This is a genomic window from Actinomycetota bacterium (assembly GCA_014360655.1).
In the GTDB taxonomy this organism is placed as follows: Bacteria; Actinomycetota; Geothermincolia; order Geothermincolales; family RBG-13-55-18; genus JACIXC01.
This window is the reverse complement of sequence record JACIXC010000001.1, coordinates 230687-288357: the sequence shown is the minus strand read 5'-3', so window position 1 is coordinate 288357 and position 57671 is coordinate 230687. Positions and strand designations below refer to the sequence as shown.

The 57671-nt window shown below is 64.5% G+C and carries 44 protein-coding genes and 1 pseudogene (2 of these 45 running past the window's edge); 23 read left to right on the top strand and 22 right to left on the bottom strand.

Features of this window, described 5'->3' with window-relative positions:
• Positions 1–803, top strand: the end of a protein-coding gene (locus H5T73_01155; protein ID MBC7246372.1) for an FAD-binding oxidoreductase. 871 nt of this gene lie to the left of the window's left edge; 803 of the gene's 1674 nt are visible here — the last part of the coding sequence; its start codon lies off the left edge, out of view; its stop codon occupies positions 801–803.
• A 7-nt stretch (positions 804–810) separates the two neighbouring features.
• Positions 811–1197, top strand: coding sequence for a gamma-glutamylcyclotransferase (locus H5T73_01150; GenBank protein ID MBC7246371.1), 387 nt, complete (start codon positions 811–813; stop codon positions 1195–1197).
• Between the two features lie 274 nt (positions 1198–1471).
• Here the strand turns inward: H5T73_01150 and H5T73_01145 are convergent, their stop codons facing one another.
• The 7 genes from H5T73_01145 to H5T73_01115 form a co-directional block, all read right to left on the bottom strand.
• Positions 1472–2446 (bottom strand): HAMP domain-containing histidine kinase, encoded by a 975-nt coding sequence (locus H5T73_01145; protein MBC7246370.1) that lies wholly within the window; start codon positions 2444–2446, stop codon positions 1472–1474.
• Between the two features lie 263 nt (positions 2447–2709).
• Positions 2710–3312: a hypothetical protein gene (locus H5T73_01140; GenBank protein MBC7246369.1), complete on the bottom strand. Its 603-nt coding sequence runs from the start codon at positions 3310–3312 to the stop codon at positions 2710–2712.
• Positions 3313–3517: 205 nt separating this feature from the next.
• Complete coding sequence (locus H5T73_01135; protein MBC7246368.1) at positions 3518–5311, bottom strand: hypothetical protein; 1794 nt, start codon at positions 5309–5311, stop codon at positions 3518–3520.
• 433 nt (positions 5312–5744) lie between these two features.
• The gene (locus H5T73_01130) at positions 5745–6059 is read right to left on the bottom strand and encodes a hypothetical protein (GenBank protein ID MBC7246367.1); all 315 of its coding nucleotides are present in this window, start codon (positions 6057–6059) and stop codon (positions 5745–5747) included.
• 21 nt (positions 6060–6080) lie between these two features.
• Entirely contained in the window at positions 6081–7691 is a 1611-nt protein-coding gene (locus H5T73_01125) for a hypothetical protein (protein MBC7246366.1), read from the bottom strand.
• 650 nt (positions 7692–8341) lie between these two features.
• Positions 8342–8437: an AURKAIP1/COX24 domain-containing protein gene (locus H5T73_01120; protein MBC7246365.1), complete on the bottom strand. Its 96-nt coding sequence runs from the start codon at positions 8435–8437 to the stop codon at positions 8342–8344.
• Between the two features lie 328 nt (positions 8438–8765).
• Positions 8766–9896: a DUF763 domain-containing protein gene (locus H5T73_01115; GenBank protein MBC7246364.1), complete on the bottom strand. Its 1131-nt coding sequence runs from the start codon at positions 9894–9896 to the stop codon at positions 8766–8768.
• Between the two features lie 79 nt (positions 9897–9975).
• Here H5T73_01115 and H5T73_01110 point away from each other — a divergent pair, with 79 nt between their 5' ends.
• Positions 9976–10362, top strand: a complete 387-nt coding sequence (locus H5T73_01110; protein MBC7246363.1) for a hypothetical protein — start codon at positions 9976–9978, stop codon at positions 10360–10362.
• A 164-nt stretch (positions 10363–10526) separates the two neighbouring features.
• On the opposite strand, the gene H5T73_01105 is transcribed toward H5T73_01110, so the two are convergent.
• Positions 10527–12893, bottom strand: coding sequence for an ABC transporter permease (locus tag H5T73_01105; GenBank protein MBC7246362.1), 2367 nt, complete (start codon positions 12891–12893; stop codon positions 10527–10529).
• A 384-nt stretch (positions 12894–13277) separates the two neighbouring features.
• On the opposite strand from H5T73_01105, the gene H5T73_01100 reads away from it, so the two are divergent.
• Both H5T73_01100 and H5T73_01095 read left to right on the top strand, forming a co-directional pair.
• Positions 13278–13661, top strand: coding sequence for a hypothetical protein (locus H5T73_01100; protein ID MBC7246361.1), 384 nt, complete (start codon positions 13278–13280; stop codon positions 13659–13661).
• An 86-nt stretch (positions 13662–13747) separates the two neighbouring features.
• Positions 13748–14668: a DMT family transporter gene (locus H5T73_01095; protein MBC7246360.1), complete on the top strand. Its 921-nt coding sequence runs from the start codon at positions 13748–13750 to the stop codon at positions 14666–14668.
• Between the two features lie 238 nt (positions 14669–14906).
• Here the strand turns inward: H5T73_01095 and H5T73_01090 are convergent, their stop codons facing one another.
• A complete protein-coding gene (locus H5T73_01090) occupies positions 14907–15980 on the bottom strand; it encodes a pyruvate formate lyase-activating protein (protein ID MBC7246359.1) in 1074 nt (357 codons plus the stop codon).
• A 438-nt stretch (positions 15981–16418) separates the two neighbouring features.
• Here H5T73_01090 and H5T73_01085 point away from each other — a divergent pair, with 438 nt between their 5' ends.
• The 3 genes from H5T73_01085 to H5T73_01075 all read left to right on the top strand — a co-directional run bounded on the left by H5T73_01085 (position 16419) and on the right by H5T73_01075 (position 18627).
• Positions 16419–17423, top strand: coding sequence for a glycosyltransferase family 2 protein (locus H5T73_01085; GenBank protein MBC7246358.1), 1005 nt, complete (start codon positions 16419–16421; stop codon positions 17421–17423).
• Positions 17392–18147 carry a methyltransferase domain-containing protein gene (locus tag H5T73_01080; GenBank protein MBC7246357.1) on the top strand — a complete coding sequence of 252 codons (756 nt, stop codon included), beginning with the start codon at positions 17392–17394 and terminating at the stop codon, positions 18145–18147. The genes H5T73_01085 and H5T73_01080 overlap by 32 nt, the downstream gene beginning before the upstream one ends.
• Positions 18148–18291: 144 nt before the next feature.
• On the top strand, positions 18292–18627 hold the full coding sequence (locus H5T73_01075) for a prepilin-type N-terminal cleavage/methylation domain-containing protein (protein ID MBC7246356.1): 336 nt from the start codon (positions 18292–18294) through the stop codon (positions 18625–18627).
• A 74-nt stretch (positions 18628–18701) separates the two neighbouring features.
• Here H5T73_01075 and H5T73_01070 read toward each other — a convergent pair whose 3' ends face one another.
• From H5T73_01070 to H5T73_01055, 4 genes are all read right to left on the bottom strand, one after another.
• Entirely contained in the window at positions 18702–21023 is a 2322-nt protein-coding gene (locus tag H5T73_01070) for a YfhO family protein (GenBank protein ID MBC7246355.1), read from the bottom strand.
• On the bottom strand, positions 21004–23091 hold the full coding sequence (locus tag H5T73_01065) for a DUF2723 domain-containing protein (GenBank protein ID MBC7246354.1): 2088 nt from the start codon (positions 23089–23091) through the stop codon (positions 21004–21006). Before H5T73_01065 ends, H5T73_01070 begins: the two co-directional genes overlap by 20 nt.
• A gap of 231 nt (positions 23092–23322) precedes the next feature.
• Complete coding sequence (locus H5T73_01060) at positions 23323–24099, bottom strand: prepilin peptidase (GenBank protein ID MBC7246353.1); 777 nt, start codon at positions 24097–24099, stop codon at positions 23323–23325.
• A 27-nt stretch (positions 24100–24126) separates the two neighbouring features.
• Positions 24127–24669 (bottom strand): DUF2889 domain-containing protein, encoded by a 543-nt coding sequence (locus tag H5T73_01055; protein ID MBC7246352.1) that lies wholly within the window; start codon positions 24667–24669, stop codon positions 24127–24129.
• Positions 24670–25084: 415 nt separating this feature from the next.
• Here H5T73_01055 and H5T73_01050 point away from each other — a divergent pair, with 415 nt between their 5' ends.
• Together H5T73_01050 and H5T73_01045 are read left to right on the top strand one after the other, a co-directional pair.
• On the top strand, positions 25085–25231 hold the full coding sequence (locus H5T73_01050) for a hypothetical protein (GenBank protein MBC7246351.1): 147 nt from the start codon (positions 25085–25087) through the stop codon (positions 25229–25231).
• Between the two features lie 355 nt (positions 25232–25586).
• Positions 25587–26270 carry a DUF3786 domain-containing protein gene (locus H5T73_01045; protein ID MBC7246350.1) on the top strand — a complete coding sequence of 228 codons (684 nt, stop codon included), beginning with the start codon at positions 25587–25589 and terminating at the stop codon, positions 26268–26270.
• A gap of 18 nt (positions 26271–26288) precedes the next feature.
• On the opposite strand, the gene H5T73_01040 is transcribed toward H5T73_01045, so the two are convergent.
• The 4 genes from H5T73_01040 to H5T73_01025 all read right to left on the bottom strand — a co-directional run bounded on the left by H5T73_01040 (position 26289) and on the right by H5T73_01025 (position 34685).
• Positions 26289–28937, bottom strand: coding sequence for a hypothetical protein (locus H5T73_01040; GenBank protein MBC7246349.1), 2649 nt, complete (start codon positions 28935–28937; stop codon positions 26289–26291).
• Positions 28938–29087: 150 nt separating this feature from the next.
• Positions 29088–31748 (bottom strand): hypothetical protein, encoded by a 2661-nt coding sequence (locus H5T73_01035; protein MBC7246348.1) that lies wholly within the window; start codon positions 31746–31748, stop codon positions 29088–29090.
• A gap of 473 nt (positions 31749–32221) precedes the next feature.
• Positions 32222–33400: a hypothetical protein gene (locus tag H5T73_01030; GenBank protein ID MBC7246347.1), complete on the bottom strand. Its 1179-nt coding sequence runs from the start codon at positions 33398–33400 to the stop codon at positions 32222–32224.
• 124 nt (positions 33401–33524) lie between these two features.
• Positions 33525–34685 carry a 2,3-bisphosphoglycerate-independent phosphoglycerate mutase gene (locus H5T73_01025; GenBank protein MBC7246346.1) on the bottom strand — a complete coding sequence of 387 codons (1161 nt, stop codon included), beginning with the start codon at positions 34683–34685 and terminating at the stop codon, positions 33525–33527.
• Positions 34686–35320: 635 nt separating this feature from the next.
• Between H5T73_01025 and H5T73_01020 the strand changes: the two genes are divergently transcribed.
• Positions 35321–36559, top strand: a complete 1239-nt coding sequence (locus H5T73_01020; protein ID MBC7246345.1) for a hypothetical protein — start codon at positions 35321–35323, stop codon at positions 36557–36559.
• Positions 36560–36896: 337 nt separating this feature from the next.
• On the opposite strand, the gene H5T73_01015 is transcribed toward H5T73_01020, so the two are convergent.
• Positions 36897–37925, bottom strand: coding sequence for a potassium channel protein (locus H5T73_01015; GenBank protein ID MBC7246344.1), 1029 nt, complete (start codon positions 37923–37925; stop codon positions 36897–36899).
• Positions 37926–38098: 173 nt separating this feature from the next.
• Positions 38099–38728: an MBL fold metallo-hydrolase gene (locus H5T73_01010; protein MBC7246343.1), complete on the bottom strand. Its 630-nt coding sequence runs from the start codon at positions 38726–38728 to the stop codon at positions 38099–38101.
• A 313-nt stretch (positions 38729–39041) separates the two neighbouring features.
• On the opposite strand from H5T73_01010, the gene H5T73_01005 reads away from it, so the two are divergent.
• Positions 39042–39752, top strand: a complete 711-nt coding sequence (locus H5T73_01005) for a response regulator (protein MBC7246342.1) — start codon at positions 39042–39044, stop codon at positions 39750–39752.
• 264 nt (positions 39753–40016) lie between these two features.
• On the opposite strand, the pseudogene H5T73_01000 reads toward H5T73_01005, so the two are convergent.
• Positions 40017–42008: pseudogene (locus H5T73_01000) on the bottom strand (FAD-dependent oxidoreductase).
• Positions 42009–42276: 268 nt separating this feature from the next.
• Here H5T73_01000 and H5T73_00995 point away from each other — a divergent pair.
• On the top strand, positions 42277–44061 hold the full coding sequence (locus H5T73_00995) for a glutaconate CoA-transferase (protein MBC7246341.1): 1785 nt from the start codon (positions 42277–42279) through the stop codon (positions 44059–44061).
• Between the two features lie 182 nt (positions 44062–44243).
• Here H5T73_00995 and H5T73_00990 read toward each other — a convergent pair whose 3' ends face one another.
• Positions 44244–44384, bottom strand: coding sequence for a hypothetical protein (locus H5T73_00990; protein MBC7246340.1), 141 nt, complete (start codon positions 44382–44384; stop codon positions 44244–44246).
• 352 nt (positions 44385–44736) lie between these two features.
• Positions 44737–45681 (bottom strand): ADP-ribosylglycohydrolase family protein, encoded by a 945-nt coding sequence (locus H5T73_00985; GenBank protein ID MBC7246339.1) that lies wholly within the window; start codon positions 45679–45681, stop codon positions 44737–44739.
• 229 nt (positions 45682–45910) lie between these two features.
• Between H5T73_00985 and H5T73_00980 the strand changes: the two genes are divergently transcribed.
• The 10 genes from H5T73_00980 to H5T73_00935 form a co-directional block, all read left to right on the top strand.
• Positions 45911–47149, top strand: a complete 1239-nt coding sequence (locus tag H5T73_00980) for a hypothetical protein (GenBank protein MBC7246338.1) — start codon at positions 45911–45913, stop codon at positions 47147–47149.
• 191 nt (positions 47150–47340) lie between these two features.
• Complete coding sequence (locus H5T73_00975) at positions 47341–47649, top strand: helix-turn-helix transcriptional regulator (protein MBC7246337.1); 309 nt, start codon at positions 47341–47343, stop codon at positions 47647–47649.
• Positions 47646–48911, top strand: coding sequence for an MFS transporter (locus H5T73_00970; GenBank protein ID MBC7246336.1), 1266 nt, complete (start codon positions 47646–47648; stop codon positions 48909–48911). The genes H5T73_00975 and H5T73_00970 overlap by 4 nt, the downstream gene beginning before the upstream one ends.
• Before the next feature lie 229 nt (positions 48912–49140).
• The gene (locus tag H5T73_00965) at positions 49141–51561 is read left to right on the top strand and encodes a HEAT repeat domain-containing protein (GenBank protein MBC7246335.1); all 2421 of its coding nucleotides are present in this window, start codon (positions 49141–49143) and stop codon (positions 51559–51561) included.
• Positions 51562–51815: 254 nt separating this feature from the next.
• A complete protein-coding gene (locus H5T73_00960) occupies positions 51816–52571 on the top strand; it encodes a metal-dependent transcriptional regulator (protein MBC7246334.1) in 756 nt (251 codons plus the stop codon).
• A 71-nt stretch (positions 52572–52642) separates the two neighbouring features.
• Positions 52643–54667, top strand: a complete 2025-nt coding sequence (feoB, locus tag H5T73_00955; GenBank protein MBC7246333.1) for a ferrous iron transport protein B — start codon at positions 52643–52645, stop codon at positions 54665–54667.
• A gap of 53 nt (positions 54668–54720) precedes the next feature.
• Complete coding sequence (gene amrS, locus H5T73_00950; protein MBC7246332.1) at positions 54721–55707, top strand: AmmeMemoRadiSam system radical SAM enzyme; 987 nt, start codon at positions 54721–54723, stop codon at positions 55705–55707.
• Between the two features lie 155 nt (positions 55708–55862).
• Positions 55863–56891, top strand: a complete 1029-nt coding sequence (locus H5T73_00945) for a PDZ domain-containing protein (protein MBC7246331.1) — start codon at positions 55863–55865, stop codon at positions 56889–56891.
• A gap of 346 nt (positions 56892–57237) precedes the next feature.
• The gene (locus tag H5T73_00940) at positions 57238–57495 is read left to right on the top strand and encodes a Veg family protein (protein ID MBC7246330.1); all 258 of its coding nucleotides are present in this window, start codon (positions 57238–57240) and stop codon (positions 57493–57495) included.
• A 126-nt stretch (positions 57496–57621) separates the two neighbouring features.
• Positions 57622–57671, top strand: partial view of a DUF72 domain-containing protein gene (locus H5T73_00935; protein ID MBC7246329.1) — the beginning only. Its footprint extends 775 nt past the window's final position; 50 of the gene's 825 nt are visible here — the first part of the coding sequence; the start codon lies at positions 57622–57624; its stop codon lies off the right edge, out of view.

The window sequence follows — 57671 nt, the reverse complement described above, 5'->3', positions numbered from 1 at the left end:
ACAGGGGCCTCCTCTTCCGGGATTTCGCCGCGGGCGTCTCCGCCGTGCGGGAGATGATGCAACAGGGGCTCGTTCCCACCTGCGTGAGGCTTTCGGACCGCACCGAGACCGCTTTGGCCAAGGCGTTCCGGTCCACGAAGGGGCCCAGGTGGAAGAGGAGGGCGGAGGAGGCGGCGCTGCGGCTTCTCGCCAGCCGCGGCTACTCCTTCGACGACGGCGCCTTCATGGTCATCGGCCTGGAGGGGGAGCAGGACGACGTGGACTACCAGCGCTCGGGCATCCTGCAGCTCTGCCGCAGGCTGGGTGGCTTTCACCTGGGGACCAGCCCCGGCAGGCAGTGGTACCGCAGCAGGCACGAGACCGCCTACTTCCGCGAGCAGCTGATAAACTGGGGCGTCATGGTGGACACGCTGGAGACGGCGACCACCTGGGACAACCTCCTCCACCTTTACGGCGAGGTCTATGCGGCCCTGAAACGCGCCCTGGAAGAGGGCGGTTCTAAATGCATGGTCGCCTGCCACGTCTCGCACGCCTATCCCGAGGGCGCCTCGCTCTATTACACCTTCTTCGCCCCCATGGCCGCGGAGGGGGAGGAGGAGGCCCAGTGGGAACGGGCGAAGAGAGCGGCTTCCGAGGCCATCATGGAGCACGGCGGGACCATCACCCACCATCACGGTATCGGATACGAACACGCCCCCTGGATGCGCAGGGAGGTAGGGGAGATATCCATCGAGGCCCTGCACGCGGTCAAGAAGGTCATGGACCCGGCCGATATTATGAACCCGGGAAAACTGTTGCCGTGATGCGAAAATGAGCGAGATACCGGTCTTCGTTTACGGCACGTTGAAGCCGGGCGAGAAGATGTTCCGCCACATCAGCCACACGGTGAGGAACGTCGTGCCCGCCTGCGTGCCGGGACACCTCTACGAAACGCCCTTCGGCTACCCCCTGCTGATCCCGGCGCCGGGGGAGGAGGAGCCGCTGATCAGCGGGGTCATCCTCCTCGCCCTCGAGGGTTGCTACGAGGAGATGTTACGCATCATCGACGTCATCGAGGGGGAGGCGGGTTTCGAGAAGGGTGAGATGGAGGTCATCCTGGAGGACGGCAACCGGATCCCCGCCATCGTCTATTTCTACCGCGAGGCGCCCCCTTACGCCCGACCTTACTACGGCACGGACTGGCCCCAGGTGACATAAAGGATCCGCGGAGACGCCCGGCAGGCGGGTTTTCCCGGGTACGGGGAAGGGTGATGGGCGAGCATCCCCCGCTTCCCGTCGCGTGGGTCCGACGCGGGTGGAGGGCGCGGTCCGGCAGCTCTTCCAAGATGCATCCAAGATGGAATGAGCCGCTTTGAACCGTTTGGCTGCCCGCAGGGTCGCTGCAGGTTGGAGATGGCGCAAACCCGCAGATGGGCTAGTACCGTGACCGTTTGGCTGCCCGCAGGGCCGCTCCGGGAGGTCTACCGACGGCTTACTCCGTGGGCTCGAGGGGCAAGGCCAGGTAGAAGGAGAGCCCCGCCTTGCCGGACAGGTCCATGCGCAGAGTACCCCCAGCCTCGCTAGCCAGGCGGGAAGCCAGCCTGTACTCCATGACCAGGGTGGCCATCTCGCCCTCCGACTCCGCGGGAGGCCAGCGGTCGATGGCCGAGGCCTTTTCCGGGGGCAGTGACAGGTTCGGGCAACGGACGTGCAGGGCCACGCGGTTATCGCGGCGCGAGCACCAGGCGGAGACCATCTTGCCGTCCTGGGAGCACCGCAGGGCGATGTCCAGCAGGTTGTAAAGAAGGTCGAAGAGGCGGGAGGGGTCTCCCCTGAGCGCTGGAAGTCTCTCCAGGAAGCGCAGGCTAAGGGTGACGCCCCTTTCTTCGTGGACCCCCTGCAGCAGGGAGGCGACTTCGGAGAGGACCTCGGAGAAGTCGAGCTTTACCCCCTCCTGGGGCACGGATTCCCGTGCCAGCTCCAGGATGCGCATGAGGTCGTTTATCATCACCTCAAGCCGGGTGGCGGAAACCCTTATGTAGTCGAGGAAATCGCGCCTCTCCCGGCCATCCAGTTTATCCCAGTACTGGACCAGGGTGAGGGCGTAACCGATGATCGATGTGAGCGGGTGCTTTATCTCGCGGGCCGCGATGGCGGCCATGCGGCGGGATTCCTCCGCGCGGTGCAGCAGCAGCGACATCTTCTCGGCCATCTCCAGGCGGTCTTTCTCGCGCTCGTCCATCAGCCGCGCCGCCTCACGGCGGTCTTTCTCTGAGCCCAGCAGGTAGCCGGCGAGGAGGCAGAGGGGAAGGCTGAGCAGCACGGTGATCACCGCGGCGGGGGAGTCGCGCAGCAGGCTCGCGGGCGTGCCCTCGGAGATGAGGTAGTGGAGGAGGAAGAGGAGGCACAGGTACGCGGCGGCGAGCGCGAAACCCGCGATCGCATAGCGGTACTTACGCCGGTGCATTTTCCGTTAACCCCCGGAACTGCCGGTATGGTCACGTCTCGGGGCTTTGCCCCGGATAGACCGGCATACTCGCTTCCCCCCTTAACCTTTTACCCAGAAAACGGGGGCGCTTAACCAACGCGGTCACATCCCCGGTCTTCGATATATCAGCCGGTGAGGCTCTTTTCGTCTCCTGGTCTTCTATCTTTCCCCCTTTGCCCCCTCCTCCTGATTCTAACTCGGTGTCCCCTCCGAGGATAGAAGATGTGACCCCTCAAAGCGCGCTAGGTCCCGGAAGCGCCGGGGATGTCAGGTGGATGCACCTGGGTGTCCACGCCGATGAGCCGGCCTTCCCGGTAGAGCAGGACCGCCTTCTCGTAGACGACGAAGACGTTCTCCGGCAACAGGCTCTCCTCCACCTCGTGGGTGAAGAGGGGCTCGCCGAGCATGGCCGTGGCTTCCTCGGCGGTGAGCAGGGGGCCGAAATCCTGGGGGCGCAGGGAGGTGGGAGGGTATTCCGCCGACTTGTCCTCGACGGGTTCCTCGCCGAAGAGGCGCCCGTTGTCGAAGTCCAGGGCCTTGCCGCGCGCGTAATAGATCCATCTCTCCACGCGGTCCCTGGTTTCGGGGTCCATGGAGATGAAGAAGTGGTCCGGGTAGCCGTAGTCCGCCACGGCGCGGCTCTGGTCGGCGGAGAGGCCGGGAACGAGTTCCGCGAAAGCGCCATTTGCATCCTCCTCCCGGAGAGGCGGCACATCGCGCTCCCCGCAACCCCACGCGGCCATCACCAGCAACGTGAGGGTGACGGCGAGAGCGAGGGAGGCGGGGAGGCAAGACCCGCCTTTCGCCTTGTGGCGATGCGTTGACCTCTCACCGTCAGGATTCATACCAAGATTATATGTACAAGAAGGGCGTGGATGAAGTGGTAGCGGGCGGGGTATCCTCCAGGTGGAGACCACCGTGCGCTGCGCTCGGGATAAGCGCCTTGGTGATGCTCATCCTGTTCCCGACCCGTCCTCGCGGGTAGAAAGCAAAGGAAAAGGGCCCCGGTTTCCCGGGGCCCTCGGGTTCACCCCCGCGGTGGTATCGATCTCAGGGTATCAGTTGGTATGCCAACAGCCCTACCCACCAGAGGCTGTAAACAACGGGAGCAAGGAGTGTTCCGTCCATGTCCAGCATCCCGAAGTTCTTGTTGATGTAGTACTTGCCGGCCTGGCCGTTGATGACATAGTGCCCCTTGTTGTAACCGTACGGCGGCCAGGTGCACAGCTTGTAGAAGGGACAGGTCTGGTTCCAGCCCCGGGCATCCTTCACCCAGACCTTGTAGGTACCGGGTTTCAGGCCGCGGAACTGGTAGTAACCCCACTTGTTGGTCGTTTTCGTGGCCACTTTCCTCCCGTACCTGTCGGTGAGCATCACCGTCCAGCCCTCGCACGTCGGCTCATAGAAGTCCCTCGCCAGGTTGGCGTTCATGTCGTGCCACACCGTGCCGGAGATGAGAACGGTGGTGGACTGGATGCGGAAGGCCTGGAGGTCGGCGCTGTCGGCCACCTCGAAATACCAGCGGTACCAGAGGTTCGAGGAATCCAGCGAGATGATCCTCTCCGTGCTGCCCACCGGGTTGAAAGTCTGGTCGGTTATGATCTCCAGCTTATAGTAGGTCTTCACGCGCAGGTCGGCCGTCACCGGGAGGCTGTCCCAGCCCACCCAGCCGTGCTCGGCGCGCCAGATGAAGCCCCCGGCGTGGGTGCTCTGGCTGTCGTAGAACTGCCACTCGCCGTTCTCGTCCTTCTTGTAGAGGTTGACGATGATGTCGTCCACGCCTTCCATGCGGGAGTTCGTCTCCTTGGGGAGCACCGCGTCGTCCCAGACCATGGCCTCGATCCTTCCGATGTTCTCCACGGGGAGGGCCGAGATGCTCCTTATCTCGAAGGCGCGCAGGTCGGCGTCGTCGGCCACCTCGAAGAACCAGCGGAAGTAGTTGTTGGTGACGTTCAACCTGACGATCCTCTCGGTGCCGTTCAGGGCCTGGAAGGTGTCGTTGGTCACCAGCTCCAGCTTATACTGGGTGGTCGCGCGTATGTCCTTCACCACCGGCAGGTTGTTCCAGCCCACCCAGCCGTAGGGCACGAGCTTGGAATAGCCCCCGGCTCCGGTCACCTTGCTGCCGTAGAGGTCCCATCCGCCGTCCCTGTTCTTCCGGTACAGGTTCACGGTGATGCCGTTGATCCCCTCGGAGCAGGAGTCCGTGGTGTCTTCGAGGATGGCGTCGTCCCACACCACCGCCTCGATGAAGCCGACGTCTTCCGTCAGCAGGGAGACGCCGTCGACCTCCAGGGCTTGCCTCTTGTTCTTGTCGCTTACTTCGAGGTAGCGGCAGTTCCACCAGTTGCTGACATTGAGGGGCACGATCCTCTCGTCGCCGTTCAGGGGCTCGATGTCCTCGTCGCAGACCAGTTTCAGCTTGTACTTGGTAGTGGTTGTTAAGTCGACCGTCACGGGGAGCTCTTTCCATTGCACAAAGCCGTAAGGAATGGCCTTAAGGGTAGTGGAAACCCCGCCCCCGGTCACCTTGCTCCCCCAGAGCTTCCACTCGCCGCTCTTGTCCTGGACGTAAAGCTCGACGGTGACGCCGTTGATGCCCTCCTGCGCGGGGTCCGAGACCTCCTCTATTATGAAGTCATCCCACACCACCGCCTCTATCACGCCCGTCTTGGACATGCCCGTGGTGTCGATAGGGGCTTCCGTGGCCGAAACCCCGGTCCCATCCCCGCCTGCGGTTCCCTCTTCGCCCTCCGCGAGCACCAGCACGGAACCCGTCAGAAGGAACCCGGCGAGGAGGGTGAGGATGGAGATAAAGACTACCCACCTAGCGCTTCTTTTCATCCGCCGCAACCTCCTTCAACCTCTTTATTCCGGCCGCGCGGGCCGGGTGCGCCTCTGCGGCCGGTGGAAGGACTTCGCGAGGAAAGAGGAATGGACGATGGCAAAGTGCTTTCATGCCGAGAGGTCTGCCTCGATGTCTACGCCGAGTGAGCCCTGAAGACTTCCCCTTGGATTCCCCTGGAGGAAAACGCCGAGCTCTTTTCGCCCCTCTTCCGCCCTTTTCGTGAAGTCCGCCCGCTTGGCCTCCTTTTTTTGTCGCTCTGCGCCCGATATGAAAAGTCCAACCGCCCACGGCGGTCGGATCAATTAACGCGTAAACGTTTGTAAAAAACTCCCATTATCGCCGCCACACTTTTTGTCGACATTATGCCCGCTCACCTCGCAATTCCCTCGTAAAGAAGATACCACAAGGTAACCATACAGTCAAGAGAATTCAGTTCACGGAACCACCCCGGTCAGGGACCGCCGCACCCGGTAGGAAAAGCCCTCGCGGCACCCTCCTGGACACAACCTTCGGGGCCTGCCCCGCCTGATCCTCCTCGCGCAGCTTCTTCTCCAGGAAGCCGGGCTTGCGCGAGCGCATGGTGTAGGGCTCCATGAGGAAGGGGATGAGCAGGACCAGGACCACGGCGACGGCCAGGAGAAACGCCTGATCCTCCTCGCGCAGCTTCTTCTCGAGGAAGCCGGGCTTACGCGGGCGCATGGTGTAGGGCTCCATGAGGAAGGGGATGAGCAGGACCAGGGCCACGGCGACGGCCAGGAGAAACGCCTAATCCTCCTCGCGCAGCTTCTTTTCCAGGAAGCCGGGCTTGCGCGGGCGCATGGTGTAGGGCTCCATGAGGAAGGGGATGAGCAGGACCAGGGCCACGGCGACGGCCAGGAGTATCCACTCGGGGACGGAGGTGGATTCCCCGCTGCCCCGGGTGGGGAGCGACGGTGTCTCCTCTGCGGCGACGCGCAGGGAGGAGAAGGCGGAGGCGGGGATCACCCGCGTTCCCTCGATGTGGCCCCGGAAGAACGAGGACCAGTCCCGCCCGCTCAGGGTCTCGAGGAGCGAGCGGATGTCCGCGTTCCCCAGCCCGCCTTCCTCCCCGCCCATTTCGGCGAGGCGGGCGAGGAACGATACGAGATCGAGTTCCTGCGGCTGCAGGGCGTGGAGCTCGGCGTCCAGCGCCGCGCAGGCAGCGGCGCCGCCGCAGATGAGGACGGCGGCCGCATCCCCGTCGGCGTTGGCCTCGAAGCCGGCTTGTGCGAGGGAAACGGGCTTCCGCTCCGCGGCCTCCCGGTAAAGCTGGTAGCGCCGGCTGAAGCGGTCCCAGAAGAGCGCGCCGCCCCACGTCCCCGCCCGGTAGGGCAGCAGGCCCTGGAGGTACCAGGCGGCGCCCTCGAGCAACCACCTCGCCTCGGGTTGCAGTAATAGCGAGCGCCGCAGGAGGAGCGAGGCCGCCTCGCGCACGGAGGCCTCCAGGCAGGCGTCGGAGAGGATGTCCACGCCCGCGGGGGCCGCCAGCACCGCGGTGTGGCTGAAGGGTTCCGGCAGGAAGAACACGTCCTCCACGCGGTCGCCCTCGCCGCGCAGGAGCGCGACAAGGACCACCCCGTCCCGCGATGCTTCCCCGGACGCCTCCCCGCCGGACGCGAGCACGCTCCGCAAGCGGTCCAGGGCGGAGGCAACCTTGTCCGCGAATTCCTCGAGCGTCCCCGCGGCGGGAGAGGAGGCGGAGGGAAGGGCCAGCACGAGGCCTTCCCGCTCCAGCACGGTGATCTCCCCGGCGAGGAGGGGATCGGAGAGGAGTTCCCCGAGTTCGTGCGGGCCCTCCCGGCGCGGGACGGCCGTCGTCCAGCCCTCGGGGAGGAGCACCTCCAGGTCGACCGGCGTCTGCGGCGGGAGGTCGGGCCGCACGAAGACGGCGTAACCGGGAAGGTAGGCCAGGTCGCCCTCCAGGAAGGGGAAGTAGGGCCAGCGCGCGCCGCTCGCGGCCAGGGACGAGATGTATGTGGTGCCCGCCTCGTACCCGGAGAGTCTCACCCGGTAGCTGAAGGAGGCCTTGCCGTCATGCTCCATGTACCAGGTATTGCCCTCCCTGCGTATGGGCAGCTCCCGCCCCGAAGCGTCCGTTGCCCTCTCCTCGCAGACGTGCGAGGACAGGTCGGCCGCCAGCCCCTCGCCGTAGGAATCCTCCATGCGCAGCACCGCCACGCCGGATTCTCCTTCCAATTCGAGGGTCACCGAAAGCGAGTCCACCGCGCCTTCCGAAAGGTCGACGCGGAAGAGAAGCGAGGGCGCTTGCGCCGCTCTTCCCGGGACAGGGGGGGCTGCCGCCGCCAGGGCGAGCGCGGCCAGGAGGGCTGCCATGAACCGCATTCCCGGTTTCTTCATGCGCGACTCCGCTTGACCCGTGACCTTATCCTTCATGTGCGACACCAGGCAACATTATCCCAGAAATCCTGCTGCGCATGAAGGATCGTGTCGCTTGTCGCGGGGACCAGGACATTGCCGCGGTGCCGGAACCGGTTACAGGCGGGAAAAGAGCCAGGAGATTCTCGGGGAGGGGGGAAAGACATGTGCCCCCGGGGCGCGGTGATCGCCGCCCGGAGGGATCACAAGAAGGGGTTCCTCTGCGAGGTGCGGGTATCGTCGGTGTTGGATGGCCGGATACGCGATGCCGGTCATGGACATGGCACCCAGCACGGGAAACTCGCCGATGGCGACGCATCCTGTTTCCCGGGCGAGAGCGAGGTTGAAAAGGACGCCTGCGGGGAAGGCTGTACCTTTCCGCCATCCCGCGGTAATTTTCTTCCATCGATCGGGAAATACCGGCATGCAAAAGATGCGGGTTTAACGGGTCGCATGGCTCCGTCAATGCGGGAGCGAAGGTGCCGGAGCTCTCACCTGCAACTGGATCGTTTTCGGGAGGAAGAGATTGACAAGCTCCATGCGGACATCGATACGCTTGCCATCCCGCAGGAAGCGTCTGCGTGTGCGCCGGCCGTGCAGGCGCCGCCCCTCCATCAGCGCGAGGCGTTTTACTACTTGTTCCGCCTCTGCCAGCGGGTTCGCTTCAGGAGTTTCTTGTGCTTCTTCTTGCGCATCTTCTTGCGGCGCTTCTTCACCACCGAACTCACAGACGACCACCTCTTAGCTCGCTCTGCTTACATGACCGCATTCATTATACAATAACCCGCGACGAGGCCAAAGACCGTGTCCGGTTCCCATCCACATCCCGGGGATTGCACGTGCCGGAGGTTTAGCCGGGGAAGAGAGCCTCCCACGAAAGAGAGCTCCCGGCGGAGCGGATCGCGAAAATCGCAAAAGAAACGACCTCCCGGCGAAGCGAACCTCGCACGGGGCAGACATCACGCAAAACGAACATCACGCAAAACGAACTTCACGTAAAACGAACATCACGGAAAGCGAACGACCGGGAAAGCGACAAGCCGAGAGGCGGACGCCCTAGGACCGGTAGAAGCGGTGCAGGCGGCGCAGGGCCGCGTCCTTCTCCCGCCCCTCCACGCGGGAGGCGCGCAGCGCCCGTTCCAGGAAGGCGATGGTAGCGTCGTAGGTCTCCCGGTCCACGGGGTTGGGGTGGCCGTCCTTGCCCCCGTGGGCGAAGCTGAAGCGGGCCGGATCCCGCCAGCTCAGCGAGGTGCCGTAGACGAGTTCGGAGATGAGGGCCAGTGCGCGCAGGGTCTTCGCGCCCACGCCGGGCATGCCCAGCAGGGTGGCGAAGTCCTCGGGCTGGCGCTCGTAGGTTCTGAGGAGCACCCTGCGGATGTGATCCGGGTGCAGGTCGCGCAGGAGGACCTGGTGGCGGGCGGGAAGGCGCAGGTTGCGCAGGCGCTCCAGTTCCGCGACGGTTCTATCGGGCTTGCGGGAGGAGAGCTCGCCCAGGGCCTGGCGAGTCTCCCGGCTCTCGGCCGCCACCAGGTTGAGGGCGGCGCCCCCCAGGCCCTGGGAGCATATGGCGCTGTGCGGTTCCTCGGTGAAATCCCTCACCGCGAAGGACAGCCAGTGGTAGCGGCGGGCGTAACCGTTCGCCTCGTTCATGCCCTGCTGCACCACGGCCCAGTCCCCCTCGCGGGTGAAGAGGAAGAAGTGGTGGTAGATCTGGTAGCCGTCCTGCAATGCGTTGCTGTCCACCTTGGCCGACATGCGGCTGGCGTGCACCAGGGAGGGGATGGCCTCACCCAGGCCGGCTCGCTCCCCCCTTTCCTCTATCTCGCTGGGAGTGCGCCGCGAAGCGGCGCCCTTGCCCCCGGCGGCGAAGAGGCCCAGGTAGTCACGGTGCCGCAGCGCCTCCTTCACGGCACCGCAGGTGGTGGTGGTCACGCCCGAGCTGTGCCAGTCGAAGCCGAGCACGCACCCCAGGGCCTGGAACCAGTGGGGATCGGAGAAGCGTTCCAGGGCGGCGCGCGGCCCGTTCTCCTCCACTATCCAGGAGAGTATCTCCCCCGAGAGGCGGACCATGCGCTCGAAGAGCCAGCGCGGCGCCTTCCCACCGTGCAGGGGAAGATGGGCAATGCCGGTCCTGGGCAAGATATCGCCCCCTTTCAAATCCTTTATAACACCCGCAGGTGACGACATCCTCTCCCCCGCGCGGTAAAATGGTCCCAGGTGCCTTTAAAGTGCCTTTAAGGTGCCTTCCCGGGCGGGGAGAGTGCGCATGAGGGAATTCATCAGCGGCAGGTTGGTGAGCGGCGGCGGCGTCTGCGAGGGATGCGGCAGAAGGCTGCGTGCCGGGGAGAAGGTCTATTCCCTGGCCGCCGAGGTGGACGAGGTAGGGGAATACCTCTACTGCACGGGATGCCGCCCTGCCGACGACGAGATCCCCAGGGGCGTGTTGAGCCTGCAGCCCGCGCTGGCCGTCGAGGAGCCGGGGGTGGAGGAGCGTACCCTGGGTATAGAGATCAGGGCGGGCTCGCTCTGCACGCGCTGCGGCCACTGTTTCGAGGCCCAGGAATGGCTTTTCGTGGGGGTTACGGAAGGGCTGCACGCCGGTTTCGTCTACTGCACGGAGTGCTACCTCCAGGAATGTGACGAGGAGGAGTGACGGTTCAGCGGCTTTTCGCATGCGCGCCGGTTTCACCGATCCCGTCCCTCCCGAAGGGCGAGCACGGGGCAAAGCCCATCACGACTGCTGTTTCCCATGACCTTGACCACCCGCTTCCGTCAGCGCTGCCCGGCGCAATGGCTCGGCCGGGAGGGTGAACCGCCCTATAGAGAACGCCTCTTGGTGGACTGCGCCAGGTCGAGTCCCCGTATGTAGCGCAGGGAGGGGAACTCCGAGAGCACCATGAGCCCCAGGACGAGCACGGCGGTCACCAGGTAGGTCCAGGGCGATATCACGGGGGTGAAGGAGAAGAGGTCGCTCTCGTAGAGGCGCATGGCCTGTTGCATGACGAAACGCGCCGCGACATACCCCGGCAGGAGCCCCAGCAGGCCCATGATGGCGTTCTCCAGGGTGAGCGACAGGGAGGCCTTCCAGTGCGGCACCCCCAGGGTGAGCATGGTGGCCACCTCCTGTTCCCGCTCCATGATGTTGATGGTGGAGGTGTTGAAGACCAGGGTGAACGCCATGGTCAGCCCGAAGATGAGCATCACCGTGATGAGGATGTACATGAGCGCCATGTACGAGTTGATCTCCGCCTGTATCTGCTCCAGGTCCACCAGGGCGAGCACGCCGGGCATGGAGTTGAGGGTGTCCCGCACTTCCCGGTAGTAGCCGGGATCGATCTTCAGGTAGAAGGCGGAGGAGCGCATCCCGTAACCCAGCAGGTCACGCACCTCGTCCACGGGGGCGTAGATGAAGGATCCCATGGGCTCCATGATGAACTGGGATACTATGAAGTCGCGTTTGCGCCTCCCCGAGGTGACGGTCACCGCGTCGCCGACCTCCACGCCCAGCTGCTCCCGGTAGTTGCGGCTCAGCAGGCAGTGGTTGGGGGTGATGAGGACCTTCCTGTTCCTCTCGTCGAGGAAACCGCGCATCACCGTGTCGGGAAGCACGCCCATGACGACGCTCTCCACCTCGTTCCCGCCGTTGCTTATGGTGCAGGGGTATCCTACCGTGGGTTCCACCTGCGTTATTCCGGGAATGTTTTCCAGTTTCCTCTCCGTCACCCTGGTCTGGGGTTCCAGGAAGAGCGCGGCGATCTCGAAGGTGAAGAGGCGGTTGAAGGCCATGTCCATGGTGGCGTGCACGGTATCGTTGATCCCCAGGTTCATCATGACCAGGATGACGGCGAAGACGATGCCCACCACGGTGAAGGCGGTGCGCCTGCGGTTGCGGAAGACGTTGCGCAGCGGCAGCCTCCAGAAGACGCGCAGGCGGGAGAGGGACGGCAGCACCCTTTCCGCCAGGGAGCGCTTGCCGTAGTGCGCCACGTCCACCACCCCGCGCAGGGCCTCCGTGGGCTGCACGGAGGCGGACTGGCGGGCGGGTATCAATCCCGCCAGGCCGCAGAAACCCATGGCGAGGAAAGTCCCGTAGACGAAGACCTGCGGGTAGACCCCGAAGTGGACGAAGGGGATGCCGATGGTGTCCGCGTAGATCTTGGACACCAGCGCCGTGGCGGCCACCCCCAGCAGGCTGCCCACGATTATCCCGAATGCCCCCACGATGAAGGCGAAGGAGAGGTAATGCCGCAGGATGGAGCGGGCCGGGTACCCCAGGGCCCGCATGAGGCCGATGATGGACCTCTGCATGCGCACCATGCGCGAGAGGATCATGTAGATGCTGAAGGCGGCGATGGTGAAGAAGAGGATGGGGAAGAAGAGGGCGAAGTCGTGGAACTGCTGCACCTCCATCTCCATGAGGCTGCGCGAGATCTGGTTGTCGCGCGTGGTCACCTCCAGGATGGTGAAGGGGGCGAGGACTTCCCTGACCTGGGCCTGCGTGGTCTCCAGCAGCGAGTAGTCCTTGAGGAGGAAGGCGAACTCGTTATAGGAACTGGAAGAATAACCCAGGAGATAGCGGGCCTGGTCCTGGTTCATGTAGAACACGCCGTAGACGGAAGCCGAGGTCATGGGGAACTGGCGGCTGCGGAAGACCACCATGTACTCCGGGCTGGAGACCACCCCCGCGATCCTCACCGGCAGCCTGCTGCCACCCTTTACCGCGTAGATGACGTCTCCCTCGCCGAGGCGGTTGAACTCGGCGAAGTGGCTCTCCACCAGGCAGGTGAGCTCCTGCTCGCGTGCGGCGAGCTTCCTCCCCTCCAGCATGAACAGCGTGTTGACGTAGGGTTCCTCCGTCGGCACGCTTATGACCTGCCCGGTGATGCGGGTCCCGTCGGCGAGCTCCATGCCCAGGGGGTCGCTTATGCGCGGGGTGAGCATGGCGATGTTGGGCAGGGCGAGGAGCCGCTCCACCGCCCTCTCCGGCGCCTTCTCCACCCGCACCAGCAGGTCCTCGAAGTGCAGCTCCTCGTAGGTGCGCTGGTATGACTTGGAGAGGTTGAGGTAGGACATGTAGGAGGCGGTGAAGAGGATGATGCCGATGGCCACCACCGAGGAGACGGCGAGGAAGCGGAACTTCGCCTGCCTGAGCTCCCGTACAAGTTTCCTGCGCAGTAGCCTCATCCCGTCACCTCTACCTCACCCGCGGAGCCCGCCCCGCCCTCTTCGCCCGTCACGGGGCCGTGCGTCCCCTCGGCTTCCGTCCCGTGGACATGCGATGATGCCATCGCATGGTGTCACCGCAATTGGTGTCACCGCAATATTATTGCTCGACTCCGCGGGGAAATTCCATGAGCGCCGGTGCCGGGCGGGCGAGGACCCGCAAGGGGGCGGTTCCCGCCTCTCGGGTACTCGTCCCGTGCCGGAGGCACGGAGCGGGAGAGGGGCATGGTGCGGCTGGAGGGGGTGTAGCGGGAGCGGCCACGGCCCCGTTGTGAAGGGGAAGACGGCGCCGCTCGTACATCTCGTATATAATCGTCTTGTGGCATGCGGAGGAAAGGAGGCCCCATGATCCCCTACGACAGCTTTCTCATCGACCCTCCCTGGCTGGTGTCCATCGGCTGGCTCTACGCCAGGCTCACCGGCAGGCTGGTGAAGGACGAGGAGAAGAGGGAAAAAGCGAGGAAATGCCTGGACATCGCCACCCTCGGCGCCTTCTACGTCACCAGCATCAGCCTCTACTTCAACCGGGAGTGGACACGGTGGATCTGGGAGATGTGCCGGGCGGAGTCCGGGCGGGACTGGATGATCAACTCCGGCGTCTTCAGGTTCGACCACGAGAACGTCTCGCCCCGCGGCCATGCCCTGGCGGCGGCCATCTTCGCCACCTATCCCCTGTGGCTCAAGCTGGGATACGCGCTGGCGGAGCGCCGAAGCCCCGCCGGTGGGTAGGGGGAAAGGCCCACGCCCCGCTTCCCCGGGGGAGGTTATGGAATGTCGGGGGTAGCGGCACTCCGGGCGTGGGGGAGTGAACCCCCGTGAAGTCCGGGTGGAGGTACCACCTCCTCCTCCTCGCCGTGTGCTGGATATGGGGTCTGGCGTTCATCGGCGTCAAGGTGCTGGTGGAGGAGGTCTCCTACCTAACCCTGAACCTGGCCCGTTTCGTGCTGGCCAGCCTGCTCTTCGTCCCCATCCTCGTCCTTTACCGGCGTCGTCGGCCGCGCCTGAGCGCGGGCGAGTGGACCCTCGTCTTCCTGGCCGGCTTGAGCGCGGTCTACGGGTACCACCTCGCCCTTACCTACGGAGAGACCATGATCCCCGCCGGGACCGCCGGGCTCGTCGCCAACACGACCCCCATCTTCGCGGCCGTCTTCGCGCGAGCGGTGCTCTACGAGCGTCTGGGAATATGGAAGATTATGGGAAGTGTGGCCGCGCTGGGAGGGGTGGCGGTGATCACCTTTTCCGGGGGCGATGTGCACCTGGGAGGCGGGCGGGCGCAGGGCATCCTTTTCGTCGTGCTGGCCGCCGCCTCCTGGGCCGCTTACACGGTGCTCCTCAAGCCCCTGGTTGAGGAGCATGACCCGCTCTTCGTCACCGCCTACGCGGTCTTCCTGGGGACCCTGGCCCTCCTGCCCCTGGCGCTGGCCTGCGGTGACTGCGTGGGGGAGGTGGGGAGGATGTCCGCGGCCGGATGGGGATGGCTCATCTTCCTGGGCATGGGATGCACGGTAGCCGGTTACCTTCTCTACTCCAAGGGCCTGGAGGGATTGGGTACCGCGCAGGCGGCTTTCTACCTCTACCTCATCGCGCCCGTATCCCTCTTCTGGGGATGGCTGCTGCTGGACGAGAAGGTGAACGCCGGCCTCCTCGCGGGCACGGCACTCATACTGGTGGGCTTGCTGGCCGTCGGCTGGGAGGAGAGGAGGTCGCCGCGCATCACCGCGCCGGGAGCCACGTAACACCCCTTGCTCACGGTATACCTTGCCTTGCCGATGAGCGCCGCCGAGGGGTCTACATGGGAGGTGGGCGCGATGCGCGGTGCCCTTCCCTCGGAGCTGTAGGTGGGCATGGGAACCTCCCTGCCGCCATGTGCCGCCGACGTCGTCGGCCGGGAAAACCCGCTCCCTCTTTCCCGGTTCCTAAAACCTGCCGCCCGCCGCGTGTTAGCGGCCAAGGGGCCATTTCCCCCGGCGCCGTCTATCCTTCCCCCCGCCTTCTCACGGCCTCGACGAGGCCCAGGGGCCCGGTCATCATCATGTCGCCTCCCGGGGCGGGGTAGTAGACGCCCAGCCCCGCTCCTTCCAGGAAGCCCCTGCGGGGGCCGGTGACGGCGATGAGGTCGAGGTTCTTCATGCCCGGGGCCTCGCCCAGGTAGAAGAGGCCGTGCCCCTCGGCCATGAAGGGATCCTCGTCCCGCGCCTCGCCGTCGCAGAACCTCTCGAGGTAGGCGGCGAAAGAACCCGCCTCCAGCCTCCTGGTATGGTGCTCCAGCAGCCCCACCACCCTGCCCGCGCGGAGGAGGCAGGCCAGGGTATGGCCGTTTCCGGCGTTGACCAGGAGGAGGTTGCCGCCGGCGTGTTGAGCCACCCGCGCGTCCGCCAGGCAGCCGGCGACGGCGGCCGGGGAGGTGTCCATGACCAGCACGCGGGAGGAGGGGAACTGCTCCTGCAGGCGCCGCGCGGCGGAGCGCATGCGGGGGAAGGTGTCCGGCACATCGTGGGCCAGGTAGGAAAGGGAGGAAGGGCGCGGGTCCTCCCGCATGCGCGCCATCATGTGGCGCAGGCGCGTCTTGCGGTTGGATTCCCCCGCGCGGTAGGCGCCGTGGTCCTGCACCGCGGCGGCCACGGCATCCGGGTCGTCGGGATCTTCACCGGCGCCTCGCAGGAACTCGCACAGGGGCTCCAGGTCCAGCTCGTCCAGTTCGAGGGTCGTCCCCGAGAAACCTGGAGGGGGCGCCTCCGCGATGGAGACGCCCAGGGACGCCACGTCGTCGAGGTTGTTGCGGATGGAAAAGGCGGCCTCGGGGGTCATATGGACCTTCTTCCCCGCCGCCAGCGCCCGCTTCACGGCTCGGGAGAAAGGCCCCCCTCCCACGGTGCATCCGCGCAGGAAGAGCTCCCCCGTTTTCGCCGCGGCCCGCTCCACCCGTGAGGCGAGGATGCGGGTGGGGCTGGGGAGGATGAGGCGCGAGCAGTTCTCCAGCTCCCGCCGCGAGTCGTAGAGGAGTATGTCCTGGGTTCCCACCCCGATATCCACGGCCAGTACCTTCATCCGCGCACCCCCGGTTCCTTCCGCTCCGGCGGCTTTCTCGAGCCTGCCCCGTCGATGCCGGGCGGAACGCCCTGCCCGTGCGACCATCGCCCGGCACGTGCGCGACCCCGTGGTCGTAAACGTTTCCCGCCTGTAGGAACATCTCACGAGCGGGAAAACGCACATCCCATTATAAACTCGCAGGCGCCGGCAGGCCGATATCTTATCTGGAACGTTGCCGGGCTGCAGTTTCGTGAGGGCGAGGCCGGCATGGACCCCTGTGCGGCGGCATGCGGTCGACATGCGGACTGGCCGCCGGAGAGGCGCAAGGCGGCGCGTTGCCCGTGGTCAATGGTTGCGGTTACCATAATTGGGGCGCGCGGAGGCGAAATATATCGGTATGCGGGTATCAAGCCGGGCTCGCGCCGGGTCGCACGGCGGGTGATCGCGGGAGGACCGATGGCTTTTGACAAGACAGCGACGAGAAAAGCCGCCGAGGCGCGCCTTTCCATCGTGGTGCCGGTGTATAACGAGGAGAAGAACATCAGGCCACTCCATGAGAGGCTGACGGCGGTGCTGCAGCCCCTGGTCAGGGAGTACGAGATCATCTTCGTGGACGACGGCAGCGTGGACGGCACGCGCCGTGTCGTCGAGGAACTGCACCGGGAGGACAAGCGTGTGCGCCTCATCGGCTTCACGCGCAACTTCGGCCACGAGATGGCCACCACCGCCGGACTGGACTTCGCGGACGGCGACGCCGTGGTCATCATCGACGCCGACCTGCAGGATCCTCCCGAGGTGATCGGCGAGATGCTCTCACGCTGGGAGGAGGGCTACGATGTCGTCTACGGCCGTCGCGTGGAGAGGAAAGGCGAGCCTCTCGGCAAGAGGCTTTCGTCACGCATCTTCTACCGTCTCATGAAGCGCCTCACGGAGGTGGATATCCCCGTTGATACGGGCGACTTCCGCCTCATGGACAGGGAGGTGGTGAGGCGCTTCCGTCTCCTGCGGGAGAGGAACCGCTTCGTGCGCGCCGAGATAGCCTGGCTGGGCGGTAACGCCGTCGAGGTCCCCTACAAGCGGGAGCCGCGCCTGGAAGGGAAGACCAAGTACTCGACCCTCAGGCGCCTGCGCCTTGCCCTGGACGGCATCACCTCTTTTTCCGCCGCGCCTCTCCGCTTCATGAGCTTCCTGGGGTTTTTCATGTTTCTGGTCAGCCTGGCGGCCATACTGGTGGTGTTCGTGCAGAAGGTGTTCTTCGGGCTGGAGGTGCCCGGCTACGCTTTCCTGGTCATCAGCCTGTTCCTGCTCAACGGCACGGAGATCTTCTTCATCGGCGTGCTGGGCGAATACCTGGGAAGGATGTACCGGGAGGTGCAGGAAAGGCCGCTATACCTGGTCTCCACCATGCTGGGTTTCGAAGGCGAGGGTGATGGAGAAAGCCCTGTACAGGGAGATGTATGAGCGCGAGAACGACTACTGGTGGTTTGCCGCCAGGCGGCGCATCGTCCTCTCGCTCGTGGATAGATACGTGAAACCCGCGCATACCCCGCGCTTCTTGGACGTAGGTTGCGGCACCGGCTCCATGCTGCAGGCGCTGGAAGGGCGCGGGGGGGCGGTGGGCGTGGATGCGTCCGAGGAGGCGCTTGCCTTCGCCGCCACCCGCACGAAGGCGGCGCTGGTGAAGGGGGAGGTGCCGGAAGTGCTGCGTTCGCTGGAGGGGAAGTTCGACTGCGTGCTCCTTCTCGACCTGCTCGAGCACGTCGGGGACGACCGGGAGACGGTGAGGGCGGCGGCCGGTGTCCTTGATGGAGGTGGGGTGATGATCATCACCGTGCCGGCGCACCCCTGGCTTTACGCCCCCCGGGACGCCTACCACCATCACCTGAGGAGATACCGGAAAGGGGAAGTGAAGCAGCTGGTAGCCGGCGCCGGGCTGGCCGAGGTGTTCACCTCATATTACAACGCCCTCTTCTTTCCGGTGGCCGTGGCGCAGCGCCTGTGGAGCAGGGTGAGCGGCGGGGAGCCCGGTCCGGACATCAGGCCCCTGCCCAGGATATTGAATGGGATCATGGAAGAGGCGTTCGCCGCCGAACGTTTTCTGCTGGGACGTATGCCTTTGCCGTGGGGTCTCTCGCTGGTCGCCGTGGCGCGGAGGAGGCCCGATCGATGCGCAAACGCGAGTTGAAAAGGATAAAATATAAAGTTGCGGTCGCCATTTGCCGAGAATCTATTAGAAGCAAATGGCGAGATGCGAGGAAGGAGGTGGGTGGCGCCAGAGAAATCATTTCAACCGGCTTGATGTCAGACCATGCGGAAAGGAGGTGAGAGAATGCACAGGGAAGGAGGTTTCACCCTCATCGAGTTGATGATCGTTATCTTAATCATCGGCATCTTGGTAGGTATTGCGGTGCCGGTATTCCTGGCGGCCAGGGGCAACGCGCAGGAGAAGACCTGCAAGGCCAACATGAAGACCATCAAGACGCAGTCCAACGTCTATGCGGCCAGCCATAACGGGACCTATCCCACGGCACTTGGTGACCTTGCTCCATTTATCGAGAACCTGGCCTCGATCACTCATTGCCCCGATACCGGGACGATCAGCTATTCTTTCTCCACGTCGCAACCGCCGTTCGCGAGCTGCAGCGAACACGGGTTGCCGCAGTAGGAGAACGGCTGTGCGCGGAAAATGGGGGCCGGAGCCCCCATTTTCCATGTCCTGGGAGGGATGTCGACGTCCTCCTATCGAGTGCATCCTCCGCGAACATGGTCGGGAACGACCGCTTCCGCGAGGCCTCCTTGCGGGTTCAGGTCGCAGAACCTTTTCCGGCGGTTCTCGAGGAAGAGGAGCAGGAGCAGGAGCAGGGTGGCCGCGCATACGAGCAATCCCTGGTGCAGGGAGCTGGGCTTGTAGATGAACTCGACCACGTGCTCCCCCGGCTCAAGCTCCACCCCCATGGCGGCCAGGTTGACGCGCAGGACCTCGCGTTCCTCGCCGTCGACGTAGACGTGCCACTCGGGATAGTAGGTGTCGTTAAGGATGAGTATCCCTCCCCCGGGGGTGTTCGCGTTTATCGTCGCGTGGCCGTCATCCTTGCTCACGATGTCGGCCGTTCCCGCGGGCTCCGGGCCGAACCTCACGGAGGGCTCTTTTTCGAGCACCACCCTGCCACGCGCCTTCGCGGCGTCCCAGAAAAGATCGACGACCATGGAGTAACCCACGGCCTCCTCCGTATCGATCACCAGGTGATCCTGCGCCATGCGCGCAGCGGGCAGGGGATCTTCCACCTCGTATACGTGCAGGGTCGCTCCGTCAATGCCGGAATCGCGCCTTTCCACCTCGTGCAGGCCTTCCGTGGACAATTCCAGCGGGCTCAGCACGTACCTCACCCCGTAAAGGGCCATGATGTTGACGCCGGTGCGCGTGAGCTCGCCCGTCCATCCACTTCCCTTGGCGTATAGGTAGAACGCGGCACCGTCAAGCATCTTGAAACGGTAGATGCCGTAATCTCCGTACTGGGTGAAACTCGGCAGACCGAAAAGGATATTGTGGTTGGGCGGAAGGAAGCGCTGGTATGCGAGGAACGCGTCCTTGTCTCCCAGCCAGCCCCCCGCTTGCGCCATGGTTTCCTCCCACAGCTCCTCGGCGCCGACCATCTCCATGCGGTAGGGGCCGCCCCCCGTATCGTCCAGGCGCTCGCGGAGCCAAGCCGCGACGTCGTTCTCCTGCAGCATCCTCCTGGCGTCGATGGTGGAGACCTGGTTGCGGAAAAAGAATCCGAGGTCCGTGACGAGCACGAGAAGGGCAAGAAGAGCGATCACCATTCGCCATGTTCGGCCGCCCCGTGGGCGCGAGAGGAGGATATCCAGGCCTCTTCCGGCAAGCGCCGCAAGGGCGAGGACCACGATCACCAGGAACCTCTGCCAGAAACGGAAATACCCGAACCCCGGGATGTAGCGCCAGACGAATTCCGCGAGGGGCGTGTATGGGCCCAGCGAGAGCAGGAAGGCGACCGTTCCTGCCGTAGCCCACATGGAGACGAACCCATCCCTTTTCCCGGTGAAGAGCAGGGCCAGCAGGGCGAGGACCAGCGTAAGGAGGCCGGGGTAGGCGATGTTCTCCCAGAAAAGGTCCTGCTGCAGATCGTAGGTGTCGCGCGCAGGGTTTCCGAAGCGATAGGGCGAGACGAACATGACCAGGTTCCTGGGCTGCATGGGCACGCCGGTCGACCATTCGAAGGAGCGGCTCAGGGAGCGGTCCGATACGGAATACCCCTTAAGCATGGGAAGGAGCTGGGGGGATGCGATGCCCAGGGCGACGAGCAGGGAGATGACGAAGAGGAGCAGGGGCAAGGCGAAAAGCCTTTTGTTCAAGAAGATATTATTGCCGTTCCCGGCGTGTGTCTTGAGCAGGGAGGCCAGGCGCCAGAGGAAGGCGATGCCCGTTAAGAGCAGCGTGATCATGAAGAACTGAGGGCCCCCGGCGAGCAGCTGCATGGCCAGCGCGAGGGAAGTCAGGAATATGTGGGCGAAGTTTTTCCGCCGGAAGCTCTTCTCCACGCCGTAAACGGCCAGGGGTATCCAGCAGATGCAGTTCACCATGTAGGTGAATTTCAGCCTGGCGACGACATAGCCGGAAAAGGTGAAGGCGACGGCTGAGAAGAAGGAGGAGAAGGGGGATATGTCATAGACCCGGAAAAGCAGGTAGGAGAAGGCCAGGCACATGAGGAGGCTGAGGATGATGGTGAGGTTGAAGGCGAGGATGGGGCTGAAGGCGTAGAACAGAAAGAGGTTGAGAGGATAGAGAAGACCGCTCTGGCCCTCCGCCAGGAGGGGGAACCCGCAGCCGATGAGAGAGGTGTAAACGGGGAGATCGCCCTGCTTCAGCTCCCGGGACAGCAGGTACCTCACGGGAAAATGGTATTCCGTCACGTCCGAATTGACGATATCTCCCTGGTATATGATGCGGGACGTGCTCCACAGGGGAAAGGTGAAAAGGGCAAGCACCAGGAGCATGCCCAGTACGACCGGCAGCCTCCTTCCGTCAGTGATTCTCCGCGGCATTGCTCAAAGCCTCCAGGGCGTCTTCGAGAGCCAGCAATTTCCGGGCATAGGCCCGCTTGTTTCTCTCTTCCGCGTTCACCACCTCGCGTGACAGGACGTAATATCCTTCCATGTTCCCCGCTTCCCGCTCCAGCGCGGCAAGGACCGGCAGCACGTCGTTCGAGGGGACCATCGCGTAGGCGAGGAGCAGGAAGCTCTTCGCCTCCGCGGTGAGGCCTCCTTTCTCCAGGTACTCTCCCGTGGCCATCGGAAAGGACGCGATATGCGTTGAGAGATAGAATTCCCGGCGATTTGGTGGATAGAATTCCACTCCCAATCCCTGGTATTGAAAATTCTTCCAGATAGCGATCTGCTGCTGCAGGTATCGGGCGGCATCCTCGCCAGCGCCCTTGGGTACTATTCTATAAGTGACCCCCCACGGCACCAGGTCGTATTCGCCCTCGAGCTCGGGCACCTTGGCAAGGAGGTGAAAAGAGGGGATTTGCGGGTTGTTCCTCACGATGTAGTCTATGATGCCGGCCCTGAAAGTACCGAAGCGCGTGTAACCCTGCGACAGCAGCTCCTCGAGCCTGGGATACTTGAGATCGGGGTACCATTTCTCCACGGTCTCCGCGTACCAGGGAGAGAACAGGAACGGCTGGACTATGTATACCGCTTTCTTCTCGGCTTCCCCGCTGACCTGCTTGTATTCCGCCAGCTGGATGGCTATATCACCGATAACGAAGATGACCGAGCCTTCCTCCACGGAGGCCATCAGGTCATGGACGTAAGCCTCCCCGAGGGCATCCTCCCTGAGGTTGACGTCAGTGGCGGTCGCTCTTGCGGGGATGAGGAAGGGGAGGGCGAGGAGCAGGACCAGGACCAGGAGCAACATCGCCTTGAGATCAGCGCGTATTTCCGCTCCCCGCAGGGCCTGCCCGCACAGTCCCAGGAGCCCCGCTGACCCCTCGGCGATGAAGAACGCGAAGATGATGGTGGGGAGCAGGTAGAATCTCTCCACGGTGGAGATCTGGAATATACTGCTTATTTTCACGTTCGCCATGTAGGGGAAGACGACGCCCGATAATATGAGGCCGAAGAGCAGGGGCAGGAAGTCACCCAGCCTTTTCCGGGCTGCATGGATCATGCCGATGGCGCCCAGCAGAAACCCCATTACGTGTACCTGGTTTCCCAGGGTCTTGACGAAGTCGAGGACGAGGTCCAGCCTGTTCACGGCCTCGGGGCCCAGCCAGAGCCTCGAGGTGCCGTAGTGCCTCCGCGTTATCACGTCGAGGAAACCGCGCAGGCTGGAGGGATCGCCGAAGTTCATGTAGGGACCGCGGGATGCGCTCAAAGGGAGATAGATGTAAGGCGACAACCCCGCGAGCAGGGCGAGCAGGCAGAGCAGCACGTAGCGCGGTCTTTTCAGGACCTCCACCAGCGGTCGCAGGATGAAGAGCAGGATCATGGGGAAGGCGAGGACCACCGTGTGATGATTACAGAGGCTGATACCGCAGAGGAAGGCAAGCAGAATAACGAACCTCATGGCACCCGCGGGATTTCCTTCCTGCCATCTTTCGCGGGTTCGTATGGCCGTGAAGATCAAGAGCATGACCAGCAGGTCGTTCAGGGGGAAAACCTCCGCGATCAGGGAGTAGAACCAGAACAGCGGCGTGAAGCCCACGGCTACCGTCGCTATGGATGAGGCGGCGCGGTTCCTCGTGATCTTGAGGGAGCAGGCGTAGAAGAAGTAGAGGGTCAGGGAGTGGTAGACGACGGAGGAGAGATTGACCCGGAAAGCTATGCTTCCGAAGGGAAGGCGGGTGAAAAGGAATCCGAGCAAGGTATAGAGCGGATAACCGGGAGGATGCGCGATGCCCAGGGAATAGGAGACGCCGACCATCTCGGCGGAATCGCCGGCCATGTTGGGGTGGTGGCTGCAGGTATAGAGGTAGAGAAGGAAGAAGAACAGCGAGATGGCCAGCCCGGCCAGCCTGTCCGCACGGGTGAGCCGGTAGGGGGCCGTGGAGTTGTTGTATTTTTCCAGCCAGAGGCGGAGCTTTTGTCTCGCCCGGGGAGGGACGAGCAAGGAGCCGGCCCCGCGGAACAGATTCGTTATCCGGGTCCTTGCCGAGATCAAATCTTCACGATGGTCCGCTTCGGGAGCGTTCACCTGATCCCACCTCTCGAGCCGAGACACCCGCTTGAGATCCCGTGTTCATCGCAAAGTATATTTCCATGCCGCAATCCCGTTTCCCTGTGACCTTTCATGTGTGTTCATATTCGGCCCGATGCGTGAGCGCACGTGGCCGCCCGGTGTTCACAAGAACCTCGTATACAGGCTCCAGAGGTATTCTCCCCAGAACAACGCCGCCAGCGCTCCGCAGGCCAGGAAGGGCCCGAAGGGTATGCGGGAGCGGCGCCCCTTCCTGCCCGCGGCCATGAGGCCGATGCCGACGAGCGAACCCAGCAGGAAGGCGAAGAAGAAGGCGACCAGCTGGTAATAACCCAGGAAGATGCCGGTGAAGGCGGCCAGCTTGGCGTCGCCCATCCCCATCCCGCGCGGGATGAGCAGGGCCAGGAGCCCCAGGGGCACCCCGCCGATGGCCAGCCCGGCCAGGCTGCGCAGGATCATGCCGGCATCCCCGCGTGCGAGGGCCACCAGCCCCATGGCCGCCAGCCCGACGGGGATGGCGGGGTAAAGGATCCTGTTGGGGATCACCTGCCGGTCAAGGTCGATGGCGGAGACGATGACGAGCACGGTGACCATGAACAGGTAGGGGACGAGTTCCGCCCGCCAGGCGAACCCGAGCCGTGCGAAGACGGCGAGAAAGAGCGACCCGCTCACGAATTCCACCAGGGGGTAGCGGGCGGATATGGGTTCTCCGCAACCTCGGCAGCGCCGCCGCAGCAGGAAATAGCTGAGCAGCGGGATGTTGTCGTACCAGGCTATGGTGTTCCTGCAGTGGGGACAGAAGGAGCGCGGCGACCACAGCGGTATCCCTTCCGGTACGCGGTAGACGGCCACGTTGTCGAAACTGCCCACCGCCAGCCCGAAGAGAAACACCACGAAGCCGTAATATATCTTGCCGAGCATGCGCGGCTCCCTACCCGCTCCTTCTCATCATACCGGCTCGCCGCCGCTATCCCCCGCGGCGCCTCCGTCTCTTCCCGCCGCCTCCCGCAAACGTTTGACCAGGGGGCCGTCCTTACGCCAGGTATAGCAGTTGTCCACGATGCCCAGTTGCAGCGCCTGTTCGCGCATGAGGCGCACTGCCCGCTCGTCCCCGCCGAACTTGTGCACCACCAGGGCGCCTCTCCCCTGCACGCTCACGTGGCCCAGGTTGGTGACCAGCACGGCGAGGTGGGAGCACCCCTCCGGCGATCCCACCACTTCCCGCACCAGCTGGGTGAACCCCGGGACGATACGCACACCCACCAGGCGGTCGATGGTCTGGAGGGCATGCCGGCAGTCCTCGTGGGGAACATGGAGCATCTCCCCCTCGAGCGCGAGGATACGGCCCTCCAGCGCGTCCACCTCCGACCTTACCTTGATGACGTGGATGGGGTCCCCCAGGCGGGTATCCCGCAGGGTTCCCTCTATGAATATTCTCCCATCAGGGGCTTCATCTACCTCGAATCGTATCTCGCGCCGGAAGATACCCACGTGCGGACCTCCCTCTTCCGATGCCGTTCCCGGGCTAACTACAGATTCGTCATCGGCTCGCGCTATCTTTAAGTGGAGATGTGGGAGTTGGGTTTTGGCGGCCGTGCGGGAAATGGCGTCATGTTCCTCACGCTGAGTGCTTATCTCAAGCAAAGGGTGGGGGTATCGCGGGCGATGGATCGAGCGGGGTGACCGCGGTGATGGTTGGTAGGAGGTGACGTTTACGGTGGCGTGGCCTGAAGATTGCGACGGCAAACGGCATAGGTGGGACGAACGGCGAAATGGGCATGCCATTCCCCTGGATGCGAAGAAAGTGAAGATGTAGTTGTTGATTTCGTAAATTATAGTATATTATTGTATACGATAGTTGATAATTTATAGACTTGATGACGGAAGATAACGGGAGGTGAAGGGTTTGCAGATGCTGGAGCCGGATTTCTGGAAGGGCAGGGGAAGATATTCCAAGCGGGCCATCGGCCGCAGGGCGAGGAACGAAGACCCCTATGAGCCCCGCGAGGCCGGGGACGAGGTAGGGGAGGAAGGCGGGGACGCGGACGCGTAGCGGAGACCGGCACCTGCGAAAGAGGCATGATATGAGGGTAACTCCTTAGGGTTATCCATTTTTTTCTTCACCGGAGACAGGCGCCTGCGAAAAAGGCATGATGTGAGGGGGCAACGCATTTGCGCCCCCGCGTTTACGCTCGCGAAGGGCGGATCATACGGCGGACCATACTTCACTCCGGGCACGATATCGCAACCTCGTCGATCCCCCGCCATCAGACGGGAGGAAACGAGGCGGACCATGCTCCAATCCGGGCAAACCCGCTGCGCCTGAAAGACGCGCGGCGGGCCCTCCCCGGCGGGCCGGGCGTTTTCGGGCCGCGCCACGCTTGCGCCGTTGCGCTAATATAAAGGCCATGAGCGAAGGTGACGTTTATGGCGTAGATGACGGCGCAAGGCGCCGGGAGGCGGCATTAGAGGGCGCCCTGGAGGAGATCAGGAACGCCGACCTGTGCCGCCAGGCCGAACTCGGCGCCTTCCGCTGCGAAGATCTTGGAGAAGGCGTACAACGCCTCGTCATACCCTCCTTCGGGGATGCCGTGGAGATATCGATGCCCCGGGGCGAGATGAAGGTGCCATCCCGTATCGACAGCTTCTCGCTGCGCGTGCTGGCCCTCCGCTACGTGAAGCTTTCCTGCGGCTTGCCGGAGACGGGGGAGTGGATAGCCTACCGGGACCTGCCGGGAGGCAGGTTCTACGCCGCCACCCTCGTTCCCACCGTTGAGGAGCCCCTGGCCAGGATTTTCGGCTACGCAAGGGGATTGCTGGGAGAGGCGGCCGTCCACCTGGGAGGGGCAAGGGCGGAATACGGCGACGAGTCCTTCGTGTTCAGGGCCTTCCCCCGCGTGCCCCTGCTCCTCGTGCTCCACTGGGGAGACGATGAGTTCCCGCCGCAGTGCCGCGTGCTCTTCGACCGCTGCTGCTCCCATTACCTGAACACCGATGATTTGAAGGTCCTGGCCACCCAGCTCGCCGCCTATCTCATGCGCTGGGCGGGAGAGGAGAGCGAGGTGGATAACCTCCTCTGGATGGTGGAATGAGGATGCGTGCATGTCCCCTCATGTCTGGTCGCCCACCGATTGCTCGCCCACCGATACCCGTATGCTGGTGGAACTGCTGAACTGGCCTAATTGAGCGTCGAAGAGCGCCGTGGTCAAGTTATACGTGCCCGGAGTATCCGGGGTCCTTACGGTAACGGGGAATGAAACCGCCTGGCCCGGCGAGAGGTCACACGGAATGAACCCGATGGCATGACCCGATGTCTGCTGACCATCCTTGAACCAGAATGCCCATATGTACACCAAAGCGTAAGGGTACTCCTCGGGATGTTCGTAGTCCCACGAGGCCAGCCAGTGGTTGGAACCGGTGTTCTCGACGCGGAGCACGACGGTTTGGAGGGCGTTCGGTACCGGTAACAGGATGGGCTCGTTTCCCTTCGCGAAAGATATCGCCCCATCCAGTTCCCCGCCGCCCACCATCTCCTCCTGGGTACGGAAGGACATTTCCGCTTCAAGGGTGCGCGGGGCGAAGACCCCCGCTTCGAGGTCTATCCTCACATCATATGTGCCCGCTGGGGGGGATTCAGGGAGGGACAGGGGGACGGAGGCCTCTTCCCCCGGTTCCAGGAACAGCGGCACGCGAAAAGAGCCATGCAACTCGAACATGCCGCCGTCTCCGGCGAACAAGACCCTGGCCCGTTGGGCTTCCTCCACGGCCATGACGAAGGGGTGTGGGGTATCGTTGCGCATGATGAATCCCATATTGCACGGTTCCCGCTGAGGTGCCGTTACCGGGGTCACCAGGCTGAGCCCGATATCCCCGGCGGCGGCGGTGCATACCTGCTTGATGCGCAAGACGGCGGTGTTTCCATAATCACGTTCGACGGAAAGCCCGGGAGAGGAAAGCAACATATTGTCATAGGCGCCCCTTTCCCGGTCATCTACCCAGTCGCGATGCCAGATGACGTAATCGACCCCCAGACCGGAGAGAAGATCCAGGGTCCTTTGTGATGGGAAAGAGGCCATTTCATTGTATATGTGGCGGTAAAAATAAGGAAAGTACGAACTCCGGCCATTTACTATATATTTCCAGTGATAGGTGCTGTAATACATGGCGAGACCGTCGGTTTCCGTGTATTTAACGGGATCCTCGGTTATATAGTCCATGTCCCACCCGCTATAGACAGCAGTCCGAGGCGATAAGGGTGGGACGGGAAGCTCGATCATCCGGATATTCTCCTGCTCCGCCGCCCACGCGTAAACGTCGGGGACTTCTCCCCATACGGGTACGCGATATATGGGCAGGTTGAAGGTGGCGATCTCGAGAGCGAAGACCAGCACCAGGGCCCCCGTTGCCATCCTCCCCCTTCTTATGTCTTTAAACCGTCTTGAGAAGCCGGCAGCGATGGCGGCGATGCCAAAACCGATCAACCCGGAGATGCCCAATATGGCCAGGAGATAAATACGCATGGGAGTACGCGTAAAGCGCAGAATGCCGAGCCTGTAAGGTAGGTCATAAAAGGGGTTGCTCAATTTTCCCAGCCGTGGTCCCCAGGACAGCAGGAAGCTTACCAGGAAGAGGAGAAGGAAAAAGAGTCGGTATCGCAAGGACAAGAGCTTCTCTCTGATCGAATTTGCCCCGGGCTTGGGCGCTTCGAGGATGGGCTCGGGACAATCCCCGCGGCTTTCTTCCGGGCCCGCGCTTGCGGACCGCCTTCTGCGGAGCGTGAATAAGCCGGACAGCATGAAGACGATCGCCAGTATTCCCGGGAAAAGGGCCGCGCCGCGAAAGGCCATCGTGTAGCGCAAGGGGCCGGGAGCGCCGCCGTAGAGAACGCTTTGAGGCGGTATCCTGAGAAAATCGGTGGCGTGCACCGAGTATGTTATATTCTCCGAAACGGAACGCTCAAATCCGGGCATGCGGGAATGGGTCCGCAGGTAGGGCAGGAGCAGGGGCACGAGGAGAACCCCCATAATGGCCATGGCCGCCGCGGCTTTCGTCAGTCGTTTCCATGTCTCGCGCCGGCGGGAAAGTGCCGCCGTCCAGATCAGCAGCAGCCCGGCCGAGATGGCGCAGAACATGGTGTAATGCCAGCTTGAGAGGGACTGCAGGAGGAAGAAGAGGGCGAAGAGGGCGATGTCTTTGCGCTCGCCCTTTTCCAGGTAACGGAACAGGTAGAGGAGCATGAAGGGCAGGAAAAGGGAAAAGAGGAACCAGAGATGATCCGTCCTGGCCATCCTGAAAGGGCAATAGGAGAAAAAGAGCCCCGCAGCCAGACCGCCCCAGCGGCTTCCCGTCAACTCCTTGACCAGGAGGTGGACTCCGAAAGCGGAGAGTACCAGGGCGAGAAAGAACAGGAAGTTATAGGTGAGCACCGGATTGCGGCTCACGAAATAAACGGGTGCGCCTGCGACGCCGAGGATGAACAGGTGCTCCGAGTAGGTGTTAACGTCGCGTGACGGGTAAATGATATTTCCCTGGAAGAAGTTGGTGGGACTGGTGAAGATGGCCCTGGCGTTCCAGGCGGTGAGCCACGCCGCGTGCAGCGCGTCACCGTAGCCTCCCAGCTCGCCGGTCGCCTCGTATATACCGTTATCTCCGGGTAAGGAGTTCTGCACGTGGAGGGCAAGAGGCCAGGTGAAGATGATCGCGATGAGCAGGAAAAAGACTAAAACACTGAAGTATTCGCATTTCTTGGTGCACTTCATATGCAGACCCCGCTCGCTCGCATTTTGAGAACAAGCTCCCGTCTCAAACCCTTAACTTTTTCCACGCCGTCGCGCGAAACAATATCTTATCGGCACGCGGGCGACATCCTTTCGATCCCCGGAAAAGGGGAAGGGCGAGCAACGCGGCCGTCACTTCGCATATGCGCCTTCCCCCACTCTCAATTCCAGGCTTAGTGGTTCGCTTACCATGCCGTACCTGAAGTCGAAGAGGGCGAGGTTCAGCCGGTAGACGCCGGCTGCGTCCGGTACCCTCAATACCATGGGCACGCTGGCGGATTGGCCCGGGGAGAGATCACAGGGCAGGAAGGGCATATGGCCGCTATATCTCCAGTTATCCTCCCCGGACCAGTTCGTCCCCAGGAAAACGAGTCCGTAGGGATATTCCTGCGCCTTCTCGTCTTCCCAGGCCGCTTTCCAGAAAATGCCTCCGGTGTTTTCCGCTTGGAGGACGAGGGGGTAGAGGCCTCCCGGTGAAGGGATGGTCAAGGACGCTTCGCCGGAAAGAGTGATATTCCCGGCTATGATTCCCGAACCCGTCAAGTCGCTCGCGGGGCGGAGGGAGATCGAGGAGGAGAGGGCGCGGCCGGAGAATGCGCCCCCGGTAAGCGTGATCCCCAGGCTGTAATCCCCGGAGGGGGGCGTGCTTTCCAGCGTGAGGGGTATGGAGACGCTTTCGCCGCCGTCCATGTAAAGCGGAAGGCGGTACCTGCCGCGCAGGGAATAGCAGTTACTTCCATCCGAGAATACCGCGTCGAAGTCCTGCCACTCCTCGACGTTGGCCATGAAAGGCAGGGCGGAGGTGTTGCTGGCGATGAGCCCGAGGTTGAGTTCCTCCCTTTCCGGGGCCACTGAGGGGGCGACCAGCTGCAACTCGACGTCGGCGATTTCCGCCGTTTCCTGGGGCAGCAGCCGGAAAAGCCCCTGCATCCCGAAATCCCCGGCCCACTCGATGCCCGGGGTGGAGGAGAGGCGCTCCTCGTATTCCTGGCGCCTCTCGGGCTCCACCCATTCCCAGTGCCACACCACGTAGTCCACTCCCATGGATGCCAGGAGACGCACCGATCTTGCGGATGGAAAACCCTTCGCCTCGATATAGGCCGTGTTGTACTGGTAAGGAAAGTAGCCGCTGTACCCGTTGACCGTCCTCTTGCCGTGCAGGATGGAGAGGAACAGGGAAGTGCACTCGCGTTCCACGTATCCCTTCACGGGATTGACGGGCACGAAGTATATGCGGCGGTTGCTGATGTAGAGAATGTCGAAAAGGTCTGCCGCGGGGAGCTCCATGATGGTCGCCTCCTCTTCCTCCCGCAGCCGTTCGTATACGGGCGGAAGATCGTCTTTACGTGGCGCGGCGAAGAGCGGGACGCGGAAGGAGGCCACCTCGAAGAGCAGGAGGAGGACGAGGAGGGCAGGAAACGCCCGCCTTGCAAGCGATCCCCCGGAAGCCCACCCGGCATGGCCGGCGAGATGGGAGATCCCGTATGCGGCGAGCACCGCGAGGCACAGCGAGGCGGGCACGAAGAAACGCGTGGGTACCCTGATGAAACTGAGGCGGTTGCCGAGAAAGCTCAGCCAGTAAACGGGGTTGGTAATGCCGCCGGGCTTGGGTCCCGCCATGTAGACCAAGCACAGGATTAAGAGCACGGCGAAAAAAGGCACCCTGCGGTCCGCGGCCGTGCGCGTGGCTGCGGCGGCGCCTTCCCCGCCGCGCCCGTGGGAAACGGGGGAAGGGGGGCCGCCGCACCCCGTGCCGGTCCCGTTGGCGGCGGGATCTTCCCCGCCACGCCTGAGGCATTGCGCGATAAGGCGCGTCAGTATGAAGAGTGCGAGCAGGGGGACCACCAGCCCCGGGAAGAGGATGTGCTCATCGCTCGTCAAGGCATCGGCCGCCAGCGGCAGCAGCCTGCCGTACAGGAGATTGTAATCCTTGACCCTTGCGAGATCCGCCGCTTGCAGGGAGAAGGAAACCGTCTCCTCGAGGGGCCGGTTGAAGTCGGGAAGGCGATTCCTGGTCTGCAGGTAGGGAACGGCGACGGCGGAAAGGACCGCCAGCATGAGCAGGAAGGAGACCAGGAGCGCGGAAAGGCGCCGCCATTTTCCCCCTCCCTTCGAAAAGGCGGCGTGCCAGAGCCAGAAAAGCGCGAAGACTAGCACGCAGAAGACGGCGTGGTGCCATCCCACCAGGGATTGCGCCAGGAAAGAGAGCGCGAAGAACGCCAGGTCCCTTCGCCTGCCCGTCTCCATGTACTTGAAGAGGTAGAGGGGTATGAGCGGCAGGAAAGGCGAGAAGATGATCTGGATATGACCGAGCTGGGCGAAGCGGTAGGGGCAGAAGGCGTAAAAGAGCCCGGCCGCGACTCCTCCCAGGCGGCTGCCCGTCAGGTACTTGACCAGCGCGTAGCAGGTGAGGGCGGAGAAGAAAAAGCCGGAGAGGAAGAGCAGGTTATAGGAGAGCACGATGTTGCCGGTCGTCCTGTACGCGGGAAGGGCGAGAAGGCCCAGGGTGATGAGGTGCTCCGAATAAGTGAGGACATCTCTCGCCGGGAAGAAGAAGCCGAGCTGGTACATGCTCCCGGGGCGGAAGGGCAGGGCACTCGCGACCCTGGCCACGATATGGCAGTTCAGGAAGGCGTCGTACCTGTCTCCGATGATCCGGGTCGCCAGGTGAAGGGGAGCCGGCCAGAAGAACGCGAAAGTGACGGCCAGGAAGAGCAGGAAAACCCAGAGGCATTCACGTTTTCCGCGACTTAAGGCCGGGTGCCGGTCCCGCGGAAATAGGTTCCCTTCCATTATCCCTCGTGTTCCTTCCACGCCGCCTTCCCGGCCTCACGCTCACTTCTCGCCGGGCTTGCCGCCTTTTCGGGTCACGCCCGGCGGCGAGACGCAGCCTTCGAACACCTTGACCATCATGCACGCGGGCCGATGCTTCCGGTTTCCCTTGCGGGCGCCCCGGGTTCCCCGCCCACCCCCCGCCTTTGCGGGAGAGTCGGCATCCTCCCCGCTCAACCATAAATAATTCGGCCACGGGGTCGCAATCATTGAACGGACGCCGGCCGCGCTCCTCAGGAAAAGGGGATATCGCGTCACCGGATGGGGCCTGTCCCGGATCCTCCGGTGGGGCATACGCGGCTCCTCCGAGCCAGGCGCGAGCGGCCTTCGCGGTGGACGCGTGATGAAAGGCGCCTTACCGGCCGCCCCGCCGTGCGAGCCGTTGCTCTGCGCCGGAGGAGGGCATCCCATGTCCGACCCCCATGTCCAACCCGTTACCCCGAGAAGAAATTCAGGAGGTAGACGGCGGTGAAGGTGGCCAGACCCAAGGTCCCGGCGAAGATATAGAAACGCTCGAAGTCGCGGTTCCCTCCCCACGAGCCCAGGATGAGGAAGGCCGGGAAGATGACGATGACGTGGCGGTTCATGCTCTGCAGGGGAAGGTCGCTGGAAGTGAAGAACGCGGATATGAGCAGGCAGAGAGTCCCGTAGACGGCCAGGGAGAGGCGCAGCTTCCTGAAGGCGGGCACGAGGAGCACGGCGAAGAGCAGGAAGAAGAAGAGGAGGTACGCATAGCGCACGAATTCCGAGAGCCTCTCGGGCGCGAAAAGGTGCTTCACCGCGGAAAAGAGGCTCCAGGGGTTGAACCCCGTTCGCCATCCCTCGCGGTGCGCCGTGGCGAAATAGAAGAAGTCGCCGAACCGCCACCTGAGATAGACCAGGTACGAGACCAGGCCCAGGGGCGCCACCAGTACGGCCGCCATGCGCGGCCGCAGGCGGGCGGGCTTCCAGCCCGACTGTTGCAACGCCTCCACCACCAGGGCCACGCATACGGCCAGGCCTACAGGGCGCGCCAGGCAGGCGAGGAACCCCCACATGCCGGAGAGTATCCACGAGGAGCGACGGGCATGGTAAAGGGACGCGACGGCGCAGAGGAGGAAGACCGGCTCGGCGTAAGGGAAGAAAAGGAAACACGCGGTCGGGAAGAGCAGGGCGAAAAGGCAGGAGCGGAGGGACGTCTCGTCGTCCGACGAGAGCCGGGCCAGCTTGTAGAGGTAGACAAGCGCAAGGAGCAGGGAAAGCCACGCGGCCGCCAGGGAGGCGGCGATGTGATTCCCGGCCGTAAGAGTCGCGAAGGTCCTTATCAGCAGGGGATACAGGGGCCAGAAGGCCGTAGATACGTAGATCTCCCGGCCGCCGAGGGGAAGGCTCGCCGCGTAACCGTGGCGGGCGATATCGAGGTAGTAGGCGGCGTCGTAGCGGATGAGGCTGCGGAAGAACTCCCCTGCGCTGATGTGGCCCGGGCCCAGCTTATAGGCCTGCGCGAGGACATACGTGAAAAAGGAAAAGGAAAGGAGGAATATGACCCAGGTAAGAAACACCAACACGACACCGGGCACTCCCCGCAGGCGCGCGGAGGCGAAATCCTTCTTCTTTCCCCCGGTGACCTGCAAGGCCCGCCCCTCCTCACCCCACGAGCCGCCGTGCGGAAAAAACGTTTGCACGGGCCCGGTGAGGCCGCGTCGCGGCGCCGGTTCGACCGCGTGCCGGGATGTCGTGCCCCATTCTCCGTCCCCTTCAGGCTCCGAACTTGTTGAGGCGCTGCGCGTTGGCGAGCATGAGGGGAAGGAGGTCCACCGCGTAAAACGTTCCCAGGCCTCCCGCGGCACAGGCGCTCTCGCCGAAGGAACCCACTTCGTCCCGCCTCTCCCAGCGGGAGCGCAGCAGGAGGGGGGAGGGGTGCCAGCTGTGCCCCTTGAGCAGGGCGGGGGTGGAGTGGTCGCCGGTGACCACCAGGACGTCGGGATCCAGCTCCACGATGCGGGGGACCGCCTCGTCCACCTCCTCGATGCAGGCAACCTTGGCCGCGAAGTCGCCGTCCTCGCCGCGGCTGTCCGTGTACTTGTAGTGGACGAAAAAGTAGTCGTATTCCTCCCAGGCCCCGGCCATGGCTTCCACCTGCTCGGAGAAGGAGGGGCCGCTTGCGACGAGCTCCATGCCCACCAGGCGGGCCACCGCGCGGTACATGGGGTAGGTGGCCACGGCCCCCGCCCGCAGCCCGTAGAGGTCCGTCATCGGCGGGATGTCCGGCTTCTTGGCGAAGCCGCGCGTGACGATCATGTTGGCGGGATGCTCGTCCGCGAGTATCATGGAAACTTTTTCCAGGTATTCGTTCACCAGGGCCGCCGTGCGCTCCGCCGCCGCGCCGCCTCCCGGCAGGGGCTCGCAGCGTAGGGGGGCGAGTCCTGTCCGCTGGGGGTCCGTGTCGGAGACGCGCTCCGAGAGCCCCTCGCCGCGGAAGACCAGGGCGGCGCGGTGCTCCTTTTCCGGGCGTATCTCGACCTCGACGCCCTCCAGCCTTATGCCCGAGAGCTTCTCGCAGAGGCGCGCGTTCTCCTCGGTGGAGATGCGGCCGGCCCGGCGGTCGACGATCACCCCGTCCTGCACGGTGCAGAAGTTGACCCGCGCCGCCAGGTCATCGGGACCGAGGTCCATGCCCACCCCCAGGGCGGAGAGCACTCCCCTCCCCACCTCGTAGCGCACCGGGTCGTACCCGAAGAGGGCCATGTGGGCGGGACCGCTTCCCGGGGTGATGCCCGGACCGATGGCGTGGATGAGCCCGCATATGGATTCCCTGGCCAGGGCGTCCAGGTTGGGGGTCCTCGCCGTCTCCAACTCCGTGAGGCCGGTGTCCGGGTGCGGAAGGCCACCCAGGCCGTCCAACACCAGGAGCACCATCTTGGAGCGCGAGCCCGTGACCAGGCTTGACAGGAAAGCGACCTCTTTCAAGTGAAACCTCCTCAACCCGCCTCGATTTCAGGCGCCGATACCTTCATCACCCATCACGCCCCATCCCATCAAGTCCTGCCCCCGCTCGGTCAAGCCTTACCCCGACATGCGCCATACCTTGCCGTCACATCAAACCATCCCACCCGTTTCGCGGATCACCTTCGTTTCGTGTCATCCGCCCCCACGGCGCGCAGCCCGCTTCCCCGCCGCGGGATGCGCGGGAGATGTATTAATATTAATAGATTTATACCGTTCCTGTGGTAATCATGCGAGTAGGCGGGCATTGCCCTCCCACAGCGTGCCCGGAGCCGGCGGTGGTTCTCGGCGGAGAAAGACCCCGCGGGCGGGTCCCTCCAACGCGTGAGGATGCCCGACGTGTGAAGCCGCACGGCGTTGACGCCGATTTATCATACCGGCAGTATTGGCATGGGAGTCCTGTTATGGGGGCTTGTTCCGGCCCGTTGTTGCAGGAACGCCGTGCAGCTCGTGTATGGCGGAACACGGATGCCGGAGGTGAAGGCCGCGACGGGCCGGCAGGTGGCGCCCGGAGGCGGTGGTCCCTGCGGAAGGGAAAGGGAGTGCGTATGCGCCCGGGAAAGAGGATCGGAAAACGGGATATCCTCCTCATCGCCGTTATCGTCGCCGCGCTGGCGATCTCCGTGCCCGTGCAGTACCTGGTGCGCAGGGAGGTGGTGGTCGGTTTGAGCTCCAAGCACGCCCACTCCCACGCCCACGTGGAGGAGGAGCACGAGCACGAGGAGCACGAGCACGCGGAGGAGGAGCACGCTGAGGAGGAGCACGTCCACCATGAAGAAGGGCACCCGGCCTCCAGCATCCCGCTGGGCAGCAACCTCATCGAGAACTACAGCTTCGAGGTGGGCACGCTGAGCGAGGCCTACGGTTGGCAGAAAAAGGGCGAGGAGGGGGGCGCACTGGTGTACCGGGACGAGAACCGTTCCTATAGAGGGTTCGCCAGTGCCGCGGTCAGCTCCCGGGAAAGTCCCTTCGTGGACGCGGGATGGGTGATGCTCCTGGGCGTGCTCCCCCTCGACCACGACGTCGTTTTCAGGGGATACATAAAGACGGAGGGGCTGAAGGGCGAAGCGTACCTGGGGATCATCGTCCGCGGTGCGGCGCAGGAGGGAGGCGAGATGGAGACCCTGGTCATCGCCCACAGCGATGACCTGGAAGGCGACCGCGACTGGGCCCCGGTCGAGCTGCGCTGCCACGTGCCGCCGGAGGCCAGGGGGGTCTGGCTGGAATGCGGCATGTACGGCACGGGGCGCGCCTGGTTCGACGAACTCTCGCTGGTGATGGAGGAGAGGGAGACCTTCCCCTCGCCCGGCGTGAACCTCCTGCGCAACCCCTCCTTCGAGGAGGGAGTCCGCCACTGGCACTGCCACGTCAGCGGGTTTGCCGGACCTCCCCTTTACGCCCTCGTTCCTGCCGCTCCCGGGAGGGGAAACGCCCTGCGCATCGCCAACGCGCCGGGAAGCGGCCCGGGCGCGGTTACCGCTTTTTCCCAGTCGGTGTGCGGCCTGCACGGCGAGAAGGGTACCCTGCGCCTGAAGGGGATGCTGCGCGGGGAATCCGTGACGGGCAGGGCATGGGTGGAGGCGTTCGCCATGCGGGCGACGGGGCTCCAGGGCCATGTCGCCGCGGAGTTGGGGAGGGGGAGCGGCGGCTGGAGTCCCTTCGAGCTCGCCATCCCCCTGGACGGAGAGACGGCCAGCCTGTTCGTGCGCGTCAACCTCGAGGGCGGGGGAGCGCTCTATGTCGACGACCTGGAGCTGGTCTTCACCGCGGCCGCGGACGGCTCCTGACGCCGGGCACCACCGATGGGGTCAGATCCAGTCCATGTCTGAACGCCAACGGGGTCAGGTACCGTCCATGCCTGGGGAAAACGGGATAGCCCGCCGACCACGTCATGGCCCGGAGGCATAACGAATAACGTCATTGCGAGGAAGCGCGGAGCGCCGACGCGGCGATCTCAACCGGAGGCGGGAGGATCAGGGATTCCGGAGATTGCCTTGGCGGGCGCGGATACCTTAGAAAGGCCTTTCAAAGGGCGCAAAGCGAGCCCCGACCCCCGTGCGTGCGACCCTCGTGCCTTACCCTTGTGCCCCGGTGAGGGACGAAGTGAGTCGTGGGCCCAAGGTGTTAGGGCTTGATGCCGCTGATCTTCTCCAGGCCGGCGAGGTCCTCCTCCTTCCCCAGGGCGATGAGGAGGTCGCCGGCGTCGATGCGGGTGTCCTTGTCGGGGTTGGTGTTGAACCCACCGTCGCTCGCCCTGCGCACCGCGATGATCATGGCCCCCGTGCGTGCCTTCACATCCATCTCGCCGATGGTCTTTCCGGCCAGGGCCGAGCCTTCGTGCACGAGCAGCTCCTCCAGTCGGTATTCCAGGGAGACGCCGTGCGCCACCAGGTCGAGGTAGTCGTACACGCCCGGGCGCAGGAGAAAGGTGGCCATGCGCTTCCCGCTCAGGATGTAGGGGGAGATGACCTGGTCCGCTCCCGCGTAGCGCAGCTTGTCCACGGAGTCCTGGCTCACGCACCTGGTGACGATGACGGTGTCCTTGTTGAGGGTGCGCGCGGAGAGGGTGGTGAAGAGGTTGTCGGCGTCGTTCTCCAGGGCGCAGACCACCCCCCGCGCCTCTCGTACCCCGGCGGAGACGAGGATCTCCGTGTCCGTGGCGTCACCCTCCAGGTAGAGATAACCCCGGTCCGTGGCTTCCACGATGCGGGCAGGGTCTTTCTCGATGATCACGAACTCGACGCCCGCTTCCGCCAGGGTCTCGCACACCACTTCTCCCACCCTCCCAAAACCGCAGACGACGTAGTGATCGCGCAGCTTCCTGATGCGAAGGTCCATTCTTCTCCTCCCGAAAGTCTCCCTCAGGGCCTCCCCGAAGGTATACCTGATAAGGCTGGAGATGATGAAGAAGAGGTTGATGACCCCCGTGAATATGACGAAGATGGTGAAATACATGCCCGCCGTGGAGAGGGGACGCACCTCCCTGAACCCCACCGTGAAAACGGTTATCACCGTCATGTAGAGGGCCTCGTTGTAGGACATGTCCTCGATGACCATGTAGCCGATGGGGGCCAGGGCGAGCAGCGTCACGAGGAGGGTGAGTGAGACCACCACCCTCCGCTGCATCGCCTTCTCTTCCCTCTGCGGGCTCATCGCCATCACCTCGGCTTCATCACCTTGGCTTACCCGACGCACGCACCCCGGTCCGTGCCTCAAGTTACTTATACGCCGGCGGGGGAATATCCTTTTCACCCGTTCCGGAAGACGGCGATGGCGCGCTCATGGCGACGTGGATCGCGGAGGGCTTTCGAGCGCCTGCGGGCTCTTCAGATACCGATGAGGAAGGGATTGGTGCGCTTCTCCCATCCGACCACCGTGGCCTCCATGTGCCCGGGGAGGATGCGCGTGTCACCCGGGAGGGTGAACACCTTCTCCTTCACCGAGCGCAGCAACGTCTTCAGGGAGCCACCGGGAAAGTCGGTGCGACCGATGGAACCGCGGAAGACGAGGTCTCCCGCGAAGAGGATGCCGTCCGCGAGGAAGCACACGCTTCCCTCCGAGTGGCCGGGGGTATGCAGCACCTTGAAGCGCATGCCGCCGAGTTCCAGCTCCTGGCCGTCCTGCAGCGGGAGAAAGTCATCGGGGAGGGGCAGCCCGTCCAGGCCCAGCATGTTCAGGAAGAGCGGCGGTATGGCGCGCGCCATGGCCGCGTCGGATGGGTGCATGTAGGCCGGTGCGCCCGTGGCGTCGACAACTTCCTTCAGGCCCAGGAGATGGTCGGGATGGCCGTGGGTGAGCAGCACCGCGACCAGTTGCAGCCCGTTCTCCTCCAGGTAGTCGAGCACCTTGGATGCGGAAACCCCGGCGTCGATGAGCACCGCCTGGGAGCTCTCCTCGTTAACCGCCAGGTAGGTGTTGCTGCCGAAGGAATAATCCTCGAAGCTCACGACCTGCAAGTGCGACACCCCTTTTCCCGTCCCTTTCTCGCTTTCTGCGTCCTCTTCATCCCGCGCGCCCGTGCCGCCCCTCGCGCCAGCCGCCTTCGCCGGCAGACGCCGCAGCCGCCCACTCCGGGCCCGGCATGCGCGCGCCCGCGCCGGGCGCGTCCAGGGGAATTATAATGCAATACCGCGTGGCGGGAAAATGAAGGCCGTGGAATGCGGCCGTTTATCCCCAACGGTTTTATCCCTGATGTAGACGGGACCATTTTTATCCCTAATGAAGACGGGATCACGTTCCGATTATATATGAGCGACGGAAAGGAGGGACGTGGTCAGGCCGGTAGTCCTCTACATCGAAGACAGCGGTGTGGAGCGCAGGATAGTGAAACAACTCCTCGAGTCCGAGGGTTTCGATGTCCTCACCGCGGAGAAACCCGGTGATGGCATCGCCTTGGCGCGCGAGAAGGCCCCCCAGCTCGTCCTCCTCGACCTGCACTTCCCGGAGGCTGACGGTTGTGCGGTCGCGGACAGCCTGAGGGAGGTGGAGGGCATGGGCCAGGTGCCCATCGTGGCTTTGAGCGCCTCCCTCAAGGAGGAGGAGAGGGATGAGGTCATCAGGAAGTTCGACGGCTACATCCAGAAGCCCGTGGACGTGGACACCTTCGCCAGCGCGGTGCGCGAGTTCATGAAACACGGCAAGGAGGAGGGGGGCGACGCGGACGCGGTGGCCGGCGCGCGCGCGGAAGAGCGGGCCGCGCGGGAGGGACCGGCAGGGGATGTGCTCGAGGTGCTGCAGACCCTGGAGAAGGTGCGGTCAACCATGTCCCACGACCTGCGAACCCCCCTCACGGTGATGATATCCTATGCCAGCACGGTGGGGAGGGAAAAGGTGGGCGAGCTCAACGAGCGCCAGAAGGACATGCTGGAGCAGGTGGTCAAGCACGGGTTCCAGATGGACGCCATGATCAGCGAGCTGGTGAGCCTGGCGCGCGAAACCCTCCACCGGTACCGGTACACGCCCCCGCGCGACCAGGGCTAGCCGGGGCATATCCACAGCGGAGCCCGCACGCTTGCGGGAAACGGTCTACGGCGCTCGTTCCCCGGGCCGCGGCCCGCGCAATGGACCGCCGGGCGAAACAGCCGCCCCGGGCCCCGGGCCGGGAGAGAGGGGGTAGGGGCCGGAAGGGCAGGGCAACCATCCTTCGCGAACGTACTTCCATATCCCGTTGGAAAAAAATCCCCGGGGAAAAACATCCCCAGGGAAAAAATCCCCGGGGAAAATAAGCCAGCGGGCCCGCGCCGGTCAGACCTGCAGGCCCGCCTCGTATCCCTCCTGGATGGCCTCGATGGCCTTGCGCGCCTCCCTGGCGTCGCCCACCACGTACACCTCCATCCCGCTGTCCTTGAGCTCCTGGTAGAGCTCGTCGGCCGGGCAGGAGCCCACGGCGATGATCACGGTGTCCGCGGGGATCTCCTCCTCTTTCCCGTCCACCTCCACCACGACCCGGTCCTTCTCGATGCGCTTCGCCACCGCCGTGCTGCGTATGTCGATGCCCAGGTTGCGCATGTCCTGCAGGATGGTCCAGCGGGTGGAAAGCCCCACGTCGCGGCACACCTTGTCCAGCATCTCCACCACCGTCACCCGCTTTATGCCGCGGCCGCACAGCTCGCGCAGGGTTTCCACGTCCTCCCCGTTGTTCATGAACAGGAAGAAGAGGGTGTCGCCAGATATGGTGCCGATGCTGGCCACGTACATAGCCGTTTCCGATCCCACCGCGCCGCCGCCGATGATCACGACGTTCTTCCCCTCGGGGTCCGCCTTGCCTTCCAGGATATCCCAGGCCATGGCCACGTGAGGCAGGTCTATGCCGGGGATGGGCGGGACGGCCTGGCGCGCACCGGTGGCCACCACCACCGCCTCGAAACCCTCCTCGCGCAGGGTCGCGGCGTCGGCCTCCGTCTCCAGGCGCAACTCCACGCCCGCGTTGTCGAGCTGCGCCTCCAGGTCCTCGACCGCGGTCCAGAACTCCTCCCGACCGGGAGGTACCGCCGCCAGGTTCATCTGCCCTCCCAGCATCTCCCCCTTCTCGAAGAGGGTGACGTGGTGCCCGCGCTCGGCGGCGGTGAGGGCCGCCTTCATTCCGGCGGGGCCCCCTCCCACCACGGCCACCTTCTTGGGCTTGCGGGCCCTCTCCACGCGGTATTCCAGCTCGCGCCCGGCGCGCGGATTGAGCGTACAGGTGACGGGCTGCAGGTAGAAGACGTGGTCGAAACAGCCCTGGTTGCAGCCGATGCAGTGGGTGATCTCCTCGTACCTCTCCTCCATGGCCTTCTGGGGGAAGTAGGGATCGGCGATGAGGGCGCGGGCCATGCCCACCAGGTCTGCCATCCCCATGCGCAGGATCTCGTCGGCCACGAAGACGTCGTTGATGCGGTTACAGGCGATCACCGGGACGGTGACCTTCTCCTTGACGTGCGCCGCCAGGTAGGAGAGACCGCCGCGGGGCACGGACATGGGGAGCTGGGGCACCCTGGTCTCGTGCCAGCCGCCCGTGACGTTGATGAGATCCACGCCGTGTTTCTCCAGTTCCGCGGCGAAGAGGGCCCACTCGCGGTTGGTGTTGCCGCCCTCCATGTAGTCGTGCCCGGCGATGCGGAAGCAGACGGGATAGGCGGGGCCCACGGCCTCGCGCACGGCGTCTGCCACCTCCAGCCCGAAGCGCATGCGGTTCTCCCACGAGCCCCCGTACTCGTCGTCGCGCAGGTTGGTGATGGGCGAGAGGAACTGGCAGATGAGGTAGCCGGTGCAGGCAAGCACCTCCACCATGTCGTAACCCGCTTCCTTCACGCGCCGCGCCGCGTCCGCGTAAGCTTGCACGGTGCGCTTGATGTCCTCCAGCGTCATCCCCCGCGGCTCTTCCCTGGTGAAGCGGGAGGTCACCGGGCTGGGAGCGAGCGCCTGCCTCCCTTCCATGGAAACGGAATGCGAGTAGCGCCCGGCGTGGTAGAGCTGGCAGGCCGCCGCCGCCCCGTGCTTCTTGATGGCGTCCGCGAGGATGGCGTGGCCCTCGATGCAGGAGTCGTCGCGCATGTCCAGCATCCAGTAGGCGCCGGCGTAGTCGTCGATGATGCAACCGCCCACGATGATCAGGCCCGCTCCGCCCCTGGACCGTTCCTCGTAGAAGGCCGCGATGCGGTCGTTCACCCTGCCGTCAGGCGTGAAGTTCAGGTGCATGGCGGTCATCACGATGCGGTTGCGCAGCTCGAGATCCCTGATGCGCAGCGGGGTAAGAAGTTTCTTAAGCAAAGTCCTCACTCCTTCGTTCCTCTCCGTCCCTCGCCTCTCCCTCGCGCGGCGGCTCGTCCGCCCGTGCACGGCCTCGCGGCGGGTCGCCGCCGTGCAGGAAGCGGCCGGGCGGCCTGGCAGCCGCCGCTCGAGCCGCTTTCGCGCGCATCTGCCCCTGCATGTGGCCGTCCGGTAGCTCGTCCTTGACCGCCGCGGGGCGTGTTATAGTATAGCAGAAATCCCGTCCCGGCAGGCAGGAAAGACAGGGGTGACGGCGATGTTCGGCGTGTTCGCGCGCAGGGTCGAGGAGAAGGTCGAGCTGGCGGAGCGGGAACCCTCCACCGACAAGGTGATGGACCTGCGGGAGGCGGTTTCGCGATTCGTGCGTCCAGGCATGCACCTGCACGTGGGGCACGCCTACATGCGCCCCAATGCGGCGGTCTACGAGATATGCCGCCGTTTCTGGGGCCGGGATCCGCGTTTCACCGTTTCCTCCCTCGGCTTCATCGCCAACATGGTCCTCTTCGTGCAGGGGGGGCTGGCGCGCCGGCTCATCACCGCCTTCTGCGGTGACTCCTACCCCTTTCCCGGGCCCAACCGCGTCTACCAGGAAGCCTACCGGGAGGGCAGGCTGGAGATAGAGAACTGGACGGTACTCACCCTGCCCCAGCGGCTGCTGGCGGGGGCGCTGGGGGTCGAGTGGATGCCCACCCATTCCCTCGCGGGCAGCTCCATGGAGGAGGAGAACGCCGATGATTTTAGGGTGGTGGAGATGCCGGACGGCAGCCGTCTCGGCATGTTGCGCGCCCTGCGCCCGGACCTGACGCTGCTGCACGCGCTGGCGGCCGACCGCGCGGGAAACGTGCTGTTGACCCCGCCCTATGCCGAGAACGCTCACGCCGCCTTCGCCGCCCGGGAGGGAGTGCTGGTGACGGTGGAGAAGGTGGTGCCCACCTCCTTCTTGCGCCGCTATTCTCACTTCGTAAAGGTACCCGGTTACCTCGTGCGCGCGGTCTGCCCCGCTCCCATGGGGGTGCATCCCTCGGGCGCGAGCAACCTGGGCGTCGCGGAGTTCGACGCCTACGCCGAGGACGAGGAGTTCATGCTCGCGCTGCGAGAGGCCTGCCGGGACGACGCTTCCCTGCGCGCCTGGGTGGAGGAATGGCTCCTGGGCGTCGAGGACCACGACGCCTACCTGGAAAAACTTGGTTACGAGAGGATATGGTTCCTGAAGGGCCGGTCGGCCTCCGACTCCTGGCGCTCGGAGCTCGCGACGCGGGCCCCCTCCATCCCCGCCACGGAGGAGTACAGCCCGATGGAGATGATGGTCATCGAGGCCGCCCGTCTCCTGCGGGAACGGGTGCTCGAGAGGGGATACCGCACCATACTGGCCGGCATCGGCGCCTCCAACCTGGCCGCCTGGAAAGCGTGGTATGACCTGCGCCGGGAAGGCCACCCGGTGGAGCTCATGGCGGAGGTGGGCTTCTACGGGTACACGCCGCGGCCGGGAGACCCCTTCATCTTCAACTTCCGCAACATCCCCACCTGCACCATGCTCACCGACATACTCACCGTGCTGGGATCGATGGTGGGAGCGGAGAGCAGCCGGGCGATCGGGGCGCTGGGGGCGGGGCAGGTGGACAGCCGCGGCAACCTGAACTCCACCAAGATACCCGAGCTCAAGCTCTTCCTCGTGGGTTCGGGGGGCGCCTGCGACGTGGCGCTGGGAGCGGAAGAGGTTCTGGTCACCGTGGCGCAGGACAGGTTGCGTACCCCGGAAAGGGTCTCCTACGTCACCGCTCCCGGCGAGAGGGTGCGCACCGTGGTCACCACCATGGGGGTGTTCGAGAAGCTCCCCGGCGAGGAGCGGCTCGTGCTCACGGCTTATTTCCCCCACGCGGGCCCCGACGACAGGGAGGCGGCGCGGCGCATCCAGGCCGACTGCGGCTGGGAGATGCGTGCCGCGCCGCAGCTGCGGCGCGTGGAACCGCCCACCCTGGGAGAGCTGCACGACGTGCGCATCTTCGACCCGCGGCGCTATTTCCTGGAAAACCCCTCCTGAAGTCGAGGGCCGCGCGTGGCCAGTCGCGCCCGCTCCCGCCCCGCCTTCGGGCCCCCGCTCCTTGCCGCGTCACGACTGCGGGACCGCGATCCCGCCCGTGAAGCGATCAAAGCCTCCCCGGGAGGCGGCTCCGGCTTCCCGGGGAGGCGGGTCGTCCGCCGAATGGCTCGCCCCGCTGTCCGTTAGCCGCCGCCGACGGGAGTGAGGTTGACGTTGATGTTCTCCATCAGTTCCGCCACGGACAGCTTCGCGGGGTCTATGTCGCTGTTCCTGATGTAGCGGTTCAGCAGGTAGAGCAGGAATTCCAGTTCCGGGTTCTCCATCTTCCCTCCCCCCTTTCGCGCTCCTCGCACGCCACGCATTGACCGATCATCCCATAATGACGGACTTATTGATCATTATCTCCGGCGCGGGATTTTTTAAACCGGCTTTCGCCCCGGTGCCGGGGCGCGTTTGCCGGGAGCCGGCCGTTTTCGCGAGGCCGCAGGCTTTCGAGGCGGCGGCGCGGATGTTCGTGCACGCGGCGGGCGGCCGGCATCCCCGACGCGGCGGGCGACCGCGGGGTTTTCCGCCCGTGGCCGGTATGGGCCGATACTGCGATGTCGCCAGGGAGCTTGAAAATGAAGTCTGTTGAACCGGATTTCCGATGACTTGATTTCTGGTGGGCGGCGTGGGCTAACGTTCCGATGTCACGAGGGAGAAGATCTTCCTCGCCAGTGCCGTTATCTCCGCGGCCGCCTCCACGCCCTCGCGCCACCTCCCTGGTATGCCCTCCAGGCCGTTGAAGGCACCGCTTATCGCCCCCGCCACCGCGCCGGTGGTGTCCGTATCCAGGCCGCCCTCCACGGCGCGGGAAACGGTCTCCTCGAAATCCCGGGGCGAGCGCAGGAAGCAGAAGAAGGCGCTGGCCACCGTCTCCACCACGTAGCCGCTGGTTCCCAGCCGGGCCAGCGCCTCCTCCGGCCCCATCTCCTCGGTGAGGAACCTGCCGGCGAGGCGCAGGCGCTCGGCGAGGGCGCAGGGGCCGATGAAGCGTACGGTTTCCTCCAGGAGGGTGGCGGGGTCCAGGTCCCCGCGGGCCGCGCGGGCCACCGCGAAGGCCACGGCCTGGCCCCCCGCCACCGCCTCCGGGTTATTGTGGGTGATGACGGCTACGGCGCGGGCGTCCTCGCGCAGCCGCTCGAGGTCGAGGCAATCCGCGAGGCCCACCGGCGCGATACGCATGGCCACGCCGTTGCCCGCCGCCATCTCGCCGCTCGCCCCGCTTTCCTCGGGCGGGACGCCGGCCAGCAGGCGTTGCATGGCCTCGTAAGTGGAGCCCCCGATGCCCCGCCAGTCACCCGACTTGAACCAGGCGAGGAACTCGCGTGCCGTGTCCGGCGCGTCCACGCGGCCCTTTCTCACGATGCTGCGGGCATGGCAGAGCATCATCTTGGTGTCGTCCGTCCACTGCCCGGCCTTCAACATCCTCCAGGGCGCGTCCAGGAAATCGCGCACCCTCCCCACGCGGTCCCGGATGGAGGTGGCGCGCATACCTTCCAGGGGCATGCCCAGGGCGTCGCCCACCGCCGATCCCAGCAGGCATCCCGTGAACCTCGACTCTCTCAGATCGTGTTCCACGGTCCTCGCCACCTCCCTGCGGACCTGCCGCAGACGGTGCGCGCGCGGCGCGCGTCGCCGCGAGCGGTTACATGCGGCACTGCGCATTCCCGGGTCACCTCATGCATATTGTAAGGTCTCGGCGCCGGTGAGCGGAACACGGGAACAAGGAATTCAAGAAATATCGTGTACACCGGGTTTATGAGCTAATATATTCTCGGTGCCCGGAACGGTGTCTTGTGAGGTGAGTATGCCCGATACCTTGGAGCTGGGAAGCACCTACGGAGAGGGAGACGCGCCGGGGCGGAGGCAGGTCCGCCTTTTCGACCTCCAGGGCAACCATTACGAGATGGGATACCAGCAGGGCCTTCAGATGAGGGAGGCCGTCCGCCATTACTTTGCAAATATTACCAGGAACGAGTTTTTCAACCGGGGCAAACCCGCGCTTCTGCCCGCACGCCTCTACCTCTCGATACGGGCGCACAGGGCGGCGCGCGAGATGGAGAGGGACCTCGCGGATCACTGCCCCCGGCAGAAGATGCGCATGGAAGGCATAAGCAAGGGATCGGGCATCGACGAGGTCATGCTCTACGTGCCCCTGGCGGCGGAGACCGTCATGGCCGGCATCGATTACCGCATAGGAGCATGCACCGCGGCGGCGGTGGGAGAGGAGAGGAGCGCGTTGCGCGAGGTGCTGGTGATCAAGAATTACGATTACCCGGCGGCCTTTCAACCTTATTTCATGACCCGCCTATGCCGCTCCGCGGAGACTTATTCCACCATAGACGTGACCATGGCGACCATGGCGGGATGCCATGACGGCATGAACGAGCACGGCCTGTGCGTTTCCTACAACCACGGGTACGGCACGGATATACCCAGCGTCAACGTCCCCGTCTCCGTGCTGGTCCAGGAGGCCCTGGAAACCTGTGCCAACGTGGAGGAGGCGGCGGAACTGCTCTGCTCGCGGAGGAGGTCGGGAGGCGCCCTGATCCTGCTGGCAGACGCAACGGGGAAGACGCTGGCAGTGGAACTTTCCCCCAACTTCTGCGGGGTGCGCGAGGCGGAGGAGGGCATCCTGGTGGCCACCAACCACTACCGCTGCCGGGAGATGATCTCTTACGACGTGCCGCGCAACGCCTACTACACCAGCCGCAACGTGCAGGCCCTCAGGGGGGTGCGCGTGCACGAATCGAGCGAATTGCGTTACGCGAGGGCGGTACAGCTGCTCTCGGCCCTGGAGACCGTGACCATCAAGGACCTGTGGAGTGTTTTCAGCGATCACGGCGAGAGCGGGCGCGGGGACGACAACACCATATGCCGGCACGGGCCTTATTTCGCCACCACCTGCTCCCTGATCATGCTGCCGCGCAGCCGCAGGCTCCTGGTCACCTACGGCCACCCCTGCGAGTCGACCTTCAGCGACTTTCCCGATCCCTTCGGTGCCCGTGCGGAAGGTGGGGAAGGGGAAGTGGAAAGCGAAGCGTAAGGGCGGCCTTCCCCTCACGAGAGGAGCTTCCGCGCACGAGCGTGCGGCTCCCGTTTATCCTTGGTCTTGGCCTGCAGTGCGCCGCTCGTCCGCTTCTCAGCGTGGACGTTCAGTGCACACTGGTTGCTTGACGATGATCGGGCCAAGAGTTAATATCGGAACACGATATCGAATTCAGATATGATATGAAAATGTACCGAGATCTGTTCCTGGGTTTCGTGAAGGTGCACATACTCCACCACGCCGCAAGAGGAAGCATCAGCGGAGTGGGGATGTCAAGCGAGCTTGCCCGGCACGGTTATTCGATCAGCCCGGGCACCCTTTACCCAACCCTGCGGAAGCTGGAAAGGGATGGTTACCTGAAGAGCTGGAGCGGGGTGGAGGGGGGTCGTCGCCGCGTGTATTACACGGCTACGGCGAAGGGAAGAAAAGCGCTGGAGAAGGCCAGGGTCCAGGCCCTTGAGCTGGTGCGGGAGATCATGGAGGACCGGGAAGCATGAGAAGAGGCGCGGGTGGCGGTGAGAGTGGAGGCGACATCGCGGGGTTCTCGCGCAACGTCTTCATCCTCGGCCTGGTGAGTTTCTGTAACGACCTCTCCAGCGAGATGGTATACCCTCTCTTTCCCACTTTCCTCACGGAGTTCCTCGGCGCGGGGGCCTGGTTCCTGGGGCTGGTCGAGGGCCTAGCCGATTCCGTGGCCAGCCTGCTCAACCTCTTCTCCGGCTGGTGGTCCGACCGCTTGAGGCGGCGCAAGGGGCTGGTGACGGGGGGATACGCTTTTTCTGCGCTCTCCCGCGGTTCGCTGGCCCTGGCCGCCGCGCCCTGGCAGGCGCTCATCGGCTGGTTCTGCAACCGGGTGGGCAAGGGGCTGCGGACCGCTCCGCGCGATGCCCTCATCGCCGATTCCTGCGATCCGGCGGCGCGGGGGCGGGCCTTCGGTTACCACCGTTCCATGGATCACAGCGGAGCGCTGCTGGGAGCGGCCGCGGCCTCCCTCCTCGTCACCGCCTTTTCCCTCGGGTATCGCACCATCTTCGCCCTGGCCATGCTGCCCGTCTTCCTGGGCATCCTCCTCCTCGCCTGGCAGGTGCGGGAGGCGGAAAGCCCTGCGTGCGCGGACGGGCAGGCCGCGGGAGAGCTTGTAAAGGAGACCGCGGGAGAGCAACCGGCGGCTCCCCTGCGGTTGAGCCTCAGGCCCTTCGACCGGCGGTTCAAATGGCTGCTCGCCGCCGTCTTCCTCTTCACCCTGGGAAACTCGAGCGACGCCTTTCTCCTGCTGCGTGCGCGCCGGGCAGGCGGTTTTCCCCTGGCCCTGCTGCCGGCGTTGTGGGGGGTCCTGCACGTGGTCAAGGCCACCGTGTCCATACCCGGCGGCCGCCTCTCCGACCGCCTGGGAAGGAAGAGGGTGATCGTGGCAGGCTGGTCCATCTACGTGCTGGCCTACTGCGGCTTCGCCTTCCTTACCGGGGCGGGCTGGATATGGCTCCTTTTCGTGGTCTACGGGTTCTACTACCTGACGGAGGGCGTCCTCAAGGCATACGTGGCCGACGTGGTGCCTACCCGGCAGAGGGGAAGCGCGTACGGGATCTTCAACTTCGTGATCAGCGTGACCGTGCTCCCGGCCTCGCTGCTCATGGGGCTGCTGTGGGACACGGTGGGTGCACGGCCCGCTTTCCTTGTCGGCGCAGGGCTCGCCCTGGTCGCCATGCTGGTTCTCTCCGTTGCGCCGCGTGGAGGTGCTGGGTGCGACGCGAGAGCGTGAAACGGCCGCCTCGGGCAGCGGGATTCCACGACCACTCCAAAGGGCCGGAGCGGTGAAGCCGTTATATCGCGACGAGGCCCGCCGCGGCGAGACCCTTCCCTCGCGGGGCGCCTTCCGTAAATGGGGGGCGAAGGGATACCGATATAGCTTATAGAAAAATGGAAGGAAGCGGGAAAGAGCGGCGGGTGTAAGGCATTAACGGTAACCAGGAAGGCGGAAAGCGGGGGCGATGATGGACGATTCCAGCGCGCAGGATTTCGCCGCTCGCTCCATGGCCGTTCTCGGCTCCCTGCACGCGGCCATGGTCAATTACCATCTTTATCCACCCACCTCTGAGATAGTACAGGACTCGGTAAAGAGGGCACGGGAGGAAATGGAAACGATCCTGCGCGATCTGGGAAACATCACCTTCTGCGAGTTGGAAGGAAAACTGCTGATCAACGATTTCTGCCTCGAGGAAAAGGACCAGGCGCGTCCCAACACCGCGGCCTTCCTCAGGGACCTGGGCATGTGGGAGGTGAGGAGCATCACCTTCGAGGAAGGGCTTAGCGGCGAGGAGCTGCGCGATTTCCTCGAGATATTCGGGCGCAGGAGGTCGGAGCGTACCCCGGGGGCGGGCCTGGGAGCGTTGCTGCTCGAGGCGGGGATAACGCACGTCAAGGTGGACGAGAAGATCTACGTCTCCCTGAGCAAGGACCAGGAGATCTCCGCGACGTCCGCTTCCCCGGCCGCCCAGGCCGTGGATCTCCTGCGGGACGAGGTGTTCGTGCGTTTCCTGGTGGGGAACGTGCCCGCGGTGGAGGTTCCGCAGGAGGAAGTGGCGGAGCTGCTTTCCGACCCACGCAAGGTGAACGCGGCCTTCCAGGCGGTGATGATGGGTTACGAGAGCGCGGGGGGCGCGGTGGGGCCGGAGAAGGCGCGACTGATAAGGGATACCGTGAACCGCATGTACGGGCTGGTGGAAAAGCTGGCCGACGAGGAGCTCAAGAGGAACCTCAACGAGGAGATGGTGGAGATACTCGCGGCCCTGGAACCCGAGACCCTCGTCGAGGTGCTCAGCGAGCAGGCGCCGCAGGCGGTGAAAGACCCGCAGACGAGGCGGGAGATCATCTCCTCGGTGGAGGGAGAGAACGTGCTCAAGCTGACCGACCAGGTGGTGGAGAAATACCTCCGTCTCCTGGACGAGAGGGAGGACATGGACCCCGGCGACTTCCGGGATATCGCGGCCGTGTTGAACGAGATCATCGCCGACATCTACATGGAGGCCGACCCCTCGTACCACGCGGAGATAACCGGCAGACTGCGCGCGTCCGGGCTGCTCGCGCGGCTGGCCGCCACCCATCCCCAGGCCGGCAAGGACATGGAGACCTATGCCCTCATATGCGACATACGCGCTTCCGGCTCGCTGCGCGTCCTGGAGGGCCTGGACGACGAAGCGGTCATCCAGGTGGCGGGGAAGTTGCTGGACATGGGCGAGGAGGAGATAGCGGCGCGCATCATCGCCGCCACCACCCGCAACCTCGAAAGCGACCGCCCGGAGTTTCGCCTCCGTGCATGCCGTTTCCTGCAGGAGATGCACCAGGACTTCAGGAAAAGGGGGCGCCGTGCGGAGATAGCGGACAGGGCCCCCCATGTGCTTGCGTTGCTGAAAAGGGAGGGGAACGGCGAGGTGAAGGCGGGGTTGCTGTCCCTCCTCGCATGCCTGGCGGGCGACCTTTTCCTGGAGGGGAGAACGGGCGATTTCCGGGACGTCTGCGAAGCCCTGCTCGCGCTGGCCACGGGGCCCGACGAGCAGGATGCCCGCGCGGCATCGGCCGCGCTCTCCTCGCTCAACGCGTGGGACGTGGGGAGGCCGCTCGCCGAACACGTCTTCGGAGACGACGAAGAGCTCGCCTCGCTTGCGGGCAGGGTGCTGCCCTTCCTGGAGCAGTCGCTGACCGTCGTGGACATAGTGGACCGCCTCAAGGGAGAGGAGGCGGTCAGGGTCACGCCGCAGCTGGCAGAGGTCGCGCGTTCGCTGGGGGAGCCCATGCTGGCCGCCCTGCGCGAGTCCCTGGAGGCCAACCTGCGGGAGGAGGTTTACGTCCGTATCCTGGACCTGCTGGGGATGATGGGGGGGAACGCGGCGTTGGAGGTGGTCAAGTCGGTGGAAAACAATCCCATCCCGGGGGTGAGGGCACACGCCATGCGCACGCTGGCCAGGATGTCGCCGGGGGACCCGACGCTGCTGCCGCATTTCCTGCGCGCCCTGCGCGACCAGGAGGCGGACGTGCGGCGGGAGGGGGTGAGGGGCCTGGGCACCATCGACGACCCCCGTTCCGTGGAGGCGCTCCTGGGCATAGTGCAGGGCAAGGCGCCCGTGGGCGAGGAACATCCCCGTGTGGAGGAAGCGGCGTGCCTGGCGCTCGCCAGGCTGGGGCCGCAGAGCGCGGTGGCGCCGCTCATGGACCTGTTGCGCAAGAAGGTCTTCAGCCTCCGCAGGCATGCCGCCCATCCACGGGTGAAGGCCGCGGCCTGCTATGCCCTGGGGCAGATAGGGGGGCCGGAGGCGGCGGAGCTCGTGCGCGGTTACCTCGACGACCCCGACCCCATATTACGAAACGAAGCGCGCAAGGCGGTCGCCCTCTTCCGGCAGCGCGGCTTCCTCTAGGACGGGGCCCGTTGCCGCACTTCTCCATCCAGCTTGCCCTCTTTAAGTCATTGCTTTAATGGGAACGCAGTCTTATAGTTATATAAGCCTAATGTTTATGCGAAGGTACGTTTTATGTTCAAGGGCGGCGATGCAGGGGAAGGGGGCGAAGACGTCGGGGGGAACGGGGAGCGGTCGGGGGCGCGGCAGCGTGATGCCGGGCGGTTGGGGCGGCGTTAGGGCCTGGAGGAGGAAGGACAAGGAAGGTGGGAAGGATGCTCACGGAAAAGATGGAGGAGTACCTGGAGGCGCTGTTCAAGCTGAGCCGGGAGGAAAAAGCGCTCACCCCGACCCGCCTGGCCGAGCACCTCAAACTCACGCCCCCTACGGTGCTGGACATGCTGCGACGCCTGGAGGCGGAGGGGTACGTGCGCTACCTCGATGCGGGCGGCGGGAAGGGAAAAGGCAAGGGCAAGGGCTACGGCAGGGCAAAACGCATCATCGCCCTCACGCCGCGGGGCGAGCGGGCGGCGAGGACGCTGGTGAGGCGCCACCGCCTCTCGGAGCGCTTCCTCACCGACATGCTGGGGCTGGACTGGGAGGCGGCCCACCGGGAAGCCTGCCGTCTGGAGCACGTCATCTCCCCGGAGGTGGAGGAGAAGCTGGCCGAGATGCTGGGCAACCCGGAGACGTGTCCCCACGGGTATCCCATTCCCGACGAGAACGGCCACATGGAGGACTGCGAGGTGAAGCCCCTCTGCGATTTTTCACCCGACGAGAAGGGATGCATAGCAAGGGTGGAGGAGGAAGAGCCTCGCCTCCTGCAGTACCTCGCCTCGCTGGGCCTCATGCCCGACGTCGACGTGGAGGTCATGGAGGTGGCTCCCTTCGGCGGACCCCTGCTGGTGAAGATAGGTGATGCCCAGTACGCGCTGGGCAGGGAGGTGGCCTCAAAGATCTGGACCAGGAAGGGTCGGGGAAGGGCGAAGGGCAGGGGAGGGGGACCGCGCCACCGCGGCGGTAGCCGTTAGCGCGGGGATGCCATGCGAGGAAAGGGACGACGCCCAGTGCGTTCCCTGCGCCGCGGCCGGCAGGTGAGGGGATGAAGGGCGAGCGGCTGGAGGCACTGGAGAAACTGCGCGAACGCGCAGAGCTCCTGCTTGCGCTGGCAGGAAATCCCAACGTGGGAAAATCCACCATCTTTAACCGCCTTACCGGCATGGGGGTGATGACCGCCAATTATCCCGGCATGACGGTGGAGCTCAACCTCGCGCTCAGCGAGTTCGCGGGACGCCGCCTGGGCATCATGGACCTGCCCGGCACCTATGCCCTGGGGGCGGTCTCCGAGGACCAGCTCGTGGCCCGCAGGGGGGTCCTGCAGGGCAAGCCAGACGTGGTCATCGTCATCCTCGATGCCAACAACCTGGCGCGCAATCTCTACCTTCTACTGCAGTTCATGGACCTCGCATGCCCGGTGGTGGCGGCGCTGAACCTGGTCGACCAGGCGGAGAAGGCGGGGATACACACCGACGTGGAGCTCCTCTCCGAGTACCTCGGGGTACCGGTGGTCCCTACCGTGGGCGTCAGGGGGGACGGGCTGAACGAGCTGATCGGCCAGGCGGTGGAGGTGGCCGAGCGCCGCGAGGATTATCCCGTCATCCCCTTCTCCTACGCGGAGGACATCGAGTCCCGCGTGCGCAGGCTGGCCGCCCGCATCGAGCAGGAGGGCGTGGAGACCCCCTTCGGTCTCCCCCCGCGCGCCCTGGCCATCCTCCTCCTGGAGGAGGACGAGGAGATGGTGAGGCTCATGGAGGAAAAGGAGGGCGGAGAGGAGGTCTTACGCTACGCGCGCCGGCTGGGGGAGGAGATCGCGCGAGACCACGGGGAGAGGGCGAGCCTGATCATCGCGCGGGAACGGCACGGCATAGCGGGAAGCATCGCCTCCGGCGTGCAGGTGCGACGGGAGTACCAACGCCCCCTGCCGGGGGAGAGGTTGTGGGAGTACACCACCTCCTTCCGCACGGGCATACCCCTGCTGGCGCTGGTGCTGGGGGCCGTCTTCACGGCGATCTTCTGGGGCGGGGGGGAGCTTGCCGGCCTCTTCTCCCGCTTCTGGGAGAGCCTGGTGAGCGATCCGCTGGGGCGCGTCCTGGACGGCGCGCTCGGCGCCGGGACCCTCTCCAGGGTCATCCAGTGGGGCGTGGACGGGGCGGGTGCGGTGCTGGAGATCGCCCTTCCCTACCTGCTGCTCTTCTACCTCATCCTGGCGCTGCTCGAGGACAGCGGCTACCTGAACGCGGCGGCCTTTCTCGCCGACCGCTTCATGCACCGCCTGGGCCTGCACGGCCGCGCCGTGATACCCATCGTCTCCGCCGTGGGCTGCAACGTCCCGGCGATCATGGGCACCAGGGTGCTCTCCACGCGCAGGGAACGCGTCATCGCCTGCGTGCTCATCGTCCTGGTCCCCTGCAGCGCGCGGGTGGCGGTGATCATGGGGGGCGTATCCCGCTTCCTGGGATGGGGTTACGCGCTGCTGCTCTTCGCCATCGTCTTTCTGCTGGTGGTGCTGGCGGGGTTGCTGCTCAACAAGGTGATGCCGGGGGAGTCCGCCGGGCTGGTCATGGAGATGTTCCCCTTCCGGGCGCCCTCCCTGGCGAACGTGCTCAAGAAGACCTGGCTGCGCGTGAAGGATTTCCTCGCGGTCGCGGCGCCCCTCATCGTGGCGGGTAGCGTCGTCCTCGGCCTGCTCTACGAGACGGGTTGGATAGCGAGGCTCACCACCCCCCTGAGGCCCCTGGCGGAGTGGTGGCTGGGGATCCCCGCCGTGGCCCTCCTCGCTCTCATCCTGGGCTTCCTGCGCAAGGAGCTGGCCCTGGCGCTGCTGGTGGTGCTCGCCGCCCGCGTCATCCCCGGGGTGAGCGAAAGCTCCAACCTGCTGGATTTCATGACCCGCGGCCAGGTCTTCACCTTCGTGCTCCTTTGCTCCGTCTACATACCCTGCGTGGCCACGCTGGCGGTGCTGTGGAGGGAACTGGGGGCGAGGGACTCCCTGCTCATCACCGCGTCCACCGTCGTCCTCGCCCTTGTCCTGGGCGGCATCGCCCACCTCGTGCTGGTGCTCTTTTAAGGGTAGAATGACAGGGAGGGAAGGGGTGAAGAACAGGGAGGGAAGGGGTGAAGATGAAGGAAGCGCTCTACTACGAGAAGCTGGAAGGGGGGCGGGTGCACTGCCTCCTCTGCCCCCAGGACTGCGTCATCGCGCCCGGCAGGAAGGGGTTCTGCCGCGTGCGGGTCAACGTGGACGGGGTGCTTTACGCGGAGAACTACGAGCGGGCCATGGCCCGCTCCATGGACCCCATCGAAAAGAAGCCCCTTTACCATTTTCATCCCGGACAACCCATCTATTCCCTGGGCACGCGCGGCTGCAACCAGCGCTGCGATTTCTGCCAGAACTGGCATATGCTGGAAGATGACGCGCCCACCGGCGAACTCGCCGTCCGCGACGCGGTGGAGGACGCCGTCCGCCGCCGCTCGCCGGGCATCGCCTACACCTACAACGAGCCCACCATCTGGTACGAGTTCGTCCTGGAATGCGCGCAGCTCGCCAGGGAAAAGGGATTGTTCAACGTGCTGGTGACCAACGGGTCCATAAACCCCGAACCCTTCGCGCGCCTGGCTCCCTACGTGGACGCCATGAACATCGACGTCAAGTCCATGGACCCCGAGTTCTACCGCAAGATATGCAAGTCCAGGCTGGAGCCGGTGCTGGAGACCTGCCGGGCGGCGCGGGAGGCGGGCATCCACGTGGAGATAACCAACCTGGTCATCCCAACCCTCAACGACTCCGACGAGCTCTTCGAGCGCCTGGTGGACTTCGTGCACGGGCTGGGACCGGAGGTGCCCCTCCACTTCTCCGCCTACTTCCCCGCCTACAAGATGACCATCGAGCCCACGCCCCTCGCGGCCCTGTTGCGGGCGCGGGATATAGCCGTCAGGAAACTGTACTACGTGTTCCTTGGCAACGTGGCGCTGGCCGACGGCTCGCACACCTACTGCCCCCAGTGCGGCAACCTGCTCATCGAACGGCGCGGGTACGCCGTCTCCGTCAAGGGCATAGAGGAGAAGAGGTGCAGGCGTTGCGGGAGAACGGTGGACGTGGTCATGTGAGGCGTCCCCGGAAAGGTCCCGGCAGGGATCCCGGGTACGGTCCCGGGAGAGGAACGGGCCTCCTTGCGGGTGGCCGGGTTCCCGGTCGGGCCAGGAAGGAAGGGGGCAGATACAGGCCACCGGCGGGGGCCATAAAGGCACTACTCCTTTTCCTCTTGCCCTTGCTCTTCCTCTTCTGGTCGGTGCCCACGGGGTTCCTGCTCGAGGGGCCGGGACCGTCATTCGACCTGCAGTCGGGCATCACCGTGCAGGGAGCCGGCACTTACGGGGCACGGGGCGAGCTCATGCTCACCTCCGTCAGCCTGCGGGAGGCACGCCTCTTCAACCACCTGGCGCACCTTTTCGGCGACGAGCGCTACATGCTGAAGGCGAGGGAATACCTGGGGGAAGGGCTGGACGTGGAGGGGCAGAACAGGGTGGACGAGGCGGTCACCCTGCTCAGCCGCAACAGCGCCGCGGTGGTGGGCCTGCGGAAGATGGGCCTCGAGGTGGAGGTGGAGGAGCTAGGCGTGCTGGTGGTCGCGGTTGCGGCGGGGTACCCGGCGGAGGGGAAGCTCGCGGTTGGGGAGGTCGTGGTCTCCGTTAACGGCGCCGCGGTCAGGAACGCCGTGGAGCTGGGAAAGCTCATAGACGCGGCCCCGCACGGCGAAGAGGTGATCCTCGGGGTTCGAAAAATGGACGAGGAAGAGCTGCATGCCGCCTGGGAGGAAGGCGGCAAGACAGGCATCTCCGCCCTCCTCGGCCTCTCCAACCTTCTTGGCGAGGAAAGGAAGGTGGCCCTTGCCCCCGTCTGGGAGCCCAGGCTGGGAAGGTGGGTCATCGGCGCATCCACGCGTGACTATTTCGACTACGAGTCGGAGGTGGAGGTGGAATGGCGGCTGGAGGCGGTCAAGGGACCCTCGGCGGGGTTGATGCTGGCCCTTTCCTTGGTGAACGCGCTCACGCCCGAGGACATCACCCGGGGTCGCAAGGTGGCGGGGACGGGGGAGATTTTTCCGGACGGCAGCGTGGGCCCCGTAGGGGGGTTACCCATGAAAATACGGGCGGCGGAGGCCGGCGGCGCGGAGGTCTTCCTCTACCCGGCGGCGAACGAGGATGACCTCGCGGGGGTCGAGACATCCCTCCGCCTCATCCCCGTTGAGAGCCTCGAGGACGCCCTGCTCGCCCTCGAGGGGCTGCAGTGAAGCTGCGCCGGCCTCGGCGCAACCTTCGCAATGGATAAGACCACGAGAACAGCCCTCGCGTAACCGTCGCAATGGATAAAGTGTTGATTTACATCGAGATATGGCCACGTGGAGATAAAAGCGCCGGATCAGAGCTGCCCCGAGCTCCTTTAGCGGCTTTTTCTGCACATCGTGGAAGGACAACAGGGGGAGGGCGGCGAAATCCATAGCGAGGCAAGGGCATAATTGGCGGAACAAAACCGCCATATCTTCCGTCAATCGTGTTAGAATGTAGGTGGAGATAAGGGAAAGGTTATGGTATAATCTTGCTTTCCCGGTCCCGGAATGAATAGAGGTGATCGAAAGCATGAAGCCAGCGGGAATCGAGAACCAGAACCTGTCGGACATCATGGAGGACATGCGCAAGCTGGTGGGAAAGGTCGTGCGCATCTCCGTCAAGGAGTCGAAGCCCAAAACGCACTGGGAGGAGAGAGAGGGAGTTATCGAGGGGGTTTACCCCACCGTGTTCCTTTTCCGCTTCAAGAATCGCCGCAACGTGGACGAGCGCGTCGCATACAGCTACATAGACGTGGCCATCGATGACGTGAAGATCCTCAAGAACTGAAACCACCGCTGAAACCTTACGTCGATCCTATACCCGGAATAAGCGGTCAAGGGAGTAAGTATAAGGGTAATGTTGAGCTTTACATAAGGACGCAAGGCGCGCACCTGTTCCTTCGGGGGCGATCACGTGATCTATATAGGCACGGCGGGTTTCAGCTACCAGGACTGGAAAGGAGC

Bases quoted from the DNA above. Each gene is read 5' to 3' on its own strand.
- H5T73_01150 (MBC7246371.1), top strand. From the start codon at position 811: ATGAGCGAGATACCGGTCTTCGTTTACGGCACGTTGAAGCCGGGCGAG.
- H5T73_01145 (MBC7246370.1), bottom strand. From the start codon at position 2,446: ATGCACCGGCGTAAGTACCGCTATGCGATCGCGGGTTTCGCGCTCGCC.
- H5T73_01140 (MBC7246369.1), bottom strand. From the start codon at position 3,312: ATGAATCCTGACGGTGAGAGGTCAACGCATCGCCACAAGGCGAAAGGC.
- H5T73_01135 (MBC7246368.1), bottom strand. From the start codon at position 5,311: ATGAAAAGAAGCGCTAGGTGGGTAGTCTTTATCTCCATCCTCACCCTC.
- H5T73_01125 (MBC7246366.1), bottom strand. From the start codon at position 7,691: ATGAAGAAACCGGGAATGCGGTTCATGGCAGCCCTCCTGGCCGCGCTC.
- H5T73_01115 (MBC7246364.1), bottom strand. From the start codon at position 9,896: ATGTCGTCACCTGCGGGTGTTATAAAGGATTTGAAAGGGGGCGATATC.
- H5T73_01110 (MBC7246363.1), top strand. From the start codon at position 9,976: ATGAGGGAATTCATCAGCGGCAGGTTGGTGAGCGGCGGCGGCGTCTGC.
- H5T73_01105 (MBC7246362.1), bottom strand. From the start codon at position 12,893: ATGAGGCTACTGCGCAGGAAACTTGTACGGGAGCTCAGGCAGGCGAAG.
- H5T73_01100 (MBC7246361.1), top strand. From the start codon at position 13,278: ATGATCCCCTACGACAGCTTTCTCATCGACCCTCCCTGGCTGGTGTCC.
- H5T73_01090 (MBC7246359.1), bottom strand. From the start codon at position 15,980: ATGAAGGTACTGGCCGTGGATATCGGGGTGGGAACCCAGGACATACTC.
- H5T73_01085 (MBC7246358.1), top strand. From the start codon at position 16,419: ATGGCTTTTGACAAGACAGCGACGAGAAAAGCCGCCGAGGCGCGCCTT.
- H5T73_01080 (MBC7246357.1), top strand. From the start codon at position 17,392: ATGGAGAAAGCCCTGTACAGGGAGATGTATGAGCGCGAGAACGACTAC.
- H5T73_01075 (MBC7246356.1), top strand. From the start codon at position 18,292: ATGCACAGGGAAGGAGGTTTCACCCTCATCGAGTTGATGATCGTTATC.
- H5T73_01070 (MBC7246355.1), bottom strand. From the start codon at position 21,023: ATGCCGCGGAGAATCACTGACGGAAGGAGGCTGCCGGTCGTACTGGGC.
- H5T73_01060 (MBC7246353.1), bottom strand. From the start codon at position 24,099: ATGCTCGGCAAGATATATTACGGCTTCGTGGTGTTTCTCTTCGGGCTG.
- H5T73_01045 (MBC7246350.1), top strand. From the start codon at position 25,587: ATGAGCGAAGGTGACGTTTATGGCGTAGATGACGGCGCAAGGCGCCGG.
- H5T73_01040 (MBC7246349.1), bottom strand. From the start codon at position 28,937: ATGAAGTGCACCAAGAAATGCGAATACTTCAGTGTTTTAGTCTTTTTC.
- H5T73_01035 (MBC7246348.1), bottom strand. From the start codon at position 31,748: ATGGAAGGGAACCTATTTCCGCGGGACCGGCACCCGGCCTTAAGTCGC.
- H5T73_01025 (MBC7246346.1), bottom strand. From the start codon at position 34,685: ATGGTGCTCCTGGTGTTGGACGGCCTGGGTGGCCTTCCGCACCCGGAC.
- H5T73_01020 (MBC7246345.1), top strand. From the start codon at position 35,321: ATGCGCCCGGGAAAGAGGATCGGAAAACGGGATATCCTCCTCATCGCC.
- H5T73_01015 (MBC7246344.1), bottom strand. From the start codon at position 37,925: ATGAGCCCGCAGAGGGAAGAGAAGGCGATGCAGCGGAGGGTGGTGGTC.
- H5T73_00995 (MBC7246341.1), top strand. From the start codon at position 42,277: ATGTTCGGCGTGTTCGCGCGCAGGGTCGAGGAGAAGGTCGAGCTGGCG.
- H5T73_00990 (MBC7246340.1), bottom strand. From the start codon at position 44,384: ATGGAGAACCCGGAACTGGAATTCCTGCTCTACCTGCTGAACCGCTAC.
- H5T73_00980 (MBC7246338.1), top strand. From the start codon at position 45,911: ATGCCCGATACCTTGGAGCTGGGAAGCACCTACGGAGAGGGAGACGCG.
- H5T73_00975 (MBC7246337.1), top strand. From the start codon at position 47,341: ATGTACCGAGATCTGTTCCTGGGTTTCGTGAAGGTGCACATACTCCAC.
- H5T73_00970 (MBC7246336.1), top strand. From the start codon at position 47,646: ATGAGAAGAGGCGCGGGTGGCGGTGAGAGTGGAGGCGACATCGCGGGG.
- H5T73_00965 (MBC7246335.1), top strand. From the start codon at position 49,141: ATGATGGACGATTCCAGCGCGCAGGATTTCGCCGCTCGCTCCATGGCC.
- H5T73_00960 (MBC7246334.1), top strand. From the start codon at position 51,816: ATGCTCACGGAAAAGATGGAGGAGTACCTGGAGGCGCTGTTCAAGCTG.
- feoB (MBC7246333.1), top strand. From the start codon at position 52,643: ATGAAGGGCGAGCGGCTGGAGGCACTGGAGAAACTGCGCGAACGCGCA.
- amrS (MBC7246332.1), top strand. From the start codon at position 54,721: ATGAAGGAAGCGCTCTACTACGAGAAGCTGGAAGGGGGGCGGGTGCAC.
- H5T73_00940 (MBC7246330.1), top strand. From the start codon at position 57,238: ATGAAGCCAGCGGGAATCGAGAACCAGAACCTGTCGGACATCATGGAG.